40 protein-coding genes are annotated in these 50,946 nt (G+C 45.0%); 30 read left to right on the forward strand and 10 right to left on the reverse strand.

The genetic code is table 11. From position 1 onward, the window contains the following. Window positions 1-63 precede the first annotated feature (63 nt). The gene (locus tag KUL49_RS18080; RefSeq protein WP_242633888.1) at window positions 64-777 is read right to left on the reverse strand and encodes an HAD family hydrolase; all 714 of its coding nucleotides are present in this window, start codon (window positions 775-777) and stop codon (window positions 64-66) included. Between the two features lie 926 nt (window positions 778-1,703). On the opposite strand from KUL49_RS18080, the gene KUL49_RS21540 reads away from it, so the two are divergent. The 18 genes from KUL49_RS21540 to KUL49_RS18170 all read left to right on the forward strand — a co-directional run bounded on the left by KUL49_RS21540 (window position 1,704) and on the right by KUL49_RS18170 (window position 23,746). Further along, the gene (locus KUL49_RS21540; RefSeq protein WP_373995662.1) at window positions 1,704-2,375 is read left to right on the forward strand and encodes a methyl-accepting chemotaxis protein; all 672 of its coding nucleotides are present in this window, start codon (window positions 1,704-1,706) and stop codon (window positions 2,373-2,375) included. Between the two features lie 56 nt (window positions 2,376-2,431). Then, complete coding sequence (locus tag KUL49_RS18090; RefSeq protein WP_131138179.1) at window positions 2,432-2,797, forward strand: response regulator; 366 nt, start codon at window positions 2,432-2,434, stop codon at window positions 2,795-2,797. A gap of 37 nt (window positions 2,798-2,834) precedes the next feature. Then, window positions 2,835-4,928: a chemotaxis protein CheW gene (locus tag KUL49_RS18095; protein ID WP_131138180.1), complete on the forward strand. Its 2,094-nt coding sequence runs from the start codon at window positions 2,835-2,837 to the stop codon at window positions 4,926-4,928. Beyond that, window positions 4,925-5,428 (forward strand): chemotaxis protein CheW, encoded by a 504-nt coding sequence (locus KUL49_RS18100; protein WP_014947935.1) that lies wholly within the window; start codon window positions 4,925-4,927, stop codon window positions 5,426-5,428. The genes KUL49_RS18095 and KUL49_RS18100 overlap by 4 nt, the downstream gene beginning before the upstream one ends. A 51-nt stretch (window positions 5,429-5,479) precedes the next feature. Beyond that, the gene (locus KUL49_RS21480; RefSeq protein ID WP_131138181.1) at window positions 5,480-8,380 is read left to right on the forward strand and encodes a methyl-accepting chemotaxis protein; all 2,901 of its coding nucleotides are present in this window, start codon (window positions 5,480-5,482) and stop codon (window positions 8,378-8,380) included. A 3-nt stretch (window positions 8,381-8,383) separates the two neighbouring features. Continuing rightward, entirely contained in the window at window positions 8,384-9,214 is an 831-nt protein-coding gene (locus KUL49_RS18110; protein ID WP_131138182.1) for a CheR family methyltransferase, read from the forward strand. Between the two features lie 14 nt (window positions 9,215-9,228). Next, window positions 9,229-9,858, forward strand: coding sequence for a chemoreceptor glutamine deamidase CheD (gene cheD, locus KUL49_RS18115; RefSeq protein WP_131138183.1), 630 nt, complete (start codon window positions 9,229-9,231; stop codon window positions 9,856-9,858). Further along, window positions 9,833-10,879 (forward strand): chemotaxis response regulator protein-glutamate methylesterase, encoded by a 1,047-nt coding sequence (locus KUL49_RS18120; protein WP_014947939.1) that lies wholly within the window; start codon window positions 9,833-9,835, stop codon window positions 10,877-10,879. The genes cheD (KUL49_RS18115) and KUL49_RS18120 overlap by 26 nt, the downstream gene beginning before the upstream one ends. A 201-nt stretch (window positions 10,880-11,080) precedes the next feature. Next, the gene (locus tag KUL49_RS18125) at window positions 11,081-12,292 is read left to right on the forward strand and encodes a methyl-accepting chemotaxis protein (protein WP_131138184.1); all 1,212 of its coding nucleotides are present in this window, start codon (window positions 11,081-11,083) and stop codon (window positions 12,290-12,292) included. A gap of 66 nt (window positions 12,293-12,358) precedes the next feature. Next, entirely contained in the window at window positions 12,359-12,724 is a 366-nt protein-coding gene (locus tag KUL49_RS18130; protein ID WP_014947941.1) for a response regulator, read from the forward strand. 36 nt (window positions 12,725-12,760) lie between these two features. After that, window positions 12,761-14,722: a chemotaxis protein CheA gene (locus tag KUL49_RS18135; protein WP_131138185.1), complete on the forward strand. Its 1,962-nt coding sequence runs from the start codon at window positions 12,761-12,763 to the stop codon at window positions 14,720-14,722. After that, window positions 14,719-15,222: a chemotaxis protein CheW gene (locus KUL49_RS18140; protein ID WP_014947943.1), complete on the forward strand. Its 504-nt coding sequence runs from the start codon at window positions 14,719-14,721 to the stop codon at window positions 15,220-15,222. The genes KUL49_RS18135 and KUL49_RS18140 overlap by 4 nt, the downstream gene beginning before the upstream one ends. Before the next feature lie 4 nt (window positions 15,223-15,226). Continuing rightward, entirely contained in the window at window positions 15,227-17,533 is a 2,307-nt protein-coding gene (locus tag KUL49_RS18145) for a methyl-accepting chemotaxis protein (protein WP_014947944.1), read from the forward strand. A gap of 103 nt (window positions 17,534-17,636) precedes the next feature. After that, entirely contained in the window at window positions 17,637-20,546 is a 2,910-nt protein-coding gene (locus KUL49_RS21485) for a methyl-accepting chemotaxis protein (RefSeq protein ID WP_131138200.1), read from the forward strand. Then, window positions 20,546-21,379, forward strand: a complete 834-nt coding sequence (locus tag KUL49_RS18155) for a CheR family methyltransferase (protein ID WP_131138186.1) — start codon at window positions 20,546-20,548, stop codon at window positions 21,377-21,379. The genes KUL49_RS21485 and KUL49_RS18155 overlap by 1 nt, the downstream gene beginning before the upstream one ends. An 8-nt stretch (window positions 21,380-21,387) precedes the next feature. After that, window positions 21,388-22,005, forward strand: a complete 618-nt coding sequence (gene cheD / locus KUL49_RS18160; RefSeq protein ID WP_014947947.1) for a chemoreceptor glutamine deamidase CheD — start codon at window positions 21,388-21,390, stop codon at window positions 22,003-22,005. Between the two features lie 2 nt (window positions 22,006-22,007). Continuing rightward, window positions 22,008-23,054 (forward strand): chemotaxis response regulator protein-glutamate methylesterase, encoded by a 1,047-nt coding sequence (locus KUL49_RS18165; RefSeq protein ID WP_131138187.1) that lies wholly within the window; start codon window positions 22,008-22,010, stop codon window positions 23,052-23,054. 431 nt (window positions 23,055-23,485) lie between these two features. After that, window positions 23,486-23,746: a hypothetical protein gene (locus tag KUL49_RS18170; protein WP_014947949.1), complete on the forward strand. Its 261-nt coding sequence runs from the start codon at window positions 23,486-23,488 to the stop codon at window positions 23,744-23,746. A gap of 133 nt (window positions 23,747-23,879) precedes the next feature. Here KUL49_RS18170 and KUL49_RS18175 read toward each other — a convergent pair whose 3' ends face one another. Together KUL49_RS18175 and KUL49_RS18180 are read right to left on the reverse strand one after the other, a co-directional pair. Next, on the reverse strand, window positions 23,880-24,551 hold the full coding sequence (locus KUL49_RS18175) for a haloacid dehalogenase type II (protein WP_131138188.1): 672 nt from the start codon (window positions 24,549-24,551) through the stop codon (window positions 23,880-23,882). 279 nt (window positions 24,552-24,830) lie between these two features. Beyond that, window positions 24,831-27,089 (reverse strand): TonB-dependent receptor, encoded by a 2,259-nt coding sequence (locus tag KUL49_RS18180; protein ID WP_131138189.1) that lies wholly within the window; start codon window positions 27,087-27,089, stop codon window positions 24,831-24,833. 306 nt (window positions 27,090-27,395) lie between these two features. On the opposite strand from KUL49_RS18180, the gene KUL49_RS18185 reads away from it, so the two are divergent. The 3 genes from KUL49_RS18185 (at window position 27,396) to KUL49_RS18195 (ending at window position 31,362) form a co-directional block, all read left to right on the forward strand. Further along, window positions 27,396-28,430 carry a LacI family DNA-binding transcriptional regulator gene (locus KUL49_RS18185; RefSeq protein ID WP_014947952.1) on the forward strand — a complete coding sequence of 345 codons (1,035 nt, stop codon included), beginning with the start codon at window positions 27,396-27,398 and terminating at the stop codon, window positions 28,428-28,430. Window positions 28,431-28,597: 167 nt separating this feature from the next. After that, window positions 28,598-29,836 carry a sugar MFS transporter gene (locus tag KUL49_RS18190; protein ID WP_231513025.1) on the forward strand — a complete coding sequence of 413 codons (1,239 nt, stop codon included), beginning with the start codon at window positions 28,598-28,600 and terminating at the stop codon, window positions 29,834-29,836. Window positions 29,837-29,838: 2 nt separating this feature from the next. After that, complete coding sequence (locus KUL49_RS18195) at window positions 29,839-31,362, forward strand: trehalase family glycosidase (RefSeq protein ID WP_131138190.1); 1,524 nt, start codon at window positions 29,839-29,841, stop codon at window positions 31,360-31,362. Between the two features lie 70 nt (window positions 31,363-31,432). On the opposite strand, the gene KUL49_RS18200 is transcribed toward KUL49_RS18195, so the two are convergent. Both KUL49_RS18200 and KUL49_RS18205 read right to left on the reverse strand, forming a co-directional pair. After that, on the reverse strand, window positions 31,433-33,232 hold the full coding sequence (locus KUL49_RS18200; protein ID WP_131138191.1) for a GGDEF domain-containing protein: 1,800 nt from the start codon (window positions 33,230-33,232) through the stop codon (window positions 31,433-31,435). Window positions 33,233-33,391: 159 nt separating this feature from the next. Further along, window positions 33,392-34,285, reverse strand: coding sequence for a DMT family transporter (locus KUL49_RS18205; RefSeq protein WP_014978068.1), 894 nt, complete (start codon window positions 34,283-34,285; stop codon window positions 33,392-33,394). Window positions 34,286-34,566: 281 nt separating this feature from the next. Here KUL49_RS18205 and KUL49_RS18210 point away from each other — a divergent pair, with 281 nt between their 5' ends. After that, on the forward strand, window positions 34,567-35,085 hold the full coding sequence (locus tag KUL49_RS18210; RefSeq protein ID WP_131138192.1) for an HAD family hydrolase: 519 nt from the start codon (window positions 34,567-34,569) through the stop codon (window positions 35,083-35,085). Window positions 35,086-35,088: 3 nt separating this feature from the next. Here KUL49_RS18210 and KUL49_RS20875 read toward each other — a convergent pair whose 3' ends face one another. Then, window positions 35,089-35,244: a hypothetical protein gene (locus tag KUL49_RS20875; RefSeq protein ID WP_014947958.1), complete on the reverse strand. Its 156-nt coding sequence runs from the start codon at window positions 35,242-35,244 to the stop codon at window positions 35,089-35,091. 77 nt (window positions 35,245-35,321) lie between these two features. Here KUL49_RS20875 and KUL49_RS18215 point away from each other — a divergent pair, with 77 nt between their 5' ends. Further along, window positions 35,322-39,164, forward strand: a complete 3,843-nt coding sequence (locus tag KUL49_RS18215) for an ATP-binding protein (protein WP_131138193.1) — start codon at window positions 35,322-35,324, stop codon at window positions 39,162-39,164. 18 nt (window positions 39,165-39,182) lie between these two features. On the opposite strand, the gene KUL49_RS18220 is transcribed toward KUL49_RS18215, so the two are convergent. The 3 genes from KUL49_RS18220 to KUL49_RS18230 all read right to left on the reverse strand — a co-directional run bounded on the left by KUL49_RS18220 (window position 39,183) and on the right by KUL49_RS18230 (window position 41,568). Continuing rightward, window positions 39,183-39,506, reverse strand: a complete 324-nt coding sequence (locus KUL49_RS18220) for a DUF3392 family protein (RefSeq protein WP_014947959.1) — start codon at window positions 39,504-39,506, stop codon at window positions 39,183-39,185. 64 nt (window positions 39,507-39,570) lie between these two features. Continuing rightward, window positions 39,571-40,509, reverse strand: coding sequence for a sugar phosphate isomerase/epimerase (locus tag KUL49_RS18225; RefSeq protein ID WP_131138194.1), 939 nt, complete (start codon window positions 40,507-40,509; stop codon window positions 39,571-39,573). Between the two features lie 54 nt (window positions 40,510-40,563). Then, a complete protein-coding gene (locus tag KUL49_RS18230; protein WP_012516940.1) occupies window positions 40,564-41,568 on the reverse strand; it encodes a LacI family DNA-binding transcriptional regulator in 1,005 nt (334 codons plus the stop codon). A 376-nt stretch (window positions 41,569-41,944) separates the two neighbouring features. Here KUL49_RS18230 and KUL49_RS18235 point away from each other — a divergent pair, with 376 nt between their 5' ends. The 7 genes from KUL49_RS18235 to KUL49_RS18265 all read left to right on the forward strand — a co-directional run bounded on the left by KUL49_RS18235 (window position 41,945) and on the right by KUL49_RS18265 (window position 49,549). After that, the gene (locus tag KUL49_RS18235; protein ID WP_131138195.1) at window positions 41,945-43,099 is read left to right on the forward strand and encodes a Gfo/Idh/MocA family protein; all 1,155 of its coding nucleotides are present in this window, start codon (window positions 41,945-41,947) and stop codon (window positions 43,097-43,099) included. Window positions 43,100-43,135: 36 nt separating this feature from the next. Continuing rightward, window positions 43,136-44,203 (forward strand): sugar phosphate isomerase/epimerase, encoded by a 1,068-nt coding sequence (locus KUL49_RS18240; protein WP_014997052.1) that lies wholly within the window; start codon window positions 43,136-43,138, stop codon window positions 44,201-44,203. Between the two features lie 26 nt (window positions 44,204-44,229). Then, on the forward strand, window positions 44,230-45,447 hold the full coding sequence (locus KUL49_RS18245; RefSeq protein ID WP_014978076.1) for a nucleoside permease: 1,218 nt from the start codon (window positions 44,230-44,232) through the stop codon (window positions 45,445-45,447). Next, window positions 45,440-46,369, forward strand: coding sequence for a hydroxypyruvate isomerase family protein (locus KUL49_RS18250; RefSeq protein ID WP_131138196.1), 930 nt, complete (start codon window positions 45,440-45,442; stop codon window positions 46,367-46,369). Before KUL49_RS18245 ends, KUL49_RS18250 begins: the two co-directional genes overlap by 8 nt. A 44-nt stretch (window positions 46,370-46,413) precedes the next feature. Continuing rightward, window positions 46,414-48,099 carry a GMC oxidoreductase gene (locus tag KUL49_RS18255; RefSeq protein ID WP_075177569.1) on the forward strand — a complete coding sequence of 562 codons (1,686 nt, stop codon included), beginning with the start codon at window positions 46,414-46,416 and terminating at the stop codon, window positions 48,097-48,099. Beyond that, window positions 48,099-48,716, forward strand: coding sequence for a gluconate 2-dehydrogenase subunit 3 family protein (locus tag KUL49_RS18260; RefSeq protein WP_131138197.1), 618 nt, complete (start codon window positions 48,099-48,101; stop codon window positions 48,714-48,716). The genes KUL49_RS18255 and KUL49_RS18260 overlap by 1 nt, the downstream gene beginning before the upstream one ends. 65 nt (window positions 48,717-48,781) lie before the next feature. Continuing rightward, on the forward strand, window positions 48,782-49,549 hold the full coding sequence (locus KUL49_RS18265; protein ID WP_131138198.1) for a DUF1080 domain-containing protein: 768 nt from the start codon (window positions 48,782-48,784) through the stop codon (window positions 49,547-49,549). Here the strand turns inward: KUL49_RS18265 and KUL49_RS18270 are convergent. Further along, complete coding sequence (locus KUL49_RS18270; protein ID WP_131138199.1) at window positions 49,546-50,694, reverse strand: iron-containing alcohol dehydrogenase; 1,149 nt, start codon at window positions 50,692-50,694, stop codon at window positions 49,546-49,548. The two genes, KUL49_RS18265 and KUL49_RS18270, sit on opposite strands and share 4 nt — an antisense overlap. Window positions 50,695-50,946: the final 252 nt, after the last annotated feature.

A 50,946-nucleotide genomic window follows, 5' to 3' on the forward strand; every position in this document is an offset into this window, starting at 1 on the left:
GGGCTTTTTTGTTTCCGCTTTATGTCTTTTCTAGCGCTAATCGCAGACCTAGTCCAACAGGCGCTAAGACATCTGTACCAAACTTAAAAATTCTTGAAGCGAAGACACATGGAATTGTGCCTTTGGTGACTTTTTAACGCCCGGTCGAAGTATCTGAACCGTTTTCATACCTAAACTATTACCCGCACTAATTTCTGACTCCTCACTGTCTCCAATAACCCATACCTCACTCGAAGCTGTATTATATTTTTTGGCTATGATGTCGAAGTAGAATGCTTTGCCTTTTCTAGGCGGGTTACCTGGGTCATCGTAGTAAATGTCTTCAAAAGCATCTTCAACGCCCAATTGGCGAATTTTCGAATGTTGAAATTTTTGGAATCCAGAAGTTACAAGTAGCTTCACCCCTTCAAACGCATTAACTAAATGAGTGTCTTCATAGCCTTCAATAGGGTGCGCAATATTCAACTGCGAAAAGTAAGCATAACTCGCAGATTTTGAATGCTCAGAGAACTTATATTTTTCAACAATATAGTCCAAAGGTTTACGCCAAAAATCCAGACGCATTTCTTGTCTCATAGAGGGAGTTAAATCGTTACTCTTATCTGACTCGATGACATCGAATAGAGGTAGCAATATGTCTTCACCTACACTATTGCCCGGTGCTAAGCAGTTATCGAAATCAAAAATAATTAATGGCATGTATGGATAAATTACTAGGGAGTGGTGTGCACCATAGTCGCACATGAATGTTTCGATTTCAGAAAGAGCAACCTGCATAGTCGCGCACTTGTCGCATAGCGGAATTACGTCAAATACTCTGAAAACAAGCCTGATAAGAACTAGTTTGCGCTTTTTAGGCGCAGTTAAAGCCAAAAAACGCTTTTTTAATAAAAAACTTATGCATGTTCTTGCCTACTTTTCAAAATGGGTACTACGCTTACTTCATATGTAAAAACGCAGCGAAATATAACGTTGTTACTTTTTAAAAGAGGTAACGCGCCATTACTCTGTGTTTTAAAGAGATAGTTTTTGGCTTAACACCTGTGATTTTAAGCGAAGTGAGAAACTTCGAACTGTTAATAATGATAGGAAGCTAGCTGCTTCGTTCAACTGCCTTGTCTGAAAGAAGCAACCGGCAGTTGAATGTTCAGGGTGAAACTAAGCCGCGCGTAATTCTCAAGGAGAGTTTTTTGTCAGCTAACAACACATCTTCAAATCAGCAGAGCGCAGTAAACACTATATTTGCTATTTCAGGTATTGGAGTTATCGCTTCGTGGGTGCTCTACTTTTCAGTATCGGCGTTAGCCGCTCTCGCTGTGCTAACCGGCGCAGTGGTGATTGGTGCCCTTATTCACTCAAAAAGTAACAGCGAAAGCGACGAGATATACCCGACAGAGAATAGTGCTGCGGATATGGCGGCAAGCAAAAATGCTGATATTGAAAAAGCCAGTGAAGGGTTAAGTGTTTCACTTGGCACTTGTGACGCCAATTTATCGGACATCAAATCAACGCAGGATGACGCAGTAGAAACTTTGTCTCACGCCTTTAGCAGTTTGAAATCACTAGTTTCTCAACAAATTGAGTGTATTGAAGATCTGCTAAGTGTGGACGAAGCGCATACGCAGTCTTACTCCGACCGAATGCGCAATTTCGCCCGCGAAACCGATGGAACACTAACGCAATTCATTGATTCTACAGAACAGATGTCGTCGTCGACAAAGCACCTAATGGAGCAAGTGCAAACCATTCAACAGGCCATGCCTACGGTAATTGAAGCACTGAGTGGTATTGATGACATCGCTGCACAAACTAATTTACTTGCTTTGAATGCGGCTATAGAGGCGGCGCGAGCAGGTGAGGCTGGTCGTGGCTTCGCTGTTGTTGCTGATGAAGTCAGGGCGCTCTCAACTCGCTCCACTCAGTTTAGTGATGTGATTAAAACCCAGGTCGAGAACATAAGAAGTCTGGTAGATAAGCTCACAGACACTGCCGAATTTGTAGCGTCGCAGGATATTTCTCAGGTGGTTAATGCTAAATCACATATCAGTGAGCAGTTGTCTGAGATTATAAAGAAAGCGGAGGCTGACCTTGTAACCACTAAACAGATTGAAGACATTGGCTCTCAGCTTGACGAGTCGATAAATGCGGCCATTCGGGGTATGCAGTTTGGCGATATCAACGGCCAACACATTCAGTATACCCAAGATATGATCAAGTTCATTTTAGAGCAGTTGGCGACGTTAGACGCCAACAATATCGAGCGTTTCGTCAGTGCATTAAACGAGTACCAAAAAGGACTCGCTGCGAAAGGGAAAAATGACCACAACCCTGTGTCTGCAACATCTATGGACGCTGGGGAAGTCGAATTGTTCTAGCTAAGCAAGGAACAGGAAGCACAGTCAGTAATGACCTACTTTGGAGAAGTGAGCATATGAGCAAACACATTCTAGTTGTTGACGATTCAGTATCCATTCGTCAGATGGTAGAAATGACCCTAAAAGGTGCGGGCTATACCGTTACGACAGCCCAAGACGGGCAAGATGCGTTAGATAAATGCAAAAGTCAGCAATTTAATTTTGTTTTAACCGATCAGAATATGCCACGAATGGATGGCCTTACGCTTATAAAAAATTTGCGCGGTTTGGGGACTTACAGCAAAACGCCTGTTGTTATGCTTACTACAGAAGCAGGCGACGATATGAAAGCAAAAGGTAAAGCCGCTGGCGCCACAGGCTGGATGGTAAAGCCTTTCGATCCAAACAAGCTTCTTGATGTAACGAAGCGCGTGCTGGGCTAAATCGCCCACCCACTCCTAAAATCTGGAAGGATTCGGAATGAGCATCGATATAGAACAGTTTCATGGCGTGTTTTTCGACGAGAGCGATGAGCATCTCGACGATATGGAACAGCTATTGATGAGTTTAGATGTTGAATCCCCTGATCCTGAAGAGCTAAATAGCATTTTTCGCGCTGCCCATTCGATTAAAGGTGGCAGCGGTATTTTCGGTTTTGATGCGTTGATGAATTTAACGCATGTGATGGAAAACTTGTTAGATAAAGCCCGCAACAATGAGCTTAGTGTTACCGCTGACATTGTAAATGTGCTTTTAGAAACTCTCGATGTTTTAAAAGACACGCTTAACGCCTACCGCGATGAGACCCCCGTACCAGAAGACAGTATTGCCGAGCGCATTAAAATTCTAAATGGCGTAATCAACGGTCAATATACAGACGCAGCCTCAGGCGATGGTGACGATTCTTCAGAAGCAAGCGTGAATGCGCAAAACGAAAGCGCTCAGGACGACAGCTTTGGTTTCTTTGACGATGAGCCTAATAGTGCTATTGAAGCCGCTGACGACAGTTTTGGTTTTTTCGACGACGAGCCAGTTAACGAAGTGCTCTCTCACGCCGACAACACTAAAAGTGAGAATAATGACGATGACGGCTTTGGCTTCTTCGATGATGAAATATCGAATAATACCGTCGACGCACAAACTGAAACGACTAAAGCCGAAACAGCTGAAGTAGAGCAGGGTTTCGGTTTTTTCGAAGACGCACCGTCAGCTACCAATATCAATACTTCCCTAGAAATTGCGAGTAGTAATAACGCGCAAAGCGCGAGTACTCAATTAAATACAGCAACAACATCTAACAATGATAAAGCGCCAACAAGTGGCGTTGCCCCCACGACAACACAAGCCAAAACGCCACCAAAACCGCCAGCGAAAAAGAGCACCGCCCGCGAATCGGCCTCTATTCGTGTAGACACCACTAAAATTGATGCCATGGTTAACTTAGTCGGAGAGCTGGTTATCACCCAGTCAATGCTGTCTATGATAGGGCAAGACGTTGAAGGGCAGGTTGGCGAGCGGCTACAGCTAGCTATTGATGAGCTGCAGCGAAACACCCGGGAAATTCAAGAATCAGTGATGTCTATGCGCATGCTCCCGCTAACCGCAACCTTAAATCGTTTCCCGCGCTTAGTAAGAGATTTGGCAGGTAAGTTAGGTAAGCAGGTAGAACTGGTACTCCAGGGAGGCAGCACGGAAATTGATAAAAGTTTAATTGAAAAGATTGTCGACCCCCTTACCCATCTCGTTCGCAACAGCATCGATCACGGCATAGAAATGCCCGACAAACGTGTCGCTGCTGGCAAGCCAGAAAAAGGCACGGTTATTCTAAGTGCCGAGCAGAAAGGCGGTAGCATTATTATCAGCATTATTGATGATGGCGGCGGTCTTCACCGCGACAGAATTCTCGATAAAGCGCGAAGTAACGGGCTCACCGTATCTGATGACATGCCTGATTCAGAAGTATGGCAGCTTATATTCCAACCTGGTTTTTCAACTGCCGAAGCCATTACCGATGTATCGGGAAGAGGGGTAGGTATGGATGTGGTGCGCCGCAATATCGAATCGATTGGCGGTCGTATCGATATCGAGTCTAGCGCCGGTGAAGGTTCAGCCTTCTTCATTCACTTGCCACTTACGCTAGCCATAGTTGATGGCATGTGTGTGTCGGTGGGTAAGCAAATCTTCGTGATCCCACTCTTAAATATTATTGAATCCTTCCAGCCTACTAAGCAGCAGCTGAAAACCTTGGGCAACGACACCGTTCTCTATATACGAGATCAATACTGGCCTTTGGTGCCCCTCTACGACTTCATGGAAGTAGAGGATGCCGCGCTTTCTCCCACAGAAGGCATTGTTGTGTTGCTTGAAAGCAGTAAAAAACGCTTTGGTGTTTTGGTTGATGCGCTCGTCGGTCAGCAGCAGGTGGTGATTAAAAGCTTAGAAGAGCATTACCGTAAGGTGGCTGGAATAGCGGGGGCAACCATTATGGGCGACGGAAAAGTCGCACTTATTATCGATGCAGACTCCATTGCTACAACGTATACCTCCAGTCAAATAGAGGAGTTACTTTCATGAGTGAAACTGCCTTGCATCAAGCGGTTACCGGCGGACAGGACAAAGAATATTTAAGTTTTGTGCTTGGCGATGAGCATTACGCCTTGGACATCACCACAGTAAAAGAAATTAGAGGGTACGAACAAGTCACTAAGATTGCGAATGCGCCAGCCTTCATAAAAGGCGTGATTAATTTGCGTGGTGACATCGTTCCTATCGTGGACTTGCGCATTAAGTTTAACGTAGGCGAGGCCACATATAACGACTTCACAATAGTGATAATGCTGAATATTCAAGAGCGTATTGTTGGCATCGTGGTAGATGGTGTATCCGATGTTATTCGCTTGTCTGAAGAACAAGTACTTCCGCCACCAGAGTTTGGCGTAGCTTTTGACAGCAGGTATCTACACGGTTTAGCTGATGTAGATGAAAACATGGTCATTCTGGTGAACATAGAAAGCTTAATAACCAGCGAAGAGCTGGGTTTAGTCGCACCTGAGAGCGTAAAAGACGACGCGTAGTTACAAGGTCCTTCACTAAACGGAAACACCTGACATTGGGAAATATTAGTTATGGGCGTATTTAATTTTCTGAACGGCGAAGAGTTAAAAATAGCGAAGCACGACTCGCTATTGAAGTCGAATATTCTAAAGGCAAGTGCCTCAAACTTGTTGGTTATCGACAAGTCGGGGGTTATTCACTACCACACTCCCGCATTCCTGCGAATGACAAAGGCCTACCCTAAGGACTTTACTGTCAACGATGGCGAGTCTTCACTATCAGGAAAGCACATAGACGACATCGCAAATGGGGCAAGCTCTTCAGAAAACCTGTCCTATTTACTTACCCATACTTCCGGCGATAAGCACCTCGTTTCTCTTGCTGAGCACGGCTTTTGTGTAAGTGCATCTACAATAACGATAGACGAGAATGGCACTCAGCTTTATGTCACCGAGTGGCAGGACAACACTGAAAATAAACGCAACAAAGGTATGGTCGATGCCATTATGCGAAGCCAGGCGGTGATATCGTTTACGACAGACGGAGAAATCTTGTCGGCCAACGATAACTTTTTATCCGCAATGGGTTATAGCGAAAGTGAGGTGGTGGGAAAGCACCATCGCATTTTTGTCGACAGTGATTACGCTCAAAGCGAAGAATATCAGCAGTTTTGGAAAAAACTAAAAAGCGGCGACGTACACAGCGGCGAGTTTTGCAGAATTAACAAGCAAGGCGAAGAGGTGTGGATCCAAGCGACCTACAACCCAGTATTTGATGACAACGGTGACGTAGATTACATCATCAAGTTTGCCTCTGATATTACAGCGCAAAAACAAAGAAATGCCGATTACGAAGGACAGATTACGGCCATTAATAAGTCACAGGCCGTTATTGAGTTCGATCTAGAAGGTAATATTCTTAACGCCAACGAAAACTTCCTCGCCGCAATGGGTTACAGCCTTTCTGAAATTAAAGGGCAGCATCACAGCATGTTTGTTGACCCAAGCTATAAGTTAAGCGCTGAATATGCTGCTTTTTGGCAAAGCTTAAAAGCCGGAGAACACAGTGAGGGTGAATATAAACGCATTGCAAAAGGTGGCAGGGAAATATGGATCCGCGCATCGTACAACCCCATTTTCGACAGTTCGGGTAAGCCATTTAAAGTCGTTAAATTTGCCACCGATGTAACGCAAGACAAGTTAAAAAATGCGTATTTCGAAGGACAAATTAACGCTATCAGTAAATCTCAGGCTGTGATCGAGTTTGATGTCGACGGCACTATCATTACTGCTAACGACAACTTCCTTAACACCATGGGCTACCGACTAGACGAAATCAAAGGTAAACATCACCAACTATTTGTGGATGAAGAAACCAGACAGTCAGAGTCGTACCAGCGTTTTTGGTCTGAACTTAAAGAAGGTAATTTCTTCTCAGGAGAATTTAAGCGCGTAAGCAAAGCAGGAAAAGCCGTTTGGATCCAAGCTTCTTACAACCCTATAGAAGACATGAATGGCAACCCGTTTAGGGTGGTCAAATACGCGACTAACATTACCGAAGAGAAGTTGAAAAACGCCTACTTTGAAGGCCAATTAAATGCCATAAGTAAGTCACAGGCCGTCATTGAGTTTGACCTTGAGGGGGTAATTTTAAACGCAAACAGCAACTTCTTAGCCGCGATGGGATATACCCTAGATGAAGTGAAAGGAAAGCATCACAGTATTTTTGTGGACCCTGCTTTCAAAAACAGCCCTGAATACGCAGCATTCTGGGAGCAATTGCGCCAAGGCGTTTACGCTAGCGGAGAATACAAGCGTTTCAACAAGTCAGGAAAACCAGTTTACATTCAAGCCTCTTACAACCCAATCCTAGACCAAAACGGCACACCGTTTAGAGTCGTGAAATATGCCACGGACGTGACAGGAAGAACCTTAGCGGTAGAAAGTATTAAGTCTATTATGGCAAGTCTGACAGACGGTGATTTACTGAAAACGATAGAAGAGCCATTAGAAGGTGACTTCAAGGTGCTTGGCGAATCTATTAATCACTTTATTGGTGAACTGCGCGACACCATAGTGAAAATTCACACCGCTGTGGAAACCATCGATACGGCTTCAAATGAAATCGCCACCGGCAACGCCGATTTGTCTAGTCGTACCGAGCAGCAAGCGTCTAGCTTAGAAGAAACAGCGTCAGCCATGGAAGAGTTAACGGGCACAGTGAAGCTGAACGCAGAGAATGCCGATCAAGCAAAAGGCTTGGCAAGCCAGGCATCAGAAGTAGCATCAGAGGGCGGAAAGGTCATTGAACAAGTAGTGCATACCATGGGTGAAATTAACGACTCTGCCCAGCGTATATCTGACATCATCGGCGTTATTGATGGCATTGCTTTCCAAACTAACATACTCGCACTGAACGCAGCAGTTGAAGCTGCAAGAGCGGGCGAGCAAGGTCGCGGGTTTGCCGTTGTTGCCTCTGAGGTGAGAACGCTGGCGCAGCGCTCTGCCGAGGCGGCAAAAGACATAAAGGCGCTAATTTCTGCGTCGGTCGATAAAATTGGTGATGGCAACGTGTTGGTGAATAAGTCTGGGGAAACCATGGCCAACATCGTCACTGCAATTAAACGCGTTAACGACATTATGTCTGAAATTGCAGCGGCATCGTCTGAGCAAGCCACCGGAATACAGGAAGTGAGCAATGCGGTGGTGCAAATGGACGAAATGACTCAGCAAAATGCTGCGTTAGTTGAACAAGCAGCAGCGGCTGCAGACAGTATGAGACAGCAATCGGGTGAACTAGCCCAACGGGTGTCTGTGTTCAAAGTGGGAAGTAGTCGCAAGCCCACTCAGAATGCTGACATTCAGTCGCTAAACGGCAGCAAAGCATTACCTAAAGAGCGTGAAGTGCCCAAGCAGCGAATGAAAGCGCTGAACCCAGCGGCACCAGATGCGTCAGATTGGGAGGCGTTTTAGTGTATGACCGCTCTACAAAGCACGGATGCGCAAAGGGAATTTCCATATAGCCGAAGAGATTTTGAACGGGTTAAAAGCCTGCTGTTTAAACAAGCCGGAATTAACTTAGCTGATTCAAAAGATGCGATGGTATACAGCCGCCTTGCCAGGCGGCTGCGTGCACTAGAGATACACAGCTTTAAAGAGTACTTAGCGTATGTAGGAAGCTGTAAAGATGAAATGGAACACTTCATTAATGCGCTCACCACTAACCTCACGGCATTTTTCAGAGAGCCACATCACTTTGACGCACTTGCCAATTACCTGACAAAGCGACCTCAAACCAAGCGTATTTGGTGTGCCGCAAGCAGCACTGGCGAAGAGCCTTATAGTATTGCAATGACAGTGGCGTCGGTGTTTGGCACTTTTACCCCTAATGTACAAATACTTGCCACTGATATCGACAGTAAAGTTCTGCAAAAGGCTCGGGAAGGAGTGTATGCCCAAAACGGTATCAGTCAGCTGTCTTACGATTATAAAACGCAATTTTTCTATAGGGGAAAAGGCGCACAAACCGGAAGAGTAAGAGTAGTGGATGAGCTGAGAAAAATGGTGCAGTTCGAACCACTAAATTTGATGTCGCCAAACTGGTGTGTAGATTCGCCAGTGGACGTGATTTTTTGCCGTAACGTCATAATTTATTTCGATCGACCCACGCAGCGCAAAATTTTAGCGCGAATGGTTAAAATGATGTGCAATGACGGGATGTATGTCGCAGGGCACTCTGAGAACTTCACGATGTATCCTGAACTGGTCGCTCCCATGGGGAAAACCATTTATCGGCCAGTCGTTTAAAAGGAATTTGCAGTATGAGTCAGGACGAAAATCCCATTCGATACTTTGATAACCGCCTTCAAAAAGAAGCCGTTAAACTTTTGCCGGGTCAGTATTATGCCACTGCTTCAGACAAAGAGCTGGTAACCATTCTTGGTTCTTGCGTAGCAGCGTGTATTTTCGATCAAGAAAAGAAGATTGGCGGTATGAATCACTTTATGTTGCCCGACCTCAACTTCACCACCAATCTCGACGCTTGCCTAGCCACAAAGTACGGTGTACACGCGATGAACATGTTAATTGATCAGCTTGTGCACCTTGGCGCACGGCGAAATAAGTTGATGGCTAAAGCATTCGGGGGAGGAAAGGTGCTTCCTGGGTTTGTGCAGCAAGACATTGGACGAGTAAACGCTGAATTTGTCTTGGAGTATTTGGAAGACGCGAAAATACCGTTAATAAGTAGTGATTTAATGTCCACTTATGCTCGCAAAATTTATTACTTTCCTGCCGACGGTAATGTTTATATGAAGCGTATTCGCGAGTTTAACAATGCTACCCTCTACGAGCGCGAATCTACCCACCGGGTTCTACTTTCTGAACAAGCTAAGACGGGTGTAATTTCATTTTCGGAACAGTCACATGCCTATAAAAGTCCTCGTAGTTGATGACTCTGCGTTAATCCGCCAAATTCTTTCAGAAATAGTAACCCGTGATCCAGGTTTAACGCTTGTGGGTGCGGCGCCGGATGCTTATGCGGCGAAGCGAATGGTGCAAGAGTTTAGGCCAGACGTTATTACACTGGACATTGAAATGCCGAAGGTAGACGGGTTACGTTTTTTAGAAGTAATGATGAAGGCGATGCCGACCCCAGTTGTGATGATATCTACGCTGACTGAAAGAGGTGCCGACGCAACACTGCGTGCGCTCGAACTAGGCGCTGTGGATTTTATGGCAAAGCCAAAGCTCGGCGTAGCGCAAGGTATGGCTGAATACGCGGCGGTTATTGTTGAAAAGATAAAAGCAGCAGCGCATTCGAGGTTAGGCCAACCTACGCAAACACGCTGCACAAAACATGCTTCTATGCGCTACACAGGAACCGAAAAGTTAATTGGTATAGGCGCATCAACTGGGGGAACTGAAGCAATAAAAGACGTTATTATGCATTTCCCCCGCAATGCACCGGCCACCATTATTTCCCAACACATGCCCCCAGGGTTCACAACCACCTACGCCAAGCGGCTCGATAGTCTTTGTGAAATAACCGTGAGAGAAGCGCACGGAGGGGAGCGTTTATTGCCTGGATTTGCGTACTTGGCACCAGGTAATAAACATTTAAAAGTAGAGCGTAGCGGCGCTGACTATCGTTTAACCCTTGATGATGGCCCTAAGGTATCAGGACACAAGCCCTCCGTTGATGTGATGTTTGACTCGCTGGCTGAGCATGCTGGCGCAAACGCGGTGGGTGTGCTGCTTACAGGCATGGGACGGGATGGAGCAAAAGGCCTTAAGAGTATGCACACAAAAGGCTCTGTTACGTTCTGTCAGGATGAAAAAACCTGCGTTGTTTACGGTATGCCTAAAGTGGCTGTAGAAATGAAAGCCGCGAGTTTTATCAAGCCGTTAGAAGATATCTCAGATGCAATTCTAGATACGCTAGAAGCATTGGGCGCGGGCTCACGCCTTTAATTTTAATGCAATGCCCACTGTGCTGAACTATTGAAGCTTTTTAGTCTAGCGCAATGATGATGACTGTGTGTCACAAATGTCACCAAAGTAATAATTTAACAAAAATATTCAAAAGTATAATTGTTGAAGCTGGAAACTTGACCATAATTTGATTGTGTTTTGTACATCCGTTAACGCGGTAGTAACAATTGAGGTGGGATTGTGGTCGCCATTGCAGCAAATTATCTGGATAACTTTTTCTCTAATAAGAGCAACGCGTTTATTATTGCGTTTCTTATGATGTTGGCGAGTTGGAGTCTGGCTTTCACCTCGATAGCGCACTTGGGGCTTGCTATCAGCTCTGTTTGCGTTTTATTTTTGCTTTTCGTACTTCTCAAAGTGACAAAGGGTAATCAGGACTCTGCAGCCAATAGCACAAGCACGCCATCACAAGATTTTTCATATTCAAACACAAACTCGTTAGCCAATGACGCTATGGGTGTTGCTGTATCTGAAGCAAGCAGCATATTGACGATCACCTCATCAAACCTGGCCGACATATTCTCAACACAAAATGACGCGGTTGCCACATTAAGCGACTCGTTTATTTCGCTACAAACCCTTCTAGGCCAACAAGAAACTAGCATCAATAATCTGCTGACAGATGATGACGACAGCGACTGTGCCTATGCCGATAAAATGCGGACATTTGCTTCTGATACTGACATCACACTAACGCAATTCATCGCCTCAACAACTGAAATGACCGAGTCTACAAGGGCGTTAGAAACCCAAGTACAAACCATTCAGCAGGCCATGCCTACTGTCATTGAGGCGTTAAGTGGTATTGATGATATTTCTTCTCAGACCAATCTTTTGGCGCTAAACGCTGCCATTGAAGCAGCGCGTGCTGGTGAAGCAGGACGCGGTTTTGCTGTTGTTGCCGATGAGGTCCGTGCGCTATCTACCCGCTCTACACAGTTTAGCGACGTTATAAAAACGCAAATAGAAAACATCAAATCGCTCATCGATAAACTAACGGAAACTGCAGAAGTGGTTGCTTCTCAGGACATTTCTCACGTGGTCAACGCGAAAGACGCCATTAGCGAGCAGCTAAAAGGCATTATCAAAAAAGCCGAAGCCGACATAGAGGGCGCAAGTGAGCTTGAAGCTATTCGCCAACAACTTGCAGACTCAACTGCTGCCGCTATTCGCGGCTTACAATTTGGCGATATAAACGGTCAAAACCTTACCTACACCCGCGAGATTATTGATTTCATTGTGTTGCAGCTTTCAGAACTAAGCCCTGAGTCTGCGACAAAAGTGAAAGACAACCTAGCTAACTACCAGATTTCGTTGACGGAAAAAGGGCAAGCAGATCACAACCCTGTTTCGTCAACGTCAATGGACGCAGGTGACGTAGAACTTTTTTAACAGCAAAAATAAATAGTTACACAACGATGTGTGATTAACCCTGACATTTTTATAGGTGATTGAGTTATGAGTAAAAGCATACTGATTGTGGACGACTCTGTGTCCATCCGCCAGATGGTAGAAATGACCCTTAAGTCAGCGAACTACAACGTTACTACTGCACAAGACGGCCAAGATGCGTTGGACAAATGCCAAGGCGCGCGTTTCGACTTCGTGCTTACCGATCAAAACATGCCTCGCATGGATGGATTAACGCTTATCAAATCGCTCAGAGGTTTAGCGAACTTCAAGTCGACGCCAATTGTCATGCTGACCACTGAAGCCGGTGATGACATGAAAGCAAAAGGCAAAGCCGCGGGAGCAACCGGATGGATGGTGAAACCTTTCGACCCCAATAAGCTGCTCGATGTGATGAAGCGCGTTCTAGGTTAACAGAGTCGGTTTGAATAGGGTAAATGGGAGTCAGTCATGACCATTGATGTAAACCAATTTCACGGTGTGTTTTTTGACGAGAGTGATGAGCACCTCCAAGATATGGAGCAGTTGCTCATGACCTTGGATGTGGATGCGCCCGACCCCGAAGAGCTGAACAGTATCTTTAGAGCGGCGCACTCTATCAAAGGCGGCAGTGGGATTTTCGGGTTCGATGCACTAATGAATCTGACTCACGTAATGGAGAATTTGCTCGATAAAGCCCGAAACCAGGAAATTCAGGTTACGGCAGACATAGTCGACATATTTTTGCAAACCCTTGATGTATTGAAAGACACCTTATCGGCATATAAAGAACAAACAGATCTTCCCCAAGAACAAATTGATGCAAGCATAAAAGTCCTTGAAGATACCCTCGCAAGTGCGTCAGGACAAATGCCACAAAACGCAGAAGAAACATGTGATCAAACTGCTCAAGGTGAAGCTAATACAGACAACGAGATTGATGGATTTGGATTCTTTGATGAAGACGAGACTGAATCTCAAGAAACCAATTTAGAAAGTTCTCAAAGTCAAAATATCTCAGATGACATTGAAGGCTTCGGACTTTTCGAAGATGAAGCCACATCAGAAGAGACGCAGGCTAAAGGTGAAGCGAATACCAAGGTCGGCGTAGCTGATGAGGGCTTTGGCTTTTTCGAACCCGACACCCTTCCTGTAAAAACAGACGCTTCTGAATCTTCTTCGCAACAAGTTACACCAAAACAACCTATTGTGAAGCCCGTTAAAACCAAGCCAAAAGCAGCGACGAAAGAGGCAGCATCAATTCGTGTCGATACCACCAAAATCGATGCGATGGTTAATCTGGTCGGCGAACTGGTGATTACTCAATCCATGCTTTCAAACGTGGGGCAGGAAGTTGAAGGACAAGTCGGAGAGCGCCTACAGCTTGCTATAGACGAGTTGCAGCGCAATACCCGTGAAATTCAAGAATCAGTCATGTCTATGCGCATGTTGCCGGTAAACATGACGTTTAATCGCTTCCCTCGTGTGGTACGTGATTTGTCTTCGAAGCTAGGCAAAAAAGTGGATTTGGTGATTCAAGGTGGCAACACCGAAATAGATAAGAGCCTAATCGAAAAACTGGTCGATCCGCTTACGCATTTAGTAAGGAACAGTATCGATCACGGTATAGAAAGTCCTGAAAAACGCCTTGAAGCCGGCAAAGCCGAAAACGGCACAGTTATCTTAAGTGCAGAGCAGAAAGGTAGCAGTATCATCATTGGTATTATCGACGATGGAGCCGGTTTAAACAAAGCACGCATTGTAGAGAAAGCCACACAAAACGGCCTCACGGTTACGCCAGATATGCCCGACAGTGAAATTTGGCAGCTTATATTTCAAGCGGGCTTTTCGACTGCTGCAGAAGTTACTGATGTGTCGGGCAGAGGTGTAGGCATGGATGTGGTTCGCAGAAACATCGAGTCTATTGGCGGGCGTATTGAAATTGAATCATCGCAGGGTGAGGGCTCTGCGTTTTATATCCACTTACCACTCACGCTCGCTATCGTAGACGGCATGTGTGTATCGGTTGGCGATCAAATTTTCGTTATCCCACTACTTAACGTTATCGAATCATTTCAACCCACATCATCTCAAGTGAAAACCCTTGGCAATGACAAAGTACTGTGGATTAGAGACCAGTACTGGCCGCTGGTGTCACTTACTCAACTTATGCAGGTAGACGATGGCATCACTGAGCCAACCAAAGGGATCGTCGTGCTACTAGAAAGCAGTAAGAAGCGCTATGGCGTGCTGGTGGATTCGCTTGTGGGTCAACAACAAGTCGTAATTAAGAGCCTTGAGCAACATTACAAAAAAGTAGCAGGGATCGCAGGTGCAACCATTATGGGAGATGGCAAGGTAGCCATGATTTTGGATGCAGACTCGGTGGCTACTAACTGTACAAATGTTCCAAATGAAGAGGTTTCACTATGAGCGAAGCAGCCTTACAACAAGCCGTTAGCGCATCGAAAGAGAACGAATTCTTAAGTTTTGTCTTGGGTGAGGAGCACTATGCCCTTGATATCACAACCGTGAAGGAAATTCGTGGTTACGAACAGGTTACCAAAATTGCCAATGCGCCAAACTTCATTAAAGGCGTGATAAACCTTCGTGGCGACATTGTACCTATCGTCGACTTACGCATTAAGTTCAACGTAGGTGAAGCCACTTATAACGATTTTACTATCGTCATTATGCTTAACGTTCACGAGCGGATCGTTGGCATTGTGGTAGATGGCGTGTCTGACGTCATTCGTCTTTCCGAAGAAGACATGCTGCCGCCACCAGAGTTCGGTGTGGCGTTCGATAGCAAGTACCTTCACGGACTGGCCGATGTCGATGAGCACATGGTTATTTTAGTCAATATTGAAAGCTTAATTACAAGTAACGAATTGGGTTTAGTTGAAACAAAAGCACAAGTGGTAGAGGGCTGAGAAAATGGGAATTATGACGTGGTTAGAAGACTTCACAAAAGCAACGGACGTTAACCAAGCATTAAGAAACAAACAGGCACTTGATGCTACAACCTGTTGCATCATGATGGCCGATGCAGACAGAAATATTATCTATGCTAATCAGTCTGTAAAGTCGCTGCTTAAAGAAAACGAGAAGAAACTTCAGGCTGTACTCCCCAGTTTTTCTGCTGACAACTTGGAAGGTCAAAACATCGACCAGTTTCATCGTAATCCTTCGCATCAGCGCAATATCCTTGCTGAATTGAAATCGACAATGACCTCTACGATTAGCATTGGCGACTTAAACTTCAAACTCACCCTTACGCCGTTTTTCGACCAAGAGAATAACAATATAGGCACCATGGTTGAATGGGTTGATCAGTCAGAATTACTCATTAAAAGCACGATGCTTAATGTGTTGAATAATGCCCAGGCTGTTATCGAATTTAACGCCGATGGTGTTATCCAAAACGCGAACGACAATTTTCTTAATGCGCTTGGCTACAGCCTCAATGAAATTGTTGGCAACCATCACAAAATGTTTTGTGACGCACAATACATTCGCTCAGAAGAGTACGCCCAATTTTGGCGCGACCTCAAAGAGGGCAAGTCACAAAACGGCGAGTTTTGTCGATTCGACAAAATGGGGAAAGAGATTTGGATCCAAGCCACCTACAACCCGGTTTTCGATGGCGAAGGTAAAGTTATTCGCGTTGTGAAGTTTGCCACCGACATCACTGCATCTAAGTTACGCAATGCCTATTTCGAAGGACAAATAGACGCAATAAACAAAGCGCAGGCCGTTATTGAATTTGACCTTGAGGGCAAAATTTTAAACGCCAACGAGAATTTCACAAACACGGTTGGCTACAGCCTAGATGAAATTAAAGGTAAGCATCACAGTATGTTTGTGGAAGATGAGTATAAGCGCAGTGTTGAGTACAGTCAGTTTTGGGAACAGTTGCGCCAAGGCGTACAGTTCACTGACGAATTTAAGCGCGTGGGCAAAGGCGGGAAAGAAGTTTGGATCCAAGCGTCTTATAACCCTATTTTGGATCAAAACGGTAGACCTCACCGTGTGGTGAAATATGCTATTGATATTACTGGTAGAAAACAGGCCATTAGCGATATCAAAACCGCCATGAATGAATTGGTTCAGGGTAATTTAGATTGCCGCATTGAGCATGAGTTCGAGGGTGAATTCAAAGAGCTTGGCACGTCAATAAACCGCTTTATCGACGATATGCGTCGCATTATCGGTTCTATCAGTGATGTGATGACCCGCTTATCTGGCGGTGATTTAACGGCGGAGCTTGATGAACAGTTCGAGGGAGAATTCCAAGTACTAGGCGATGCTATCAATCAATTCGTTAGTGAAATGTCTGGCACTATCGGTTCAATTTACCAAGCAGTAGAGACAATCAATACGGCCTCGTCTGAAATTGCCACGGGGAATTCAGACCTATCAAGTCGTACCGAACAGCAGGCGTCTAGTCTTGAAGAAACGGCGTCGAGCATGGAAGAGCTTACCGGTACCGTCAAGCTCAACGCTGAAAATGCGGAACAAGCCAATAGCTTAGCGTCTCAGAGCTGTGAAATCGCGTCGCGGGGCGGTGAGCTAATCCGTCAGGTTGTGGACACCATGTCGTCTATCAACGAGTCTGCGCAGGAAATTTCAGACATCATCGGCGTAATCGACGGCATAGCATTCCAAACTAATATTCTGGCATTAAACGCTGCCGTAGAAGCTGCACGAGCCGGTGAACAGGGCCGTGGCTTTGCGGTAGTTGCGTCAGAGGTACGAAGCCTGGCTCAGCGTTCTGCCGAAGCAGCAAAAGAAATCAAAGAGCTTATATCAGACTCGGTAAGCAAGATTGATGGCGGTAACAAACTCGTCAATCAGTCAGGCGACACCATGGAAGAAGTGGTGACTTCCATTAAGCGAGTTAACGACATTATGTCGGAAATTGCAGCGGCGAGTTCTGAGCAAGCTTCTGGAATTGAAGAGGTAAGTAAAGCCGTTGTGCAAATGGATGAAATGACGCAACAAAATGCAGCGCTGGTGGAAGAGGCTGCGGCTGCCGCAGAAAGTTTGCAGCAGCAAGCGGGAAGTTTATCTGAACGCGTATCAGCATTTAACATTGGTGATAAAGCGACGGTCAGTGAAGAAAAACCAATAAAGGTTGCATCAGTAAATAAGAATAAACACGTTGCACCGGTTACAGCAATTAAAACGCAAAAGAAACTGGCTCCAAAAGTACCAAGCAGTGACGATTGGGAGTCGTTCTAAAAAAGCGAAGGCGAATTCTTGAAAAGGAATTCGCCTTTTTTATTACACGGCATTGAGTTTGACGCTTTTAGAACAGAGCGTCGCAAATCAGGTGGATGGAATAATGGGCGTATTTAATATATTTCATAATGAAGAGTTAGTGGCGGCACAAAGTCTTTCACGCTTTCAAGAGCAAGCGCTAAGCGAAAGTACCGCATGTTTGATGTTGGTCGATGCCGAGGGAACGATCACCTTCGCCAACAAAGCATTTTATGCTTTAGCCAACGAGCATCAAACGCAGTTCGAGCGTGCTTTACCAGGCATTAATTTTCAAGGCCTGACGGGCTCTACTATGGCCGCGTTTTTCGCCAACAATAGCGACCTGAATTTGCGTTACAAAAGCTGTGATAGCAGCGATACCTTTTTACTGCCTGTGGGCGACTTACTCTTTACCCTTAAGTTATCTACCATTAAAAGCGTTGAAGGCGACAAGCTCGGCACCATGGTGGAATGGCTTAATGATCAGGAGCTGCAATATAAAACAGGTTTACTGGCAGGGTTAGATCGTTGCCAAGCCATTATTTCCTTTACGCCGGAGGGAGTAGTAGAAGACGCCAATGAAAACTTTTTGAAGGTTACAGGCTATTCGAAAGAAGACATTGTTGGTAAGCATCATCGCCTTTTTGTATTGCCAGACTACGGCGTGTCTGAAGAATATAAATCATTCTGGGAATCGCTGCGAAACGGTGAGCACAGCAGCGGTGAATATTGCCGCGTAGCGAAAAACGGCGACAAAGTATGGATTCAAGCCTCTTATAACCCTATCTATGACAAGCTCGGGAATATTGTTCGGGTAGTAAAATTTGCTACCGATGTAACGGAGCAAAAACGCAAAAATGCAGACTACGAAGGCCAAATAAATGCCATCGACAAGTCCCTTGCTGTGATTGAGTTCGACCTTGAAGGCGTTATTCAAAACGCTAACGCTAACTTCTGCGCAACAACGGGATATGAGCTGGACGAAATCAAAGGTCAGCATCATAGTATGTTTGTTGAACCCAACTACAAAATGAGCCCTGAGTATTCGGCTTTCTGGCGTGACTTAAAGAAAGGTGAGTTTAAGTCAGGCGAATTCAAACGGGTGAGAAAGGACGGTAGCGAACTTTGGATCCAAGCATCTTATAACCCCATCTTTGACGAGTTTGATCTACCTATTAAAGTAGTAAAATATGCCTCTGATGTGACTGAACAAAAGCTACAAAATGCGTTTAACACAGGGCAAATAGACGCAATAAGTAAATCACAAGCGGTGATCGAGTTTGATACAAAAGGCAATATTCTCGTCGCCAACGATAACTTTCTGGCAACGGTTGGCTATTCCCTAGATGAAATTGAGGGCAAACACCACCGCATTTTTGTCACTAAACAAGAGCGAGAATCTGAACAGTACCAATCGTTTTGGAAAAAACTGGCAGAAGGCCAATTTTACTCGGGTGAATTTCACAGAATTGCGAAAGACGGCTCAGATATTTGGATTCAAGCGACCTACAATCCTATTTTAGACATGAGTGGGAATGTGGTTAAAGTGGTGAAGTACGCCAGTAATATCACCGAACAGAAAGTGAAAAATGCCTACTTTGAAGGGCAGTTAGCTGCAATAGGAAAGTCTCAGGCCGTCATAGAGTTCAATATGGATGGCATTATTCAGCATGCCAATGAAAACTTTCTAACTACGGTGGGCTACACCTTAGATGAAATCAAAGGTAAGCATCACAGCATGTTCGTCGACCCTGCTCACCGAGCTAGCCCTGAATACGCGGCGTTTTGGGATGCGCTACGCAGCGGCACTTTTTCTTCAGGTGAATATCGTCGATTGGGTAAAAACGGCAAAGAGATATTTATTCAAGCCACGTACAACCCTATTTTAGACCATAACGGTAAGCCTTTCCGTGTAGTTAAGTTTGCTACCGATATTACGGGTAGAACCCAAGCTGTTGATGAAATTAAACACGTAATGACCAAGCTGACTGAGGGCGACTTAACGGTCAACATTGAACATGCTTTAGACGGTGACTTTGCTGTGTTGGGCGAGGCCATTAATCAGTTCATCAACGAAATGCGCGGCACCATCACAAGTATTAACGAAGCAGTAGAAACCATTAATGTGGCGTCGGGTGAGATTGCAACGGGCAATGCTGACTTATCAAGCCGCACCGAGCAGCAGGCATCCAGTCTGGAAGAAACTGCATCGAGTATGGAAGAGCTAACGGGAACCGTAAAACTCAACGCAGAGAATGCAGAGCAAGCGAATGGCTTAGCCGCACAGGCGAGTAAAATTGCTTCAGAAGGGGGGCAGGTTATAGGTGAAGTGGTGAAAACCATGACCCAAATCAACGACTCGGCACAAGAGATCTCTGACATTATTGGCGTTATAGACGGCATCGCTTTTCAAACCAATATTCTTGCTTTAAATGCAGCCGTTGAAGCTGCTCGCGCGGGCGAACAGGGGCGAGGCTTTGCGGTAGTTGCTTCAGAGGTAAGAAACTTAGCTCAGCGCTCAGCCGAAGCAGCGAAAGACATCAAAGAACTGATTTCTGACTCTGTAACCAAAATAGCCAGCGGTAACGAGCTGGTTGTGAAATCGGGCGACACCATGGCTGAAGTCGTAACTTCCATTAAGCGCGTAAACGACATTATGTCTGAAATTGCCGCTGCGTCTGCCGAGCAAGCGGCGGGCATTGAAGAGGTGAGCAAAGCGGTCATTCAAATGGATGAAATGACCCAACAAAATGCAGCACTGGTAGAAGAGGCTGCCGCCGCCGCGGACAGTTTGAAGCAGCAGTCGTTGCAACTCAATGAGCGAGTTTCGGTATTTGAAGTTGGAAAGGGCTTGTCAATGGAGCATAAGCACATCGCTGCGCTCTCTCACACAGACTTCAAGCAGCCACGCGTAGCCTCAGTGATTAACAACGCGCCTCAAGCACAAGCACTGAAACCCGCATTGCCTGATGAAGCCGAGTGGGAGTCGTTCTAATGACAACGGTTCTTTCATCGCGCGATAGCACTCGGGAGTTCGCCTTTGAAAAGGCGGACTTCCACAAAGTGCAAAACATGCTTTTCAAAAAAGCAGGTATAAAGTTGTCAGACGCTAAAGAAGCGATGGTATACAGCAGATTGGCTCGGCGTATCAGAGCCCTTCAGCTCACAAGCTTTAACGATTATCTAGGCGTAGTTGATAAGTCTGAACCTGAGCTAGAGCAGTTCATCAATGCATTGACGACCAATCTTACGTCGTTTTTTCGCGAGCCACACCACTTCACTGCACTGGCTGAGCACTTAAAACAACATCCAGAAGTAACCACTATCTGGTGTGCTGCCAGCTCCACCGGAGAAGAGCCTTACTCTATTGCCATGGTCGTCGCAGAGGCGTTTGGAAGCTTCAAAACGCCTGTGAAAATCATTGCATCAGACATAGACAGTAAGGTACTGCAAAAAGCCAAAGCGGGTATTTATCCTTTTGCATCTATCGCGAAAATACCCGTCCAAAGACAAAAACAATTCTTCCATAAAGGTAAAGGTGCAAACGAGGGAAAAGTGAAAGTAGTGGATGAGCTAAGACATATGGTGCAGTTCAAAAAACTCAATCTTACCGATGCAAAGTGGGATGTTAAAGGTCCACTCGATATCATTTTTTGTCGAAACGTAATGATTTACTTCGACAAGCCCACGCAATTAAACGTGTTACAAAGAATGGTGGGTATGTTAAAGCCTGCAGGACTTTATATGGCAGGGCATTCTGAAAACTTCAATATGTGTACTAATCTTGTGAGACCGGTAGGTAAAACTATATATCGCCCGGTTCATTAGGAGCACGTGTGGAATCTTGTAATTTCGAAGTACCTATTAGCTATTACGACAAACGTTTTTCTATCGACGCAGTAAAGCTATTACCTGGACAATACTTCGTAACAACACAAGATAAAATGCTGGTAACGGTATTGGGGTCTTGTGTGGCGGCATGTTTATACGACCCTGAAACGGGCATTGGCGGCATGAATCACTTTATGTTGCCTACAGTAAATAAAACTGCCAGTGAGTTCGAAAAAACACAAGGTATGGCTGCCAAATACGGCGTGCATGCCATGGAAATTCTTATCAACGACTTAGTGAAAGCCGGTGCCAATAAAGCCCGAATAAAAGCAAAAGTGTTTGGTGGTGGAAAAGTGGTGCCGTCCTTCGTGCAGCACGATGTTGGGAAGTTCAACGCAGAATTCGTAACAGACTTTTTAAGCACGGAAGGCATACCGATATTGGCCAGTGACTTATGTGATGTTTACGCGCGCAAGGTTTACTTTTTTCCAAGCAACGGCAATGTCTTTATGAAGCGAATTCACGAGCTTAATAACGCCACTATTATTGAAAGAGAAAGTCAGCATCGGTGGGAACTGTCAAGACGTGCACCTACCGGTAGCGTAGATATCTTCGAGGACTAACAATGACGATAAAAGTTTTGGTGGTAGATGACTCGGCACTAATCCGGCAAATTCTAAGTGAAATTATAAAAAGTGAGCCAGACATGGCATTAGTGGGTGCTGCTCCCGATGCTTTCGTGGCAAAAAAGCTGGTTCTAGAAAAGTCGCCAGATGTTATTACGCTTGATATAGAAATGCCTAAAGTGGACGGATTACGCTTTCTAGAAGTATTGATGAATGCGAGGCCAACGCCCGTAGTCATGATTTCTACGCTAACCGAAAAAGGCGCTGATGCCACGCTGAGGTCCTTGGAGTTAGGAGCTATCGACTTTGTTGCAAAGCCCAAAATAGGTGTGGCGCAAGGCATGGCAGACTATCACCAGTTGATTGTTGAGAAAATACGTACGGCTGCGGGCTCTAAAGTAAAAAAATCAGCGCCTTCGAAAGTGTCTACCGTGAGCAAAGTCAATTATTCGGGCACTGAGAAAATCATTGCAATTGGTGCCTCGACCGGAGGGACAGAAGCCATAAAAGAGGTGTTACGTACCTTTCCGGCGAACGCTCCTGCCACCGTGATCACACAACACATGCCAGCAGGGTTTACTTCGACTTACGCTAAACGACTAGATGCCGTGTGCCAAATGCAGGTCAAAGAAGCGAAAGGCGGAGAACGTTTACTACCAGGCCAGGCCTACCTTGCACCTGGCGATAAACACATGGAAATTGAAAGAAGCGGGGCTGATTACCGGATTAGATTGACCGATGGCGCGCGCGTATCGGGTCACAAGCCCTCGGTGGATGTGTTATTTAATTCTATCTGTAAAAGTGCTGGTAGCAATGCGTTAGGCGTTTTACTTACGGGCATGGGTAGCGACGGCGCAAGCGGCCTTCACGAAATGTTTAACGCGGGCTGCGAAACATTTTGTCAGGACGAAGCTAGTTGTATAGTTTTTGGTATGCCCAAAGTAGCCATAGAAAAGGGCGCCGCTAAGCGCGTAATAAGCCTAGATGATATGGGCAGAAGTGTTATGCAAACCGTAGAAAAGCTCTCGGCAGGTAGTCGCTTGTAAGTATAGTGAGTAAATACTTACAGAATGCAATTTCTGTCCTAAAACCTGTAAAAGGATTGTTATAACTTTTCTTGTTCCAGAAAAGCTAAGGTGTTTTAATAGCAACGCTTAATAGTGAGTAATGCTGCTGCAGAATGCTGTTGCTGTAGCCGATACTATGGATAGGCTCACTATTTAGTGCGTAAAAATATAAAAATCGATACGTAAGTGGAATGGTAAGGTAAATCATTGTCGACATAATAATATAAAAGACAATGGCTTATGTGCGTTAGCAAGAACAAGGTAGGCAAAGTTTTATTACTGCGTATGTTTTGTAGTACCTAACTAGAATAAAAGGCCTGCTATATTCCTTACAGATTTGAGAGCAAATATATGCTCATTCTTACGGTATGACACTAACCCGGGATTATAACGAGTAGTTGGGGACTCTTATGAAACAGCAAACGCTTATAGCAGTATCAGCTTTAATGTTTTCTTCTTCTGTTTTGGCTAATGGCGGCTTTGAACCGAATAAGAAAGCATGCGTGAACGTCGGAAAAGAAATCACTCGCGTAAGCACTGAAATGGACGCAGCTAAGTCAGGTATTCAGAAGTCATGGCTTAAGCGTCAATTAAGCGCACTAGAAACGAAACGCAATTCTTGCAGCACACAAGGTTTTAAGCCAAACCAGCCCGAGCTAGCAAAAGTTTAATTGTTTTGTATTTCGATTTGAAAAAAGTCTTACTTCGGTAAGACTTTTTTGTTTGCGCCTAACTATTTTGCAACTACGCTAGATTTATAGCGGTCAGGCACAGCGAGGTCGTTGTGCCCTCACACAGAACACGTTACGAACTTATCATTTCGATAAGCGCAGTAAGCGAAGCAATGTTGTGATCGGGAGCAAGACCTAACGGGTACATCATTTTCCCCGAGCGTTCTACGAATGCGGTTTGCATACCTGTCGCCTTAGCACCACTTACATCCCAACCATGAGCCGCCACCATCATGGCATCTTCGTTCTTTACGTTAGCCTGCTGACAGGCCCAGTGATAAACCGCAGCATGTGGTTTGTAGGTACGTACACTTTCCACACTTAATACATGGGAAAAATAGGGCTTAATATTGGCAAACTCAAGCTGTGCGTCTAGTCCGGCTTTAGACGAGTTTGAAAGCGCGACCAAGGTTACACCAGCACTTTGAAGCGCCTTTAATGTAGGAAAAACATCGTCGTGCGCTGGCAATCGGGTAATATGCTGTTTGATGGTATCTTTTGCGGTAGCCTCATCAACAGAGATATCCTTACTGTGAGCTACCATGGTAAGCGCTGCGGCTCCAATATCAATGAAATCGTGAAACTGTCCAGACGCAACATCCACTAAACTGTGATGCAATAGGTTAGCAAACCATAAGTCTACCAGTGTCTCATCGCCGTTTAGCACCGACGCTAAGCCTGTTTTTATGGCCTGCATGTCTAGTAGTGTTTCATTAATATCGAAGAAAATAACCTTTGGCGTCACGATTCACCTTCCTATAGTTGATGATAGTAAACGGTACGTTTCGTTTTTAGCTTGTTCGTTGCTTATACCACTGTAAAACAGAATTGGTTTTGCTAAAGCACATTACGACCAATGTCGATGAATTAACGCTGACAGGATATAAGAAGAATCTAACAAGAAAGGGGGGCAAGAAAAGGCTGCAATAGCGTCATAAACCCTGAACGAAATATATTGAGAGAAACGAACAACAAAAAGCCGGCACTAAGGCCGGCTTTATTTTTAAGTTTGCGCTTTTTGTTCTTAGAAGAACAAGTAAGAAACGCTAAGCTTCATGCTACGAGGCATAATGTAGCGGCCGTTTGGTGAATCTGGATTGCGTGGGTCACCCTCGGTAATACCTTGTTCGTCGGTCAGGTTATCAACAGAGAACTGAAGACGAAGTGATTCAGTTGGCTCTAGCGTTAGACCTACATCAATCTTCTCGTATCCCTCTAGTACAACTGTGTTTTCGTTGTTACCAAAGCGATCATCAACCGCTGATAATGTACCGTATACCGTGGCATACATATCGCCGATATCGAAGCCGTAGCTTGGTGTTACACGTACTTGCCAACCAGGCTGACGCTGAGATTCATTGCCTTCGTTATTGGCGCTGGCAGTAATTTCAGTTTCCTGAATAGTTCCGTTCACGCTCAACGAGAAGCCTGAATCGTGGCTATAGCGACCGTCAAGTTCTATACCGTAAGCTTCGTTGGTAAGAATTTCAGCCGGTGCGCCCGGACGGCGTACAAACGTATCGCCTTTTACTTCGTTTGCGAATGCAGTTGCAAAGAACTGGATGCTGTCATTCATGAACTTATAACCAAGCTCGCCTTGAGTAACTTCTTGAATCAAGTCGTTACCGCCAGTGAAGGCACCCCAGTTGTCTCTGAAGTCGTCGAAGTAAGGCATTTTATAGCCTCGGTTCATACGAACGAATACACCGCTGGTGTCATTAAGCGCGTAGTTTGCGCCCACTGTCCACGACGTTTTAGTTTCGTCGTACTCAAGCGCTTTAGTTATCTTGCCGTCAAGATCTTCATCTACCGAATAGTTCACTTCGTGATTTTCACGGCGTAGCCCTAAGTCGATGCTCAGGTCTGTGGTTGCGTACCACGTACCCGTTGCATAAAGTGCGAACGTGCTTGCATCACCTACAGAGCTGATGTCGTAGTTCCAATCGCAGCCTTGTGCGTCAGTGTTACATTCGATCCCGTCTAGCAATTCGCCGCCTGGCTGCAACACGTGGTAAGCCGTGTTACCAATGCTCCACCAGTCATTAGCTTTGGTTGATGCACTGTAAATACCAAATGATGTATCGAAGTCTTCCCAGCTTTTCGACACAGCAAGGTCGTTAGTGAAAGCTTCAATATCTTTAAGTACTACCCAACGGCCGATTTGCTGAATAGGCGTATCACCGTCATACACTGTGCCAGTTACTGCACCAGTGGCTGATTCGCCATTGTCGGCAACATTTGCGACGGTAGTTGCAGAACCATTCGGTACAAGACCAAAAGTATTGGCTTCACCTTTGGTAAGGTTAAAGCGGTCAACTAGCTGCCAGTCGTTGCCTAAGTCAAGCTTAATGCTACCGCCACTTACGTGACCGTCCCATCCACGACCTTCGCCAAAGTCGAATGACTCAGTGGTATCGTTAGGGCCATACGTAATGGTGCCTTGGCGATTCAATGGACCAATTTGCGTATAGTTTGCGTCGATGCCTTCAACGTTTAAAGGTGTAGGTAAGTACCAAGTACCGCGATCGTCAGTTTGACGGGTATAAAGGTTAAGCTCGCCTTTTTCGAAAACTTTAGTGATGTTAACGGTGAACTGGTTACCCTGCTCAGAGTTAAAGCCGGCATCACGAATACCTTCTGAGCTCTTAATGTAGCCACCTACCATGTAGTACAAGTCGTCATCTAGTGCGCCGCTTGCAACCACGTCAATACGGTTTAGGCCGTAGTCAGAGATGGTGTACTTCGCTGACGCTTCTGTCGACTCGCCACCACGTTTAAGGCGGAAGTTTGTTGTAAGACCTGGTTGACCGTTGCTTACTACTGGGTTTGGACCACCGCGTAAACCTTCAACCATTTCAATGGTATCGTCTATGCGAAACAGCTGAGAGTTCTCAAGGAAAGATAGCGTAGGTGCAGGGTAGATAGGAGAGTTCTCAAGCGCAATCGTTAAGAACGGCGCATCGCCACCACCTGGAAAACCACGCACAAATACGTTCGCGCCAGACTCACCGCCTGAGCTTTCAACCCAAACACCTGGAATGGCCTTAAACAAATCGGCCGTAGACTTAGGTGCCAATTTTTCAATGTCGCTAGCGTCGATGTTGGTTACCGCGAAGCTTGCGTCAATCTTTCTAATCCCTGCGCCGCCTGGCGTACCGCTGACAACAATGATCTCTGCGTTGTCTTTCGCTTGTTGTTTTACGTCTTCTTGTGCCATGGCAGGCTGCGTTAGTGCTACCGCTACTGCACTCGCCAGCATTCCTTTTGTAAACAACGTTTTCATGGTGTGTGCTCCCGAAAATGTTCTATTGCGTTGTTAACTGAATGCGTTAAACAGGTTTAAAAATTGTTATACGCATCACGATTGCGAAACAAAATAGATCTGTTTGCAAACGATTGCAAGAACAAAATGCAATCGTTTGCAAATTTTTTGTTTATTGTTGTTAACATGGTTTTACGCCAAGACGATTCGCGCTATATTGTGAATTCGGCTGTAGAGTCGACGATTTATCCGGTTTAGGTAGCGGTTTTACGCTTATATTTTGTAGTGCTATCACGGGTAACCCGGTATACCGAAAATTATTAGAGAATGGTCACATTGGTTTCTGAAACAAAACTCACCTTAGCGAAGCTGGCTGATATTGCTGGTGTATCAACATCGACAGCATCACGGGCACTGAAAGACAACCCGCTTATTAAGCAGGAAACCCGAAGCAGAATTCAGGCACTAGCTAAAGAGCATAATTTTAGTATTAACGCGGCCGCTAGCCGCTTAAGAACGCAGAAAACTCACGTGATAGCGGTGATTTTAAATCTAATCGACAACACGGAACAAAGCACCACAGATCCATTCCTGCTTAAGCTGGTGGGAGAGCTAAATCAAGCGCTAAATGCCAAAGGCTACGAGCTACTACTGTCTAACTCATTTATGGCATCTGACGATTGGGCGAACTACTTTATTCGCAGCCAGCGTGCCGACGGCATTATTGTCATTGGGCAAGGCAAATCCACGGCCAAAATCGACCGAGCAGCACAGTCGGGCATTCCCATTGTAGTGTGGGGCGATGCAAAAACAGACGCGCCATATCCCATTATTGGCGGCGACAACTATCTGGGTGGCTATACGGCAACCCAGCATTTGCTGAGTCACGGCGCCAAACGCATCTTGTTTCTTGGAGACTCTGAACACGCGGAAATGCAGGAACGTCACAAGGGATATTCGCAAGCCCACCGCGATGCAAATGTGCCAATCGACACGCAGTGCACCTGCGCCATCGATATTACGTCGAAAGCAGCGTACCAGTACATCAACGAGCGTATAAAGGCGAATGGGTTAGATTTCGACGGGATCGTTTGTGTAAGTGACATGGTGGCATTAGGCGCGTTAAAAGCGCTAAAAGAGCGCTATGTAGGTATTCCAAGCGATGTAGGCATTGTGGGTTACGACGATATTTCTTTAGCTGAACTTATGCACCCGTCGTTAACAACGGTGCGTCAGAACACTCAGCAAGCCGCAATAGAGATGGTTACGCAGCTATTAAACCAGTTTGAAAACAAACCTACAGAAAGCCAGGTAGTTGAAACAACCTTAATTGCCCGTCGCTCTACGCAGCACAGCGACTAATATTTCGCTTTTTTATCAGCTTTTTACCGCATAAACGCTATTATTTAACGGTAACAGGGTGTCGATATTAAGCTCTAACAAAAAAATAATAGCGCTTTGCAAACGTTTGCATTTTTATTTTCTTACGACTACACTCCTGCATAATTCAGTTAACAGAGTGTTTACACATGTCCCGATTCATGGTCATTGCAGCCATTGCCATTAGCTACTACGTATTTGCCATACTACTTAACAGTGTGGGTACTGTTATTCTGCAATCGATCAATAGCTTCGACATTAGTAAGCCAGAGGCAAGCACACTAGAAGGCTTTAAAGATCTTTCTATTGCTGTTGTCTCGTTCCTAGTGGCCAGCTTCATTCCTAGAGTTGGTTACAAGCTTTCAATGCTACTTGGGTTAGCATTAGTGGCCGTTGCCTGTGCGCTGACGCCTTCTATCGCAAGTTTCTGGTTCATTAAAGTGTTGTTTGCCTGCATAGGTACTGCATTTGCGCTAGTGAAAGTGTCGGTGTACGCCATTATTGGGCAGCTGTCGTCTACCACTAAAGCGCACTCATCGTTAATGAACACCATTGAAGGTATTTTTATGTTGGGCGTGTTGTCTGGCTACTGGGTGTTCGCTGGGTTTATCGACCCCAATAACGATGCTTCTTTATCTTGGCTGAACGTTTACTACTTACTAGCTGCGCTGGTTGGTTTTACGTTAATCGTTGTGGCATTGGCGCCTATAAAGCCTGTGGAAAAAGCGCAATCAGAAGGCCTTGCAAGCGAGTTCTTCAGCATGTTGAAATTGGCCTATAAGCCGTTAGTGCTGGTGTTTATCTTCTCTATTTTCTTGTACGTGTTAATAGAGCAGGGCATAGGTTCGTGGCTGCCAACTTTTAACAAAGAGGTGCTGGGCTTACCTACTCAAGTCAGCATTCAAATAACCAGTATCTTTGCGATAGCGCTGGCCGTTGGGCGCTTAACTGCGGGCGCAGTACTTACGCGAATGAACTGGTATCCCTTCTTAAATATCTGTTTGGCGGGTATGGCTACGGTAATGCTACTAAGCTTACCGCTTGCCGAAAACGTGGCTGACAGCACAATAGCCAGCTGGGCTGATGCACCGATAGCTGCGTTCCTTATTCCATTAATTGGATTGATGATGGCGCCTATTTACCCCGTATTAAACTCGGTAATGCTAAGCGCGCTACCTCAACATCAACATGCACCTATGACAGGGCTAATTGTGGTATTTTCGGCTCTTGGGGGAACCACAGGTTCTATCGTGACTGGATTTATTTTCGACGCAGTAGGGGGCCAACAAGCATTTTATCTATCGCTTATTCCAATCGGTGCATTAGTGGTAACCCTATTCTTCTTTAAACGAGCGTCTTCTTCTCTATCGCCTAAAGGTGCGCAGTAACTATGAGTTCTTCTTCACACAACTGGCGCGACAGCTTGTCGTTTTTTGCCAGCGACCTGTTTAAACATGTGCAAATGGCACAGCTATTCTCAGACAGCAAAACCTTCGCTGACGCTATTGTTAAAACCGATCTCAATACCGTTTTAGCGGCCTATGAAAAAGCGTGTTTAGATGCTGAGAAAAGCGGCGAAGCAGTAGACTTAGCTACGTTTGTTAATACTCATTTCAAAATTCCAGAAATGATTAGCGCAACATCGCAAACCAAGTTTGAAAATGTAGCCGAATATATTGAGCATATGTGGCAGGTGCTAACGCGTACCCCCGACACTGAACAGAAAGACAGCTTAATAGCGCTAACCCGCCCATACATAGTGCCGGGTGGACGCTTTCGCGAAATCTATTACTGGGATACATATTTTACCGCGTTAGGTTTAATTGACGCAGGGCGCACCGACATGGCAATTAACATGTTGGTGAATTTTGTAGATATTTTAAATGAAGTAGGCTGCATTCCTAATGGCAACCGCGCCTATTACTACTCTCGCAGTCAGCCTCCTATTTTGGCGTTGTTTTATAATTTGCTTAAAGACGCACTAAGCGACCAGCAAAAAGAATACGTTATCTGGGGCTTAAAGAAAGAATACCAGTTTTGGATGAATGAAGCGGGCGAGAACGCGTCACAGAAGGGCGCAGCACAACTGCGCACGGTTACCATGCCGTGTGGTGCTACACTTAATCGTTACTTCGACACCGAGCCTACGCCTCGCCCTGAGTCTTATCGAGAAGACATAGAAACAGCAGAGCACATAGGCGCTGACAAAAGTCAGTTTTACCAGCATGTTCGCGCGGCTTGCGAATCGGGTTGGGACTTTAGTTCGCGCTGGCTAGCTAATCCCAATTCACTGGCAAGTATTCGTACAACTGAAATTATTCCCGTAGATTTAAATGCGCTTTTAGTAACGCTTGAACAGACTCTGGCAAGCGTGACTAAAGGTGCCGAGCAAGCGCGCTACAGTGCGGCATCTACAGCGCGAATTAACGCAATAAACACCTATTTGTTTAATGCTGAAAAGGCGGGCTATTTTGACTATCACTTCCCCACACAAACTCAAACCGATGTAGTGTCAGCGGCTATGTGTGTGCCGTTGTTCGTTGGTATTGCAAATGAACAACAGGCAGAGGGAGTGCGCGCCGCGGTAATGAACTCCTTGTTAAAAGAAGGTGGCGTGGTAACCACTTCAAACGCTACGTCGCAACAATGGGATGCGCCAAATGGCTGGGCACCGCTTCAACTGTTTGCCGTTGAAGGGCTGCGCAACTATGGGTTTGAAATGCAGGCTCGAACCATCATGCTGCGCTTTTGTAAAACCATTGAGCGTCACTTTGCATTAAGCGGTGTGCTACTTGAAAAGTACAATGTGTGCGAACCGGAAATAAAAGCAGGTGGCGGTGAATACGACGTACAGCTAGGTTTCGGGTGGACCAATGGCGTGTATACCCGTTTTCAGACATATCTGAACCAGTAAACAAGCTTCCATTAAAACAAAAACGCGCGGTACCGTAACAACGGGCCGCGCGTTTTTGGTTGTGTAGATATTAATTGTCGCCTGAGCGGTTATCCATATCAATCGACATGGCAATATCATCGAGTATGTCGTTTAGCCCAGTAATTTTCTCGTTAGCAATAAATACGCTCATCTGCGACTCAACCACGATATGGTCGGAAGTGGCATCGTTTTCAAAGGTATTGTCTAACGCGCTCTGTACGCGGTCGAAAAACTGTCGTGCACTTCGTTCTTCAATATTGTGCAGACATAAAATAAATTGCTCGGTACCAAATCGCCCTAAAATATCGTTACCGCGGGTAACATTTTGAAGCGTTTGTGCAATTTGTCGTAATACTAAATCACCTTTTGTTGACCCCATTTTCCGCGTTATTTCACGCAGGTTGCTAATGTCGAATATAGCAATGGCTATGGCCCGGCCTTTTTTCGGCGCATCAAGCTTGTTAATGCGGGCTATCGCCGAATTCGCATTAAGCAGCAGGGTAACGGGATCGATGGCTTTGCGAGCAAGGTGCTTTCTACGAAGTACGTAGCCAGTAATACCGCTTACCAGAAGGAAAATAACAATAGCGGTATACAGCGTGTTCTTTCGTTGCTGTTCCGCTTGTTCAATCGCAGATTCCAAATCATAAATGCGGGTATACAAGTTAGCAGCACCAATAATTAAGGCCGAGTCTTGAGTAACTTCACGGCGCTTAGTCACTTCTTTAGAATAAATCTCGTGCGCTTCTTTCGCCTTAGCTAAGTCCTGCAGTGCGATATACATGGATACGTTGAAGCTAAGGTAATCCAAATTTGAACGAAAGACCGGCGGTATCGCGTCATCATTTAACGCTTCAATACCTGATATATACTGCTTAATACAGGTGAGATCGTTGTCATGTAAGCAAATCTCAGCTTTGTGCCAGTTAACAAGAAGCTCGCCAAACGAACTCGAGATGTTCGAAGACGCTTTTTCTAAATCGGGAAGGGTGTAGGTAAGTCGGTTGTAGTTTTCTGTTTTTCTATAGTAAATAGACAGTGCATACTGATACAAGAAGTTGGTTAGCGGTGTGTCTATTTCGCTATTGAGTACACCTAGTTCTAGAATGCTTTGGTAGGCGCGCTCAGTTTGACCGCTGCTTAACAGCGATACAATGGCACTAATAAGAATACTTACCTTGTTGCTGCCCTCGTATACAAGCAAACCCATTTCATGCGCTTTTAGGTATTGCTCTGCTGCTAGGGCATGTTGCTCTAAACCGCCATATAGTAAACCAATTGCGTTGTGAATATGCGCTAACTCACCGGGGCTGCCGTCGTTTGAATAACGCTTAAGCACACCAAACATCTTACCTAATCTTATTTCAGGTGAAGTGGTTTCTGAACAGTAGTTAATAAGGCCTAAAGAAGAGCTGGTAAAGATATCGCTGTGGCGCTCGGGCGATGATAGTTCTTGGGCTTGTTGGTAGTACTTACAGCGTGCTGGGTTTTCTCTGGCGTCATAAGAAAAGCCAATTTGATAAATAGCCGAAGCAAACGCATAAGAGCTTTGATCAATATTGCTTTGCATAATAGCTTTAAGCAGCATAGTTTCAGCTTCTTCGTATTTACCACGGCAAATTAGAAACTGCCCTTTGGCTACGGTTAAGGCAAAACGTTGTTGTGATGTAAGCGACTCAAGCGCAAGTGTGTCTTCAAGTTCTGGAAGTAGAGACTGATTAGGGCAATCATACGAAGGCGTGCGTACCTTTTCGATAACGGCATCGATGTTGTCGTTTGCCAACGCGGCAAAAGAAGCTAGCGCAACGCTCAAAAAAGAGAATACTGTTAAAGATAACCTTTGAAACATGAGAAATAACGTTTTTGTTTTTTCTTCATAATATCGATTTGAGCCCAGAACTACTACACGGGGCACCTAAAAGTTACGTATTTTTTGTATCTTAATGCGTCTACTATTTTTTAAAACGTTGGGCTATATAGGCACGTGTTAAGTATTTACCCTACATTGCTAATGGGTAGGCGACCCAAAACTAACTAATATAGCTACTCCAACCAAGGCAACGGCAGACCATACAATAGTTGCCTTAGTCGCCCGTTCACCAAGTACCCATGCAACCCCTAGCGACATTAATGCGCTTGTAGCAATAAGGGTTTGAACCACGGCCGCTTTCGCATAAGCAAACGCAAACATTTGTAGGTAAATAGCAGCAGTAGTGCCAAGTAACGTGGCTAACACAAAAGCAGGCCATACCCGTTTTCCGCTGTCGCTTTCATAGTTAATAACGGGCATGTAGCGCGTTTTGGTTATGGCTATAAATGGCACCACAAATACCATACCGCCAACTAATCGCAAGAACGCAGCGCTGGCCGCGTCAATTTCACCGGCACTTAAAATGTCGCGGCTAACTACGGCACCAACCGCCTGACATAACGCCGCGCCCACACCATACAAATAGCCACTGGTTGCAAACACGTGTGTAGTGCTGCGTTTGCGTACCTTTATAACCATATCTACCGAAAACAGTACTACTGCAACGCCAACCCACTGCTGCCAGGTAATCCATTCGCCTATAAAAGCCATAGCAAAAAGGGCAGTGAATAAAGGCGCAAGGGTTTCGGCGACCAACACCGCTTGGCTATCGCCAATGCTTTGTAAGGCTTTAAAAAAGCAGGTGTCGCCAATGCCTATACCAATAAGCCCGCTAAGCAATAACCACAAAACAGCATGAGTACTAAGCCCCGTTGGCTGAACCACTACTAAAACCACTGCCAAAATGGCAATAGAAATAAGCCCCTTCCAAAAGTTCATGGTAAGCGGCGAAAATGCGTTACCCGTTCCACGGAATAAACGCGCAGCAATTGCCCAACAAAGCGCTGTACCTAGCGCAGCAAAAACACCCATAAATTACCTGTTAAAACTTTGCCCAAAAACGCTGGGGCAAATAAGTAGCTTGCCAAAATGAGCGGTTATGCTAATGCAAGGTGTGGGCGGGGTAAACTTAAATCACATCAGTAGTTTTTAACTAAATATATTGAAGCCTTAAGCAAACGTAACAGAAGGCTAAAGGCATTCGTGGCATTATGTTGGTGGTAAGATTCGTGAGTAAGTTAAGCGCTGTACTTAATTAAGTGGGCGTTAACCGAAGTTTAAGAATAACAGTGAAGTAAAAGGACGAGAAAAGCGTGAGCGTTGAGCAGATGAATTTAACCGGTATTAAAGGTGTAATATTCGATTTAGACGGCACCTTGGTAGAATCTAGCCTTAACTTCACGCAAATGCGCGCCGACGTAGGCTGCCCACAAAACGAAGATATTCTTACCTTTGTTAATGCCCTTAGCTGCGCCGAAGCCAAAGCGAGTGCGCACCGAGCTATATTGCAGCACGAACTTGACGATGCGCAAAATGCTAAGTGGTTACCCATTGGCAAAGCCATGGTGGAAAAGGTGCAGGCACACAAGCTCCCCATGGCAATAGTTACCCGCAACTGCCGACAAGCCACCGCAATTAAGGTAGCAAATAACAGCATTCCCATCGATTACGTGCTAACCCGCGAAGATGCCCCGGCCAAGCCCGACCCAACCGCATTACTGATGGTGGCAAACACATGGCAGCTTCAACCTGAAGACTGCCTGTATGCAGGCGACTTTATTTATGACCAGCAAGCCGCCGAGAATGCTGGGATGAAGTGGTTTTTGGTTTAGGTATTAACTATTTACATCTGGTTTCTTTGGCTTGATAGGCCCAATTGGTAATATCACGTAAAAGTCTATTTCCAACGTTGGTGCATTAGTTCCAGCATATACTTTAGTATACTCTGCCTCGGCAAGCTCTTGCATGTTTGTTTTTTGTTCGATATTCATGTCTTTTCCTTTTTGTTTTTTGATTCTCAAGCTCGAATGAGCACACATAAAGTAATAATTAAACAGGGATGTAAGACATGTTTACTGAGACAGTTTGTCCTTATCGACAGAAAATCCATACTTGTGTCCCAATATTTCTTATTTTTTTCTTAGTTATTCCAAAATTGAGCCATGCTATCGGTATTAACTTAGAGGGGAGGACATCATTTGATGGAATTCCATCAGGTGTTATTCGAGACTTAGAGGTTTCAAACAAAGTAGTTTATGTAGCGGCAGAAAACGGGGTGTTTGAAGTTGTTGGACACGAGTCTGAGAAATTAGACTTCAACACTTCTAATCACGCCACAGGGGTTATCTCTGATATTCAACTGAATGGAACGGACCTATGGGTTGTTGAATATGGAGTTGGTGTTTTTAAAGTTAATCTAGAAAATAAAAACTCGCAGCAAGTATTTAGTGATCGTGAATGGTCGAGTTCTATTTGGACTATGGCAATGACATCTAGTCATTTATATTTCTCAGTCATTGACGATGTCATTGCAGTAGATAGAACTACAGGGCAAACGACAAGCCTAAATTCCAAATTAGAATCTTTCAAGTTAAACGGCACTTACTCGCTTTTTGCAAACAATCACAATGCGTATGTAGCATCTAATAAGGGCTATCTTTCAATTGAAGGGGAATTAGATAATCTGCAAGAATTTAAATTGAGTAGCAAGCTACCATTACTATCAAATGCAACGTTTATTAAAGTAATTGATGATGAATTATATATCGGCGGTCCACAAGGGGTGTACATATTAGGAAGTAACGAGCGCTTCGTTCCAACCGAGGGAATTAGTGGCACCTACATCCAAGATGTGGTTAAAGGTGAAGATGGGGTGATCTGGGTTTCCGACGGTCGCCTTTTACTGCTAGAAGATGAAAAACTATCGGCTCCCCCTTTCATGAATCCTATATTGACGTCTGAAGCGATAAGGTCAGTAACCAAAATAGCTATAGACCCCTACAATTCCATCCTCATCGCCTCCTCACAATTAGGCTTAGTTTCATTACCTAAAACAAAGCTAGTGACAAACCTAGTGTCATTTAATGGGAGCGTTGTAAGGGAAAATATTCAAAAGACATCAATAAATGAAAACGGAACTATAGTTCGAACTGAAAAAGGTCTCTTTCAGTTAAACGAGAAGAGTGGGGAGTTAGTCAATACTCATTTGGATAAAGACAAGGCAGAGTTTTGTACCTCTTGGCAGGAAAGAGCTTTTATACGTCTCAATGAAATAGACCCTTCTGTTCTCTGCAATAGCGAGTTTTCCCATTATATAGAAGCCGGTAAAAATGCCTTTTATTTCTACTTTGATGATGGACTCGATGCCAATTACTACTATATCGCTAACAACACCATACGTGACACAATTAAAGCCCCTAAAAAAGTGGTCTTCAGCTCTTTGTTGAGTGGTGGAGAAATCGTTGCGATTGATGAATTTGATGACGTTCATTTTCAATTGTCCAAATTCAACTGGCGTACTGTTACCTCTAAAGAAGGTGGCTGGTTCGGGCTTCAATGTTTAATAGAGTTCCAAGAAAACTATTTGGTATGTACATCAGGTGCTGGACTAAAAGAAATCAACAAGAAAAATGGAAAAGTTAGCTCTTCCACGATATTGGGCCTAGAGAAACTAAGGTTCATTAGAGGTGCCATGGTTACCGAAGGGAAAAATCTCTGGGTAGCGTCTAACATGGGCCTGTTTGTTAAGCCCAATATAAGCAACTCAGCTTCTAAAGTGGGTATTCGTTATGGACTCTTCGATACAGACTTTGAGTATAAGAGCTTTGAAGCGCTTGGTGAAAAAGTGCTAGTTAAGGGGGATAAATATAGTTACCTGTTGGATGAAGAAAAGCTAATTGAGAGTCTCAATGCAAATTCAATTGGGGAGATGTCTACTATTCTTAGTTATGTTCAATGGGGAGATGGAGAAGGGCGGCATACCACATATTTTCCTGAGGACTTTGACTTCAAGTTTAAAAGTAGCTTTAAGGAGGTAACATTCAATTTTATCGTCAGTGATTTCTACAATGAAAGCAGCAGTATTGAATTTAAATTAGATGATGACGCTTGGGTTTCTCACAATAAACCTGTAATGAATTTAACATTGAGTGATATGAACGTTGGTGAGCATACTCTTAGAGTCCGTGTTCCAGCAGATAAAAGTACTGCAAATGAACTGACAATTAGTTTTGATATAGATCCACCTATTTGGGCTTCTTATATCGGCTTTACTATATATTTATTTATATTGGCTGGGGTTTTGGGTTTGTGGAGAATAGGGGTTTTAGGCAGGCTATATAACAAATTCAAAACTACTAAACTCTACAACCATCTTACCCGCTACGAAATAACCGACGGGCACTCTAAATTTGAAAAGATGCTTCGCAGCAAAGAACGCTTCATTAACGAAATCACTCACGAACTTCGCACCCCAATTCAGCTCATCAATGGATCGTTAGAAGGCATATCCAAAACAGCTCATGCAGCGAGCAAAGAACTGATATGTGTTCAGGACAATATGAAAAGGGTCGAACAGTTGATTAATCAAATGAGTCAAGATGTCCCTAAAGCGTTGGCTGCTGCCGACTACTACAGGTCCTACTCGCCGGACAACATAAAATTCATCGTCCTATCGCTAGAGCCATTAGCCAAGCAGAAGCGGCAGAATTTAGAATTGCGTATTAAAGGGAAAAAAGAAATATCGCTCATTAACGACAGCTTAGAGAAAATCCTGGCAAATCTAATTCAAAATGCAATTAAGTTCACACCAGAACTTGGCACAATAAAAGTAGCCGCTATACAAGATAGTAAAGTACTTAAAGTTATCGTTAGTGATGACGGAGAAGGAATTGATGAGCACTTTCACAAAAAAGTATTCGAGCGATTCACTAAAGGGAGCAGTGAGCATGAAGGTCATGGTGTTGGCTTAGCAATGGTGAAAACCTTAGTTGAACTGAACCAGGGCGACATTGCGTTAGAGAGTCAAAAAAGCATTGGAACTAAAGTTACCGTAACGTTACCCATTGATGATATTGAGTATGTAAATTCGCATGCTGAAAAATTGTCACCCGCAAATGCCAAATCGAACAAGAAATCACTATTAATAGTTGATGACAGCAGAGAGTTCCGCTCTTATCTATTTGATTTGTTTTCTAGCAAATATCGCTGTTTAGTTGCGCGAAATGGTGTGCAGGCGTTAGACGTTATGCAGCATTACCTTGTCGATCTAGTTATCACAGATCAAATGATGCACGAAATGGACGGGCTGAGTTTAATAAGAGAAATTCGCGGTAATGTCAGCTATGCCAGTATTCCCATATTGATGTTAACTGCGGAAACCGGAACTGAATTAGAAAAATCAGCGCTAGAAGAAAAAGTGGACTACTTCTTGGCAAAACCTGCATCAAAAGAGGAAATTACTCTTAGGGTTGAGCATTTATTGTCGGTCAGAGAGGCAAAAGAGCGCGAGGAAGAGGAAAGCGAAGAGCCTGCATTTAAATTTGGATGCCTGAAAATCCCCGAGTTTGATAACGAAAAGGATATGGCGTTCTTTTTGAACTTTATCGCAGTATTGGAAAAGAACTACCACAATGAATCATTCAATAGAGACCAAGCTGCCTCGCAGTTATTGATAAGTCCTAGAAGTTTGAACCGAAGAATGTCAGAGTTGTTTGAATACAACTTCAGCGAGTTTCTTTCACGCTTCAGAATCGAAAAGTCTATTCCGTTACTGTTGGAGGGAAATAGCATTCTAGATACCTGCCTAGACGTTGGCTTCGGCACCGCAGCTTATTTTTCGACGTCCTTTAAAAAGGTTATGAGCTTACCGCCCAAAAAGTTTGTGGAGCAATACAATAAAACAGTGGCGTAAAGGTAGTATCTAAAAGAACTAAATATACCTACGCCTTTCCGCCAAAAAGCCAATCAATAGAAACGATGCCACATAGCCTGCACCTTGGTACTGCCAGGGCAAGTAGGCTAGGGTGTGTTTTAAGAACGGTGCGCCGTACAAAGTTAGTGCGCCATAGCCAAAGGCACACAGAACTACAAACAAACTAACGCGAATGGTGAAATGGTAAGGTGCCAGTATGCGTTTTACATGGCCGTTAATCAGGTCGCCGTACACCACTAAGATAGTGGCCATAAGCATAATGCTCATTTCGGTGTAATAGGGGCTTAAGGCGCGAGAAAGGGCACTGAAAAGTTCACTCACAAAATTACTACTATTATGACGTTTTTACTGTGTGCCCATTATAACCACGGTAAGGTCAAAAGCGTTAGCTAACGCCTTTATTAAGTGCGCTTACTGCTTTAAAGCCTTGCTCAATAGTGGCAATGCGGTCGGTGGTTTGATCGCGCTCTACAAATTTATGTTCAATACCGGCTAACTTGCCGTGCGCGAATATCTCTTTAAAGTTAATCGTGCCTGTGCCCACATCAGCAAAACTGCCGTCTTCAGCCAAATCTTTTACATGCCAAAGTTTAAAGCGGCCTGGGTACTGCTTAAAGTAATCAACGGGGTTTTTACCTGCTTTTACCGTCCAGTATAAATCCAGCTCTATGGCAACAAGGTCTGGGTCGGTCTGAGTTATAAGCACGTCTAATGGTGTCTTACCGTCGCGTACTTCAAATTCAAAATCGTGGTTGTGGTAGGCAAGAGTAATACCTTCTTTCTTACAGGCTTCGCCAATGGTATTTAGCTTATCGGCAAGGGCTTGGTATGGCGCAATGCCTGTACCACGTTGGGCTTCGCTAAGCCATGGAACTACCAAGTATTTGTGACCAACGGTTTGTGCGTCATCTAAAATTTGTGACAGGTTAGTATCGAACGCGTCTAACTGAATATGAGCCGAAGGCGCAGTAAGGCCATTGTCATCAAGCAGTTGCTTAATTTCCTTTGCGCTATGGTCAAAGTAGCCTGCAAATTCCATTTCCGAATAACCAACATCTGCAACCAGTTTCAGTGTAGCCGGCACACTTACTTTCATAATATCTCTAAGCGTGTAAAGCTGCAGACCAACAGCACTTTTGTGCATGCCCTTCATCATAGATCCTTTATCACTACCATGCCCGTGCGCCAAAACAGCAGGAGCGCTCATAGCCGCCAGTAAACCAGATGAATATTTAATGAACTGTCGTCTAGAAACGCCAGAGCCAATATTACTGGCCGCGTCTAAAATTGCTGTCTTACTTAAGTTTGTTTTACTTAAATTCACTGCTTGCTCCTTTTCTGTAGTGGTACATAGGTGATGACGCATCGCTATCATCAATTAACCCAAAGCTTTGCCCGTGCTCTCACGCACAATAAGTTCAAACGGCATAATAACTTTGGGGGCCTTGCGAATTTTTCCGTTAAGAAGGTCCACCAGTAGCGTAACCGCCGTTCTACCAAATTCTTCTGCAGGTTGAGCAATAGTGGTTAGCGGTGGATCCACAAATGCTGAAAACGCAATGTCATCGAAACCTGCCACCGATATGTCATTAGGAACATGTAGGTTGGCTTGCTTAAAGGCTTGCATGGCACCAATAGCCGTTTCGTCGTTCTCACAAAATACGGCGGTGGGTCTACTTTCAAGGTGACTAATGGTTTCCCCTGCATTGTATCCGGCCTGTAATGTAAAATCCCCCGGGAACAACAAGCTCTCGTCAAAGGCAATATTGGCTTGCGCTAATGCGTCTTTATATCCAACCAAGCGTTCTTGGGTAAGCGGGCTTGAATTAGGTCCTTTGATCATGGCTATACGGGTATGGCCTAATGAAATTAAGTGCTCGGTCATTGCTTTGGCTGCAGCACGGTTGTCTAACGACACAACAGGATATTGGCCATCGTCAATCACCTCACAGGCATTCACCATGGGAAGTAGGCCATTGTCGTTGATCATCGTGGCATCAAATGGGTTGTGCGCACGTAACTGTATAAGCCCATCAGCCTGAGAAGTACTTACCATCTTGGCGTAATGGCTTTCTATTTCACTATTACCAAGCGTATTGGCAAGTAAAATGGAATAGCCCAGTTCGGCTGCCGCTTCCTGCATACCGCTAATAACACGGGCAAAAAATACGTTCGCTACCGTAGGCACCAGTACCACTAAATTGTGCGTTTTTCCCGAACGAAACTTAACTGCCATTAAGTTAGGTTTATATCCAACTGCCTGAACAGCGGCCATCACCTTATTGCGCGTTTTAGGAGAAACACGCTCAGGTTGTTGCAATGTTCTTGATACGGTAGCGACCGACACGCCGGCACTATCTGCTACATCTCTAATATTTGCCATTTACGTTATTGTTGTTTGTTAATTCACTCGCGCATTGTAAACCTAACCCAGTAGAGGTGTGGTCTATACGATGGTAGCGAATTCAAAATTTACGTGAAATTAATATGTAACCGTTTTCATTTTAAGCAAAAGAATACGCACTTTCATTAAAACGTCAAAGGTTATTTGTAGGATTTATGTAAATTTGAGCTAGTGTTATGTTCAAATTTGGTGCAGGAATAGGCGGTTAAAGGTAGTAAAGCCCCGGTATTACCTTGCCATTTGTAAACTTTAGATTAACAAAATGCTGTTTTTTGTATTGACCATTAAAATGTAACGGGTTACATTTTGTGGCATTAGTAACACCAATAGTGCGTTTGCACACAGAGGAATTTCAATGCAACCAATTCGAATGGGAATGATCGGAGGCGGGGAAGGCGCGTTTATCGGTGCCGTGCATCGTCATGCCGCAGGGTTAGATGGGAACTACCAGTTGGTGTGTGGCGCATTTAGCCGCAACGAAGAAAATAATACGCGTACTGCTTCTGCGTTGAACGTATCAACATCGCGTACATACGATAGCTGGCAGTCAATGTTAGAAGAAGAAGCCAAATTACCTGAGCAGCAGTGCATGCAGGTTGTGGTTATTGTAACGCCTAATCATCTTCACGTACCTATTTCACTTGCCGCAATCAAGGCGGGCTTTCATGTTTTCTGTGAAAAACCAGCAGGCGTTAGCTTTGCAGAAGTAAAAGAGCTTCAAGATGTTATTCACGCCAGTGAATCGCTATACGGCTTGGCTCATACCTATCTTGGTTATCCTATGGTTTGGCAAGCACGTCATCTCGTTGAAAGCGGTAAGCTGGGCAAAATTCGAAAAGTGTATGTTGAGTATCCGCAGGGCTGGTTGTCTGGCGAAGAAGAAACGCACAATAAGCAAGCGCAATGGCGTACCGATCCAGCAATTTCTGGCGCAACGGGCGCAATGGGCGACATCGGCACTCATGCGTTTGGACTTGTTGAGTTTGTATTAAACGACAGTGTTACCTCGCTTTGTGGCGAGTTAAATACGCATGTTGAAGGACGCCGATTAGATGACGACGGCGCCGCGCTTATTAAAACTAAGAAGGGTGCGTCGGGCGTGTTGATTGCTTCGCAGGTATGTGCTGGTGAAGAAAACGCGTTGAAGATCCGCGTCTACGGTGACAAGGGCGGTTTAGAGTGGCGTCAAATGGAGCCAAACTCCGTTATCTATCGCCCTGTTGATGCCCCTTATCAAGTGTTTAGAGCCGGCCAAGGTCAAGTTGGGTTATGTGATGCTGCATCTGCACGTTGCCGTGTTCCAGCTGGCCACCCAGAGGGCTACTTAGAAGCAATGGCAAACTTGTATACCGATTTTGCTAAAGCGGTACGCGCGAATCAAAAAGGCAAAGCTGATGGCGTTCCAGGAATAAATGCAGGCATACGCGGAATGGTATTTATAGATGCCATGCTTGCCAGTACTGACAGCGACACCAAATGGGAGTCGGTCAGTCAGGAAGGAACGCAGTAATGCAATTAAAACATACAATGAAAAAGGTGAGCGCTTATGGCTACTAATCAACAACCTATAAAAGGGCCGGCTATCTTCCTTGCTCAGTTCATGGGAAAAGAAGCGCCGTTCGATACGCTCGAAAATATGGCGAAGTGGGCAGCGTCGCTTGGTTACAAGGGAATACAGGTACCTACTGATCCTAGTCTGTTTGATTTAGAAAAAGCAGCCGAGAGCCAAGAGTACTGCGACAACATCGCTAAAATTTGTAAAGACGCAGGCGTAGAAATCACTGAGCTTTCTACGCACTTACAAGGTCAGCTAGTGGCGGTTCACCCCGCTTACGACGAGTTATTCGATAACTTTGCGCCGGCACACTTACACGGCAAGCCACAAGAGCGAACCGAATGGGCAATTAATCAGCTCAAATGTGCGGCTATTGCCAGCAAGCGCTTAGGATTGAAAGCTCACGCTACCTTTTCTGGTGCATTAATGTGGCACTTGGTTTACCCGTGGCCTCAGCGTCCTGCTGGCTTGGTCGAGCAAGGCTTTGCTGAATTAGCCAAGCGTTGGAAACCCATTCTCGATGCATTCGACGACGCGGGTGTTGATGTATGCTACGAAATTCACCCTGGGGAAGACTTGCACGATGGCGCTTCGTTCGAACAGTTTTTAAAAGCTGTAGATAACCACCCACGAGCAAATATTCTTTTCGATCCAAGCCACTTTGTTTTACAGCAGCTTGACTACCTTGACTTCATTGACCGCTACCACAGCCGGATCAAAATGTTTCACGTCAAAGACGCCGAGTTCAATCCGAACGGTAGAAACGGTGTGTACGGCGGCTATCAAGACTGGCAAGACCGCGCGGGACGTTTTCGTTCCCTTGGCGACGGCCAAGTCGACTTCAAAGGTATTTTCAGCAAGCTTACCCAGTATGGCTTCACAGGTTGGGCAGTACTAGAGTGGGAATGCTGCTTAAAAGACAGTGCGCAAGGCGCGGCAGAAGGCGCACCGTTTATCGCTTCACACATTATCGAGCCAAGCAAATATGCGTTTGACGACTTTGCTGGTGGAGACGTAAGCGAAGCGAAGAATAATCGTATTTTAGGCCTTGAGCGCTAAGCGCAATCAATAGGATAACAATAACTATGATAACCCTACGCCTTAGTTTGATGATGTTCCTTCAGTTCTTCATTTGGGGAGGCTGGTTTGTAACGTTAGGCACGTATCTATCGAATACCTTGTCTGCCAATGGTGGGCAAATTGGCATGGCCTTCTCAACCCAAAGTTGGGGCGCCATCATTGCCCCCTTCATTGTGGGCCTTATTGCTGACCGATTCTTTAATGCAGAAAAGATCCTCGGCTTATTACATATTGTTGGCGCCGTGCTTATGTACTTTATGTATCAAGCGAATGATTTTGCCAGCTTCTACCCTTATGTATTGGCTTACATGATTGCGTACATGCCTACGCTTGCTTTGGTTAACTCAGTGTCATTCGGGCAAATGGTTGACCCATCCAAAGAGTTCGGAAAAGTTCGTGTGTGGGGCACTATCGGCTGGATTGTGGCAGGCCTTATGATTAGCTATGTCTTCTCATGGGATTCTGCACAGTCTATTGCCGATGGTATGCTCAAAAACACGTTCTTATTGTGCAGCGTTGCCTCGCTAATGTTGGGCGTATTCAGTTTTACACTGCCAAACACGCCACCTCAATCTAGCGGTAAAGCGGTAACTATTCGCGACATTCTTGGCTTGGACGCGTTGGCACTGTTAAAAGACAAAAACTTCTTTGTATTTTTTCTTTCATCTGTACTTATTTGTATTCCACTGGCGTTTTACTACCAGAATGCGAACCCATTCCTTACTGAGATAGGCGTTGAAAATGCAACGGGCAAAATGACACTAGGTCAAGTTTCCGAAGTGTTGTTCATGTTGGCTCTGCCAGTATTTTTGAACCGTTTCGGTATTAAAGCCACGTTGGTGATAGGTATGGCGGCGTGGGTAGTACGTTATGCACTGTTCGCATTCGGAAACGCTGACGAAGGTTTGTTCATGCTTATTGTTGGTATTGCACTGCACGGTATTTGTTACGACTTCTTCTTTGTATCAGGGCAAATCTATACCAATGCAAAGGCGGGAGAAAACGTAAAAAGTGCAGCGCAGGGATTAATTACCTTAGCGACATATGGCGTAGGTATGCTGGTGGGCTTTGCAGTGGCAGGCGCAATTACCGACACCTACACGATGGAAACCGGTGCGCATAGTTGGCAGCAGGTCTGGTTATTCCCAGCAGGATTTGCCGCTGTTGTGTTAGTGCTATTCGCCATTCTGTTCAGAAAGGAAAAGGTGAACGCAGATGCATAACATTACCCGCAGAAAATTACTTCAAAGTATGGCTATGACAGGGGCAGGCATTGCCGGAACAGGGTTAGCAGCAGCTGGTTTAGCCACTGCGATGCCTGCTGTAGCGAGTACAAACGGCACGAAAGGTAGCAACACCATGAATACGCCGCTTAAAGGAAATGTAAACCATTCGGTAAGCCGATGGACCTACGGCGATTTAAGCATTGAAGAGTTGTGCCAAACCGTTAAGCAATTAGGATTTGGAGCCATTGACTTGGTAGGCCCTGAAGATTGGCCTGTGCTAAAGCAGTACGGCATCGACTCTTCTATGTGTAACGGCGCCGAGATAAGTCTTGAAGACGGCTTCATTCACAGTGAGCTCCACGACGAACTAGAAGCGCGTTATATAAAGCACATCGATTTGGTCGCTGATGCAGGTTATACAAACCTTATTTGCTTTAGCGGCAATGCCCGAGGCATGTCACGAGAAGACGGACTGGAAAATGCGGTTAAAGGGTTAAAACGCATTTTACCTCATGCTGAAAAACGCAATGTAGTGATTTTCATGGAGCTGTTTAACAGCAAAGTCGACCACCCTGATTACATGGCCGACAATTCTGCATGGGCGATAGAACTTTGCAAACGCCTAGGTTCTAAGCACTTCTCACTGCTTTACGATATCTACCACATGCAAATTAATGAGGGAGATATCATCCGAACTATTCGAGATAACTATCAGTACTTTGGCCATTACCATACGGCCGGCGTACCTGGGCGTCACGAAATAGATGCTTCACAAGAACTCAATTACGAAGCAATTGCTAAAGCCATTGTCGAGACCGGATTTAAAGGCTACTTAGCACAAGAGTTTATACCCACACCGAAAACCAAAGCCAACAGAATAGCGTCGCTACAACAAGCGATCTATATCTGTGATGTGTAACGTGCGAACAGGCACAGCGACGAATTAAGTTTTAAGGACGTGTTATGGCGAGTAACGAATATGATGCAATAGTTATTGGATCTGGTATCAGTGGCGGTTGGGCTGCTAAGGAGCTAACTGAGAAGGGCCTAAAAGTGCTCATGTTAGAACGTGGCCAAAATATCGAGCACATTAAAGATTATAAAAATGCGCACAAAGAAGATTGGGATTTTCCTCACCGAGACTTGCCTACTCAAGCAATGAAAGTGGATTATCCCGTGCTTAAACGCGACTACCCGCTAAATGAAAAAACGTACGGTATGTGGGCAAATGAAAAAGAAAACCCTTATACCGAAGACAAGCGCTTCGACTGGTACAGAGGCTACCACGTAGGTGGACGCTCACTATTGTGGGGACGTCAAAGCTACCGTTTGAACAAAGAAGATTTCGAAGCCAATGCTAAAGAAGGCATTGCAGTCGACTGGCCTATTCGCTACGACGATTTGGCGCCATGGTATGACTACGTAGAAAAATTCGCGGGTATCAGTGGTAATCGCGATGGCTTAGATGTATTGCCTGATGGTGTATACCAGCCACCAATGCCAATGAACATTGTAGAGGAAAGTGTCGCGGCGCGGGTGAAAAAGGCCTATGAAGGCGCGCGGCACATGGTGCATGGCCGCACTTCAAACATGACACAAAGCAAGCCCGAAGAAGGACGTGTTCATTGCCAATACCGCAATAAGTGCTGGTTGGGTTGTCCTTTCGGTGGCTACTTCAGTACACAAGCATCTACGCTTCCAGCTGCGGTTAAAACAGGTAACTTAACCCTTCGACCTTTTTCGATAGTAAAAGAGATCTTGTTCGACAAAGACAAGAAACGCGCGACTGGCGTTGAAATTATCGATGCTGAAACCAACGAGACCTATGTATTTAAAAGCAAGATCATCTTTGTAAATGCGTCAGCACTTAACTCGGCGTGGGTACTGATGAACTCTGCCACAGACGTATGGGACGGTGGCTTAGGAAGCAGCAGCGGCGAGTTGGGTCACAACGTTATGGATCACCACTTTAGAGTAGGTGCTTCGGCAGACGTAGAAGGCTTTGACGACAAATATACCTACGGTCGCAGACCGAGTGGCTTCTATGTGCCAAGGTTTAGAAACTGGGGAAGTGATAAGCGAGATTACTTGCGTGGATTTGGTTATCAAGGCGGTGCAAGCCGTTCAGGTTGGAGCAAAGACATAGCGGAACTTGGTATAGGTGCTGGGCTTAAAGATGCGATAACCGAGCCAGGTCCTTGGACAATAGGCATGACAGCCTTCGGTGAAATTCTTCCGTATCACGAAAACAAAGTGTACTTGAATAAAAAAGTCACCGACAAATGGGGCTTACCAGTACTCGCAATGGATGTAGAGATTAAAGAAAACGAGCTTAAGATGCGTAAGGACATGCAGCAAGACGCTATTGAGATGTTTGAAGCGGCTGGCCTTAAAAATGTTCAAGGCTGGGATGCAGACTACGCACCTGGTATGGGCATTCATGAAATGGGTACGGCGCGTATGGGGAGAGATCCTAAAAGCTCTGTGCTTAACGCGCATAACCAAGTATGGGATGCACCAAACGTATTCGTGACCGATGGTGCGGCAATGACATCGGCCAGCTGTGTTAACCCTTCACTGACCTATATGGCATTAACGGCAAGAGCCGCAGACTTTGCCGTAGAAGAGTTAAAGCGAGGAAATCTATAATGGAACGCAGAGAACTACTTAAACTCATCGCAACTGCTACAGGCACAGCATTGTTCGCAGGTAATGTACTTGCCTACACAGATGTGCCCGCTGTACCGCTTAGCGACACATTATTTAATGAAAAAGATGTGGCTTTGCTGAATGAAATGGGTGAGGTGATCATTCCTCAAACTGACACGCCTGGAGCAAAAGCGGCCAACGTTGGCGCGACAATGGCTGTGTTGATAACCGATTGCTACACACCTTTGCTTCAGAAAACCTTTCTTGATGGCATTAAGAAAATATCTTCGTTATGTCAAAGTCGTTTCAACAAGCAATTTGTTCAGCTTACCAAGCAAGAACGAGAGGCTTTATTTAACGACCTAGATGTAGAAGCGAAAGCGGCGAATCTTGCTAACGGTGTTTATCAAGGTGTTGAAACAGGAAAGCCAAGTCAGTGGGAGCCAGGCACCGATGAGCCAACCCCTCACTACTTTACGTTATTAAAACAGCTAACACTTTATTGCTTTTTCACGTCTCAAGTTGGCGCGACTAAGGTACTTCGATATGTGGCTATTCCTGGACGTTACGACGGTGCATTCCCTTATAAAAAGGGCGACAAAGCGTGGGCAACCTAAGCCTGCGCTATCGAGCTGCCAAACACAACACAGTTATATAACGGATAAAACAAGGTACTGACACTATGAATAAAACACTCGTCGCTTCAACTGTGGCTTTGCTTATGCCACTCTCTGCATGCGCAACGACAGATGCAGATACTGAGAAAAGCGAATGGCGGTTAACCCGCGAACAACAGGCCGCTAAAACAGAAGTTTGGGAACCTGTTCCTGAAGTGGTTTCTTTTGATAAGGCAGGCGTGCCCTCTGATGCCATCTCTTTAATTGGTGATGACCTATCTAACTGGACTTCAGTAAAGGAAGGTGATGCTAAGTGGACGCTGGAAAACGGTGTTCTAACAGTGAAGCCGGGAACAGGCGATATCAAAACGAAAGCAGAGTTCTGTGATGTTCAGTTGCACGTAGAGTGGAAAGCGCCACAGCCAGAAGCAGGTATGGAAGGACAACAGCGCAATAACAGTGGTATCTTCCTGCAGCAGCGATATGAAATTCAAGTCTTAGACTCATATCAGAATAAGACCTATCCCAATGGTCAAGCGGCAAGTATTTATAAGCAAACTATTCCTTTAGTTAACGCTATGAAGGCGCCTGGCGAATGGCAAACTTACGACATCATATATAAAGCCCCTACCTTTAACGGTGAAGAACTAGCAACGAAAGGCTATGTTACGGTAATACATAACGGCGTAGTGGTTCAGAACAATACTGAAATTCAAGGTACAACAGAATGGATCGGTGCACCTAAGTACAAAGCTCACGGATGCGCGCCGCTTCAATTGCAAGATCACGGCAATTTAGTAAGCTTTAAAAATATGTGGGTAAGATCACTTTAAAAAGCAAGCCGATAGATATCTTCAATCTCTTCAATACTCAATTGCTTGGGGTTGTTGCGAAGAAGGCGAGTTACTTTACTCGCCTCTTCTGCTAATTCACCTACACAAGAAGGCGGAATATTAAAGTGGGTGAGTGAAGCGGGAATGCCTACGTCGCGACACAGTTTTTCTATAGCAACTAATAACAGTTTAATTGCTTCCTCTTTTGAGTGGTGGCGCTCACATACCTTTAAAAGCTTAGCCACACAATAAAGTTTGTCTTGGCAGAACGGCGCATTTACTTTCAATACATGAGGTAGCATTACCGCGTTACTCATGCCATGTGACAGATGAAACCGTCCCCCTAGTGGATAAGCTAAGGCATGTACTGCCCCCACGCCCGCGTTTCCAAACGCAAGACCGGCCATTAAACTGCCGGTGGCCATATCTTCACGTGCTGCTAAGTTCTCACCATTGTTATAAGCGTGAAGTAATGAATTGAAGATAAGCTTGAGTGCTTTCTCTGCCAGAGCGTCGGTTATCGGACTAGCATTTACACTTATATAGGCTTCAAGCGCGTGAACGAATGCGTCTATACCGCTTGCTGCTGTAATGGACTGTGGGCATGTTTTTGTCATCTCCGGTGCAACAATCGCAACATCGGGTAGAAGGCAGGGACTAACAATCCCTTTTTTCATCTGTGCTATCGGATCTGACAAAATAGCAATGTTGGTAACTTCTGAACCTGTACCGGCGGTAGTGGGGATAACAATAAGAGGCAAACGACGTTTCGAAAGCGTATTTTCTCCGAAGAGTTCACTGAGGGGGCCAGTATGATCGTATGTAGCTGCAAGTACTTTTGCACTATCAATAGCGCTACCTCCACCAAGAGCAATAATTCCGTCTACTTGCTTCTCACGAAGTATCGCTAACTTATCTTCTATGATATTCACTTCAGGCTCTGGTGGAATGTCATCAATAATAAGTAAGGGTGAAGAGGGTAATAGTGTGAGTAGTTGATCAAGAAGACCAGATGAAGAAACGCCCTTGTCAGTAACGATAGCACATTCCTTTATGGATAATCTCGCCATTTCATCCGTGAGGGCTTTAATAGCGCCAAGACCCGTTATGAGTTTTCCAGCGGTTTTAAATTCAGAAACCTTCATACAAACCCCTCAATAATCCACGTACACGTTCAAATACTGTTCTATTAATTTATAGTACACAGCGTGACTTACCAATTAACTAACCTTATAGATCGTGAAAAGCGCGGTGAATTAGTGGTTTTTATGAACGTATTGCACATTGTTTATGCAAACGATCGAAAAATAAGGATTTTTTTAAAATACTTGTTGACGTGAGCGCTCATTTCCCTAAAATGCGCATCCGCTTCGGGGGAAAAGCAAAACAGCAAGCCT

It is taken from the genome of Alteromonas sp. KUL17 (genome assembly GCF_006538305.1).
Taxonomy (GTDB): domain Bacteria; phylum Pseudomonadota; class Gammaproteobacteria; order Enterobacterales; family Alteromonadaceae; genus Alteromonas; species Alteromonas macleodii.

What these genes read in the sequence shown, in the direction of transcription:
- KUL49_RS18080 (WP_242633888.1), bottom strand. Translation starts at nt 777, where the DNA reads ATGCAGGTTGCTCTTTCTGAAATCGAAACATTCATGTGCGACTATGGT.
- KUL49_RS21540 (WP_373995662.1), top strand. Translation starts at nt 1,704, where the DNA reads ATGTCGTCGTCGACAAAGCACCTAATGGAGCAAGTGCAAACCATTCAA.
- KUL49_RS18090 (WP_131138179.1), top strand. Translation starts at nt 2,432, where the DNA reads ATGAGCAAACACATTCTAGTTGTTGACGATTCAGTATCCATTCGTCAG.
- KUL49_RS18095 (WP_131138180.1), top strand. Translation starts at nt 2,835, where the DNA reads ATGAGCATCGATATAGAACAGTTTCATGGCGTGTTTTTCGACGAGAGC.
- KUL49_RS18100 (WP_014947935.1), top strand. Translation starts at nt 4,925, where the DNA reads ATGAGTGAAACTGCCTTGCATCAAGCGGTTACCGGCGGACAGGACAAA.
- KUL49_RS21480 (WP_131138181.1), top strand. Translation starts at nt 5,480, where the DNA reads ATGGGCGTATTTAATTTTCTGAACGGCGAAGAGTTAAAAATAGCGAAG.
- KUL49_RS18110 (WP_131138182.1), top strand. Translation starts at nt 8,384, where the DNA reads ATGACCGCTCTACAAAGCACGGATGCGCAAAGGGAATTTCCATATAGC.
- cheD (WP_131138183.1), top strand. Translation starts at nt 9,229, where the DNA reads ATGAGTCAGGACGAAAATCCCATTCGATACTTTGATAACCGCCTTCAA.
- KUL49_RS18120 (WP_014947939.1), top strand. Translation starts at nt 9,833, where the DNA reads ATGCCTATAAAAGTCCTCGTAGTTGATGACTCTGCGTTAATCCGCCAA.
- KUL49_RS18130 (WP_014947941.1), top strand. Translation starts at nt 12,359, where the DNA reads ATGAGTAAAAGCATACTGATTGTGGACGACTCTGTGTCCATCCGCCAG.
- KUL49_RS18135 (WP_131138185.1), top strand. Translation starts at nt 12,761, where the DNA reads ATGACCATTGATGTAAACCAATTTCACGGTGTGTTTTTTGACGAGAGT.
- KUL49_RS18140 (WP_014947943.1), top strand. Translation starts at nt 14,719, where the DNA reads ATGAGCGAAGCAGCCTTACAACAAGCCGTTAGCGCATCGAAAGAGAAC.
- KUL49_RS18145 (WP_014947944.1), top strand. Translation starts at nt 15,227, where the DNA reads ATGGGAATTATGACGTGGTTAGAAGACTTCACAAAAGCAACGGACGTT.
- KUL49_RS21485 (WP_131138200.1), top strand. Translation starts at nt 17,637, where the DNA reads ATGGGCGTATTTAATATATTTCATAATGAAGAGTTAGTGGCGGCACAA.
- KUL49_RS18155 (WP_131138186.1), top strand. Translation starts at nt 20,546, where the DNA reads ATGACAACGGTTCTTTCATCGCGCGATAGCACTCGGGAGTTCGCCTTT.
- KUL49_RS18165 (WP_131138187.1), top strand. Translation starts at nt 22,008, where the DNA reads ATGACGATAAAAGTTTTGGTGGTAGATGACTCGGCACTAATCCGGCAA.
- KUL49_RS18170 (WP_014947949.1), top strand. Translation starts at nt 23,486, where the DNA reads ATGAAACAGCAAACGCTTATAGCAGTATCAGCTTTAATGTTTTCTTCT.
- KUL49_RS18180 (WP_131138189.1), bottom strand. Translation starts at nt 27,089, where the DNA reads ATGAAAACGTTGTTTACAAAAGGAATGCTGGCGAGTGCAGTAGCGGTA.
- KUL49_RS18185 (WP_014947952.1), top strand. Translation starts at nt 27,396, where the DNA reads ATGGTCACATTGGTTTCTGAAACAAAACTCACCTTAGCGAAGCTGGCT.
- KUL49_RS18190 (WP_231513025.1), top strand. Translation starts at nt 28,598, where the DNA reads ATGTCCCGATTCATGGTCATTGCAGCCATTGCCATTAGCTACTACGTA.
- KUL49_RS18195 (WP_131138190.1), top strand. Translation starts at nt 29,839, where the DNA reads ATGAGTTCTTCTTCACACAACTGGCGCGACAGCTTGTCGTTTTTTGCC.
- KUL49_RS18200 (WP_131138191.1), bottom strand. Translation starts at nt 33,232, where the DNA reads ATGTTTCAAAGGTTATCTTTAACAGTATTCTCTTTTTTGAGCGTTGCG.
- KUL49_RS18205 (WP_014978068.1), bottom strand. Translation starts at nt 34,285, where the DNA reads ATGGGTGTTTTTGCTGCGCTAGGTACAGCGCTTTGTTGGGCAATTGCT.
- KUL49_RS20875 (WP_014947958.1), bottom strand. Translation starts at nt 35,244, where the DNA reads ATGAATATCGAACAAAAAACAAACATGCAAGAGCTTGCCGAGGCAGAG.
- KUL49_RS18215 (WP_131138193.1), top strand. Translation starts at nt 35,322, where the DNA reads ATGTTTACTGAGACAGTTTGTCCTTATCGACAGAAAATCCATACTTGT.
- KUL49_RS18230 (WP_012516940.1), bottom strand. Translation starts at nt 41,568, where the DNA reads ATGGCAAATATTAGAGATGTAGCAGATAGTGCCGGCGTGTCGGTCGCT.
- KUL49_RS18235 (WP_131138195.1), top strand. Translation starts at nt 41,945, where the DNA reads ATGCAACCAATTCGAATGGGAATGATCGGAGGCGGGGAAGGCGCGTTT.
- KUL49_RS18240 (WP_014997052.1), top strand. Translation starts at nt 43,136, where the DNA reads ATGGCTACTAATCAACAACCTATAAAAGGGCCGGCTATCTTCCTTGCT.
- KUL49_RS18245 (WP_014978076.1), top strand. Translation starts at nt 44,230, where the DNA reads ATGATAACCCTACGCCTTAGTTTGATGATGTTCCTTCAGTTCTTCATT.
- KUL49_RS18250 (WP_131138196.1), top strand. Translation starts at nt 45,440, where the DNA reads ATGCATAACATTACCCGCAGAAAATTACTTCAAAGTATGGCTATGACA.
- KUL49_RS18255 (WP_075177569.1), top strand. Translation starts at nt 46,414, where the DNA reads ATGGCGAGTAACGAATATGATGCAATAGTTATTGGATCTGGTATCAGT.
- KUL49_RS18260 (WP_131138197.1), top strand. Translation starts at nt 48,099, where the DNA reads ATGGAACGCAGAGAACTACTTAAACTCATCGCAACTGCTACAGGCACA.
- KUL49_RS18265 (WP_131138198.1), top strand. Translation starts at nt 48,782, where the DNA reads ATGAATAAAACACTCGTCGCTTCAACTGTGGCTTTGCTTATGCCACTC.
- KUL49_RS18270 (WP_131138199.1), bottom strand. Translation starts at nt 50,694, where the DNA reads ATGAAGGTTTCTGAATTTAAAACCGCTGGAAAACTCATAACGGGTCTT.